48 protein-coding genes are annotated in these 53,536 nt (G+C 58.9%); 25 read left to right on the top strand and 23 right to left on the bottom strand.

The features are described 5' to 3' along the window. Positions 1-371: 371 nt before the first annotated feature. The 6 genes from FH08_RS0143780 to FH08_RS0143755 all read right to left on the bottom strand — a co-directional run bounded on the left by FH08_RS0143780 (position 372) and on the right by FH08_RS0143755 (position 6,889). Positions 372-1,781, bottom strand: coding sequence for an MFS transporter (locus FH08_RS0143780; RefSeq protein WP_031364429.1), 1,410 nt, complete (start codon positions 1,779-1,781; stop codon positions 372-374). 100 nt (positions 1,782-1,881) lie between these two features. Further along, on the bottom strand, positions 1,882-3,327 hold the full coding sequence (locus tag FH08_RS0143775; RefSeq protein WP_031364428.1) for an NAD-dependent succinate-semialdehyde dehydrogenase: 1,446 nt from the start codon (positions 3,325-3,327) through the stop codon (positions 1,882-1,884). Further along, positions 3,324-4,361 carry an aldo/keto reductase gene (locus tag FH08_RS0143770; RefSeq protein WP_031364427.1) on the bottom strand — a complete coding sequence of 346 codons (1,038 nt, stop codon included), beginning with the start codon at positions 4,359-4,361 and terminating at the stop codon, positions 3,324-3,326. Before FH08_RS0143770 ends, FH08_RS0143775 begins: the two co-directional genes overlap by 4 nt. A gap of 77 nt (positions 4,362-4,438) precedes the next feature. Further along, positions 4,439-4,978, bottom strand: coding sequence for a formaldehyde-activating enzyme (gene fae / locus FH08_RS0143765; RefSeq protein ID WP_031364426.1), 540 nt, complete (start codon positions 4,976-4,978; stop codon positions 4,439-4,441). 168 nt (positions 4,979-5,146) lie between these two features. Then, positions 5,147-5,437 carry a DUF1272 domain-containing protein gene (locus tag FH08_RS0143760; protein ID WP_031364425.1) on the bottom strand — a complete coding sequence of 97 codons (291 nt, stop codon included), beginning with the start codon at positions 5,435-5,437 and terminating at the stop codon, positions 5,147-5,149. A 66-nt stretch (positions 5,438-5,503) separates the two neighbouring features. Then, positions 5,504-6,889, bottom strand: a complete 1,386-nt coding sequence (locus tag FH08_RS0143755; protein WP_031364424.1) for a gluconate:H+ symporter — start codon at positions 6,887-6,889, stop codon at positions 5,504-5,506. A gap of 1,417 nt (positions 6,890-8,306) precedes the next feature. Between FH08_RS0143755 and parA the strand changes: the two genes are divergently transcribed. Together parA and FH08_RS0143740 are read left to right on the top strand one after the other, a co-directional pair. Then, positions 8,307-8,969, top strand: a complete 663-nt coding sequence (parA, locus tag FH08_RS0143745; protein WP_031364423.1) for a ParA family partition ATPase — start codon at positions 8,307-8,309, stop codon at positions 8,967-8,969. Between the two features lie 24 nt (positions 8,970-8,993). Next, positions 8,994-10,058 carry a ParB/RepB/Spo0J family partition protein gene (locus tag FH08_RS0143740; RefSeq protein WP_031364422.1) on the top strand — a complete coding sequence of 355 codons (1,065 nt, stop codon included), beginning with the start codon at positions 8,994-8,996 and terminating at the stop codon, positions 10,056-10,058. A 102-nt stretch (positions 10,059-10,160) separates the two neighbouring features. Here the strand turns inward: FH08_RS0143740 and FH08_RS0143735 are convergent, their stop codons facing one another. Then, positions 10,161-11,510, bottom strand: a complete 1,350-nt coding sequence (locus tag FH08_RS0143735) for a replication initiation protein (protein ID WP_031364421.1) — start codon at positions 11,508-11,510, stop codon at positions 10,161-10,163. Positions 11,511-13,259: 1,749 nt separating this feature from the next. Here FH08_RS0143735 and FH08_RS0143725 point away from each other — a divergent pair. Then, complete coding sequence (locus FH08_RS0143725; RefSeq protein ID WP_031364420.1) at positions 13,260-14,474, top strand: DNA-binding protein; 1,215 nt, start codon at positions 13,260-13,262, stop codon at positions 14,472-14,474. Between the two features lie 20 nt (positions 14,475-14,494). Here the strand turns inward: FH08_RS0143725 and FH08_RS0143720 are convergent, their stop codons facing one another. After that, positions 14,495-15,514 carry a tyrosine-type recombinase/integrase gene (locus tag FH08_RS0143720; RefSeq protein WP_031364419.1) on the bottom strand — a complete coding sequence of 340 codons (1,020 nt, stop codon included), beginning with the start codon at positions 15,512-15,514 and terminating at the stop codon, positions 14,495-14,497. A 436-nt stretch (positions 15,515-15,950) separates the two neighbouring features. Then, positions 15,951-16,310: a DUF2471 family protein gene (locus FH08_RS0143715; RefSeq protein WP_035568802.1), complete on the bottom strand. Its 360-nt coding sequence runs from the start codon at positions 16,308-16,310 to the stop codon at positions 15,951-15,953. Positions 16,311-16,570: 260 nt separating this feature from the next. On the opposite strand from FH08_RS0143715, the gene FH08_RS0143710 reads away from it, so the two are divergent. The 5 genes from FH08_RS0143710 (at position 16,571) to FH08_RS0143690 (ending at position 22,307) form a co-directional block, all read left to right on the top strand. Continuing rightward, on the top strand, positions 16,571-16,756 hold the full coding sequence (locus FH08_RS0143710; protein WP_031364417.1) for a CsbD family protein: 186 nt from the start codon (positions 16,571-16,573) through the stop codon (positions 16,754-16,756). 688 nt (positions 16,757-17,444) lie between these two features. After that, positions 17,445-17,966 carry a hypothetical protein gene (locus tag FH08_RS0143705; RefSeq protein ID WP_031364416.1) on the top strand — a complete coding sequence of 174 codons (522 nt, stop codon included), beginning with the start codon at positions 17,445-17,447 and terminating at the stop codon, positions 17,964-17,966. 836 nt (positions 17,967-18,802) lie between these two features. Continuing rightward, complete coding sequence (locus tag FH08_RS0143700) at positions 18,803-20,923, top strand: phosphocholine-specific phospholipase C (RefSeq protein ID WP_031364415.1); 2,121 nt, start codon at positions 18,803-18,805, stop codon at positions 20,921-20,923. Positions 20,924-21,195: 272 nt separating this feature from the next. Further along, positions 21,196-21,762 (top strand): helix-turn-helix domain-containing protein, encoded by a 567-nt coding sequence (locus FH08_RS0143695; protein ID WP_031364414.1) that lies wholly within the window; start codon positions 21,196-21,198, stop codon positions 21,760-21,762. Positions 21,763-21,767: 5 nt separating this feature from the next. Continuing rightward, positions 21,768-22,307, top strand: coding sequence for a GNAT family N-acetyltransferase (locus FH08_RS0143690; RefSeq protein WP_031364413.1), 540 nt, complete (start codon positions 21,768-21,770; stop codon positions 22,305-22,307). 51 nt (positions 22,308-22,358) lie between these two features. Here the strand turns inward: FH08_RS0143690 and FH08_RS0143685 are convergent, their stop codons facing one another. The 3 genes from FH08_RS0143685 to FH08_RS0143675 form a co-directional block, all read right to left on the bottom strand. Further along, on the bottom strand, positions 22,359-22,898 hold the full coding sequence (locus FH08_RS0143685; protein WP_031364412.1) for a DUF1003 domain-containing protein: 540 nt from the start codon (positions 22,896-22,898) through the stop codon (positions 22,359-22,361). 319 nt (positions 22,899-23,217) lie between these two features. Then, positions 23,218-23,928 (bottom strand): fumarylacetoacetate hydrolase family protein, encoded by a 711-nt coding sequence (locus FH08_RS0143680; protein ID WP_031364411.1) that lies wholly within the window; start codon positions 23,926-23,928, stop codon positions 23,218-23,220. Between the two features lie 157 nt (positions 23,929-24,085). Next, positions 24,086-25,003, bottom strand: a complete 918-nt coding sequence (locus tag FH08_RS0143675; RefSeq protein ID WP_152603068.1) for a helix-turn-helix transcriptional regulator — start codon at positions 25,001-25,003, stop codon at positions 24,086-24,088. A gap of 474 nt (positions 25,004-25,477) precedes the next feature. Here FH08_RS0143675 and serA point away from each other — a divergent pair, with 474 nt between their 5' ends. Both serA and FH08_RS0143665 read left to right on the top strand, forming a co-directional pair. Further along, positions 25,478-26,698 (top strand): phosphoglycerate dehydrogenase, encoded by a 1,221-nt coding sequence (serA, locus tag FH08_RS0143670; protein ID WP_051888983.1) that lies wholly within the window; start codon positions 25,478-25,480, stop codon positions 26,696-26,698. Positions 26,699-27,421: 723 nt separating this feature from the next. After that, a complete protein-coding gene (locus FH08_RS0143665) occupies positions 27,422-29,182 on the top strand; it encodes a winged helix-turn-helix domain-containing protein (protein ID WP_031364408.1) in 1,761 nt (586 codons plus the stop codon). A gap of 115 nt (positions 29,183-29,297) precedes the next feature. On the opposite strand, the gene FH08_RS0143660 is transcribed toward FH08_RS0143665, so the two are convergent. Further along, entirely contained in the window at positions 29,298-29,552 is a 255-nt protein-coding gene (locus FH08_RS0143660) for a hypothetical protein (protein ID WP_031364407.1), read from the bottom strand. A gap of 600 nt (positions 29,553-30,152) precedes the next feature. Here FH08_RS0143660 and FH08_RS0143650 point away from each other — a divergent pair. After that, entirely contained in the window at positions 30,153-30,665 is a 513-nt protein-coding gene (locus tag FH08_RS0143650; protein WP_031364405.1) for a hypothetical protein, read from the top strand. A gap of 22 nt (positions 30,666-30,687) precedes the next feature. Beyond that, positions 30,688-31,038, top strand: a complete 351-nt coding sequence (locus FH08_RS0143645; RefSeq protein ID WP_031364404.1) for a VOC family protein — start codon at positions 30,688-30,690, stop codon at positions 31,036-31,038. A gap of 50 nt (positions 31,039-31,088) precedes the next feature. On the opposite strand, the gene FH08_RS0143640 is transcribed toward FH08_RS0143645, so the two are convergent. Both FH08_RS0143640 and FH08_RS0143635 read right to left on the bottom strand, forming a co-directional pair. Further along, positions 31,089-31,424: a hypothetical protein gene (locus FH08_RS0143640; RefSeq protein WP_031364403.1), complete on the bottom strand. Its 336-nt coding sequence runs from the start codon at positions 31,422-31,424 to the stop codon at positions 31,089-31,091. A 142-nt stretch (positions 31,425-31,566) separates the two neighbouring features. After that, complete coding sequence (locus FH08_RS0143635) at positions 31,567-31,749, bottom strand: DUF1289 domain-containing protein (RefSeq protein WP_031364402.1); 183 nt, start codon at positions 31,747-31,749, stop codon at positions 31,567-31,569. 249 nt (positions 31,750-31,998) lie between these two features. On the opposite strand from FH08_RS0143635, the gene FH08_RS49860 reads away from it, so the two are divergent. Further along, the gene (locus FH08_RS49860; RefSeq protein WP_160172561.1) at positions 31,999-34,494 is read left to right on the top strand and encodes a PAS domain-containing protein; all 2,496 of its coding nucleotides are present in this window, start codon (positions 31,999-32,001) and stop codon (positions 34,492-34,494) included. A 315-nt stretch (positions 34,495-34,809) separates the two neighbouring features. Continuing rightward, complete coding sequence (locus FH08_RS0143625) at positions 34,810-36,828, top strand: AI-2E family transporter (RefSeq protein WP_051888981.1); 2,019 nt, start codon at positions 34,810-34,812, stop codon at positions 36,826-36,828. Positions 36,829-36,908: 80 nt separating this feature from the next. On the opposite strand, the gene FH08_RS0143620 is transcribed toward FH08_RS0143625, so the two are convergent. The 3 genes from FH08_RS0143620 to FH08_RS0143610 form a co-directional block, all read right to left on the bottom strand. Next, positions 36,909-37,142 (bottom strand): hypothetical protein, encoded by a 234-nt coding sequence (locus FH08_RS0143620; RefSeq protein WP_031364399.1) that lies wholly within the window; start codon positions 37,140-37,142, stop codon positions 36,909-36,911. Positions 37,143-37,218: 76 nt separating this feature from the next. Next, complete coding sequence (locus FH08_RS0143615) at positions 37,219-38,019, bottom strand: 3-hydroxybutyrate dehydrogenase (protein WP_031364398.1); 801 nt, start codon at positions 38,017-38,019, stop codon at positions 37,219-37,221. A gap of 130 nt (positions 38,020-38,149) precedes the next feature. Continuing rightward, positions 38,150-39,550: a GntP family permease gene (locus tag FH08_RS0143610; protein WP_031364397.1), complete on the bottom strand. Its 1,401-nt coding sequence runs from the start codon at positions 39,548-39,550 to the stop codon at positions 38,150-38,152. A gap of 288 nt (positions 39,551-39,838) precedes the next feature. On the opposite strand from FH08_RS0143610, the gene FH08_RS0143605 reads away from it, so the two are divergent. The 3 genes from FH08_RS0143605 to FH08_RS0143595 all read left to right on the top strand — a co-directional run bounded on the left by FH08_RS0143605 (position 39,839) and on the right by FH08_RS0143595 (position 41,938). Continuing rightward, positions 39,839-41,284 (top strand): sigma-54 interaction domain-containing protein, encoded by a 1,446-nt coding sequence (locus tag FH08_RS0143605; protein ID WP_031364396.1) that lies wholly within the window; start codon positions 39,839-39,841, stop codon positions 41,282-41,284. Positions 41,285-41,301: 17 nt separating this feature from the next. Next, complete coding sequence (locus FH08_RS0143600; protein ID WP_031364395.1) at positions 41,302-41,550, top strand: DUF2164 domain-containing protein; 249 nt, start codon at positions 41,302-41,304, stop codon at positions 41,548-41,550. A gap of 121 nt (positions 41,551-41,671) precedes the next feature. Then, positions 41,672-41,938, top strand: coding sequence for a hypothetical protein (locus tag FH08_RS0143595; RefSeq protein WP_419178056.1), 267 nt, complete (start codon positions 41,672-41,674; stop codon positions 41,936-41,938). Positions 41,939-41,965: 27 nt separating this feature from the next. Here FH08_RS0143595 and FH08_RS0143590 read toward each other — a convergent pair whose 3' ends face one another. Then, on the bottom strand, positions 41,966-42,883 hold the full coding sequence (locus tag FH08_RS0143590) for a helix-turn-helix transcriptional regulator (RefSeq protein WP_160172560.1): 918 nt from the start codon (positions 42,881-42,883) through the stop codon (positions 41,966-41,968). A gap of 433 nt (positions 42,884-43,316) precedes the next feature. On the opposite strand from FH08_RS0143590, the gene FH08_RS0143585 reads away from it, so the two are divergent. The 3 genes from FH08_RS0143585 (at position 43,317) to FH08_RS0143575 (ending at position 45,271) form a co-directional block, all read left to right on the top strand. Then, a complete protein-coding gene (locus tag FH08_RS0143585; RefSeq protein WP_031364392.1) occupies positions 43,317-43,535 on the top strand; it encodes a hypothetical protein in 219 nt (72 codons plus the stop codon). Between the two features lie 138 nt (positions 43,536-43,673). After that, positions 43,674-44,897: a serine hydrolase domain-containing protein gene (locus tag FH08_RS0143580; protein ID WP_031364391.1), complete on the top strand. Its 1,224-nt coding sequence runs from the start codon at positions 43,674-43,676 to the stop codon at positions 44,895-44,897. Between the two features lie 80 nt (positions 44,898-44,977). Then, positions 44,978-45,271: an H-NS family nucleoid-associated regulatory protein gene (locus FH08_RS0143575; RefSeq protein WP_031364390.1), complete on the top strand. Its 294-nt coding sequence runs from the start codon at positions 44,978-44,980 to the stop codon at positions 45,269-45,271. Between the two features lie 79 nt (positions 45,272-45,350). Here the strand turns inward: FH08_RS0143575 and FH08_RS0143570 are convergent, their stop codons facing one another. Next, on the bottom strand, positions 45,351-45,917 hold the full coding sequence (locus FH08_RS0143570) for a lipocalin family protein (protein WP_031364389.1): 567 nt from the start codon (positions 45,915-45,917) through the stop codon (positions 45,351-45,353). 583 nt (positions 45,918-46,500) lie between these two features. Here FH08_RS0143570 and FH08_RS49045 point away from each other — a divergent pair. The 4 genes from FH08_RS49045 (at position 46,501) to FH08_RS0143555 (ending at position 49,176) form a co-directional block, all read left to right on the top strand. Continuing rightward, the gene (locus FH08_RS49045; RefSeq protein ID WP_200878877.1) at positions 46,501-47,010 is read left to right on the top strand and encodes an AEC family transporter; all 510 of its coding nucleotides are present in this window, start codon (positions 46,501-46,503) and stop codon (positions 47,008-47,010) included. A gap of 43 nt (positions 47,011-47,053) precedes the next feature. Then, positions 47,054-47,239: a hypothetical protein gene (locus tag FH08_RS53115; protein WP_200878876.1), complete on the top strand. Its 186-nt coding sequence runs from the start codon at positions 47,054-47,056 to the stop codon at positions 47,237-47,239. Between the two features lie 273 nt (positions 47,240-47,512). Next, on the top strand, positions 47,513-47,845 hold the full coding sequence (locus FH08_RS0143560; protein ID WP_035568807.1) for a helix-turn-helix transcriptional regulator: 333 nt from the start codon (positions 47,513-47,515) through the stop codon (positions 47,843-47,845). Continuing rightward, positions 47,842-49,176: a type II toxin-antitoxin system HipA family toxin gene (locus FH08_RS0143555; RefSeq protein ID WP_035568795.1), complete on the top strand. Its 1,335-nt coding sequence runs from the start codon at positions 47,842-47,844 to the stop codon at positions 49,174-49,176. The genes FH08_RS0143560 and FH08_RS0143555 overlap by 4 nt, the downstream gene beginning before the upstream one ends. A gap of 105 nt (positions 49,177-49,281) precedes the next feature. Here the strand turns inward: FH08_RS0143555 and FH08_RS0143550 are convergent, their stop codons facing one another. Next, the gene (locus FH08_RS0143550; protein WP_063771275.1) at positions 49,282-49,569 is read right to left on the bottom strand and encodes a DUF4148 domain-containing protein; all 288 of its coding nucleotides are present in this window, start codon (positions 49,567-49,569) and stop codon (positions 49,282-49,284) included. Between the two features lie 822 nt (positions 49,570-50,391). Here FH08_RS0143550 and FH08_RS0143540 point away from each other — a divergent pair. Next, complete coding sequence (locus FH08_RS0143540; RefSeq protein WP_031364385.1) at positions 50,392-50,946, top strand: NADPH-dependent FMN reductase; 555 nt, start codon at positions 50,392-50,394, stop codon at positions 50,944-50,946. A 66-nt stretch (positions 50,947-51,012) separates the two neighbouring features. Here the strand turns inward: FH08_RS0143540 and FH08_RS0143535 are convergent, their stop codons facing one another. Both FH08_RS0143535 and FH08_RS0143530 read right to left on the bottom strand, forming a co-directional pair. Further along, positions 51,013-52,194, bottom strand: a complete 1,182-nt coding sequence (locus FH08_RS0143535) for a hypothetical protein (RefSeq protein WP_031364384.1) — start codon at positions 52,192-52,194, stop codon at positions 51,013-51,015. A 192-nt stretch (positions 52,195-52,386) separates the two neighbouring features. Further along, a partial coding sequence (locus FH08_RS0143530; protein WP_035568792.1) for an ATP-binding protein occupies positions 52,387-53,536 on the bottom strand: 1,150 nt, incomplete at its 5' end.

Raw genomic sequence — 53,536 nt, 5'->3', positions numbered from 1 at the left:
GTTTCCAATAGAGAAATGAATGAGGTTTTGTAGACACGTGCGGCGCTTAGGATTCCTATCCCAGTCGATGCCGACCGCGCAGTGCGAGTCACCTTTTTTTCATCGTCTGGATTCGTGTGAGAGGCGATGAACCGGTTCGTCTGCGAGTGAATGAATATTAAGACTGGGTGCCTCCGATGACTCTCGGAACGCTCTTAAAGAATTGAGACAAAACTAAGAATTCTTAATTGCGGAATGGTGCGGGAGCGCAGGTGAAGCGAGCGCGTTCATGAACGCCAAAAGGCGTCCGCGAGGACGCCTTTTGGCTTTTAGCCGGGTTTAGATAGGTGAGGGTTTTCGGGAGCAGTGGCTTCCGCGGGGTAGCGTAACGGTTATGAGGAACCGCTTGCGGCGCGCAAAGTGAGGTTACGCGTCTCGGGCGCCCATGCCATCGATACGATCATGCCAATCAGAAGCACAGCGGCCAGCACCATCATTGTGTAATGGAACCCGATCTCCGCGATGCCAACAGGCAAGAGGAACGTGCCAATCGCCGAACCGAGCCGACTGCATGCAATGGCTAGCCCGACACCCGACGCGCGCACTTCTGTCGGAAAGCATTCCGGAGGGAAGACACCAACGAGATTGCTGAATGCCGACATGGTCAACGTAAAGACCGCGAACGCAACAATCATGGCGAGCGTGGCGGACGATGGCAGCAAGCTCATGGTGACCAGCATTGCGCAGGTGACTGCGAACGATCCGATCAGGAAGTGTCGGCGCGGCAGCTTGATGGTCAGCCAAATTCCAAGCACAGCGCCAATCACCAGCACCGCATTCAGCAACAGATCTGCCCCGAAACCGTTGCTCAGGCCGATTACCTTCAGGATGCCCGGCAGGAAGGTGTAGATAGCGAAGTACGGAATTACCAGGCACACGAAGAACCCGCAGTTAAACAAAGTCCTCCGGATCAGGTCGGGTTGAAACAGACGTGCATAACCGTGTTTCGAGGTGACGCTCGCCATTGCATCTTCCACGTCAAGCGTTACGCCTGGCCCGAAATGCTTAAGCACGATGGCATTCGCCTCCTTGACGCGTCCCTTGCCAAGCAGCCAACGGGGCGATTCCGGCGTACCGATACGCAACACCAGCACAATAAGCGCTGGAAGACTCGCGGATGCGAGAAGCCAGCGCCACGCGTCGGCGCCGGCATCTCCGTACGACATGCCGAGCACGTTCGCCACGACGTAACCGATAGTCCACACCACGCTGAAAGAACCCAAAAGCGCGCCACGATGCTTTCGCGGTGAAAATTCGGCGAGGATGGCATGGCCGACTGTGAAGTCACCGCCCATACCGAAGCCAATCAATACCCGCAACGCGAACAACTCCATAGGTGACGTAGCGAAAAATTGCAGGAACGCCGCTATTGTGATGATGATGAAACTGCTGAGAAAGATGCTCTGGCGGCCCAGTCGATCCGACAGCCGGCCAAATACGAGGCTGCCGAGAAAAATCCCGATCAAGGCGGAACTGCCGATTGCCCCCATCCAGAATGAATCGAGTGGCATCTGCCGGTTCATCGATGCCAGCGCGTATCCCACCGTGCCGAGCGCATAACCCTCAGTGAAGTGCGCGCCAAATGTCAGGCCCGCAATTTTCATGTGAAACCGGTTTAACGGAATGTCGTCGAGTAAAACCGGCTTCGACGTCTGAGGTGCTGGCGCACGAACTGGCGTTGTGCCCGCATGAGGCGGCGGACTGATCGGGAATGCACTGCTTGACGTGTCCTGATGACTCACTGCGTCTCCTTACCTATATGTTCTTCAATTGCGTTGACGCTGGCTATGCGTGCACGGCAGAGCCGCTTGGCGCTAGCCAGCATCTTTCGGCGTTCAGTGGTCAATGCTCAATGCCCGTCAGGCCACTGATCATCATGTATTTCATTTCCATGTATTCATCGAGGCCATACTTCGATCCCTCGCGGCCAAGGCCTGATTGCTTGACCCCGCCAAAGGGCGCCACCTCCGTCGATATGATTCCTTCGTTGATACCCACCATACCTGTCTCGAGTGCGTCGGCTACCCGCCACGCGCGGCCCAGGTCACGCGTATAGAAATAGGCGGCTAGTCCGAACGGGGTGTCGTTGGCGAGCGTGATCGCTTCGGCCTCTGTTTCGAAGCGAAAACACGCAGCCACCGGTCCGAACGTTTCTTCCTGCGCGATCAACATGGTGCGGTTCGCATGAGCGAGCACCGTCGGTTCGTAGAACGTCCCGCCCAGCGGATGGGCACGCCCGCCGGTTAGAACGGTCGCTCCCTTGCTCAGTGCGTCCGCGACGTGATCGCCGACTTTCCTGAATGCGGCCTCGTTGATAAGCGGCCCCTGATCGACTTCCCGCTCGAGCGCATCCCCTACGCGAAGCTTGCGAACTGCCTCGGTCAAGCGTTGTGTGAATTCGGCATACACCCCCGCCTGCACGAAAAATCGATTCACGCATACGCAGGTCTGGCCGGTGTTGCGAAACTTCGATGCCATCGCGCCTTGCACCGCAGCGTCGAGATCAGCGTCGTCGAACACAATGAACGGTGCGTTCCCCCCAAGTTCCAGCGAGAGTTTCTTCAATGTGTCCGCGGATTGCGCGGCGAGCAGCTTGCCCACGCGCGTTGATCCGGTGAACGACAATTTGCGTACCACGGGTGATGCGGTCAACGTCGCGCCGATAGCAACAGCGTCTCCGGATACGACGTTGAACACGCCCGCCGGGATGCCGGCTTCCGCCGCGAGCACGGCGAGTGCCAGCGCGCTCAACGGCGTTTCCTCGGACGGCTTCAGCACCATCGTGCAACCGGCCGCCAACGCAGGGCCTGCTTTGCGCGTGATCATGGCAAGCGGGAAGTTCCAGGGCGTGATGGCCGCGACCACGCCGACCGGCTCGCGTGTCACGATGATCTTCGAACCGGGCTTCGAACTCGGAATCACATCTCCGTAGCTGCGTTTCGCTTCTTCGGCAAACCACTCGAGGAAACTTGCGGCATAGGCCACTTCGCCTTTTGCTTCCGCGAGAGGCTTGCCTTGCTCACGCGTCAGCAGTTCAGCGAGCGCGTCGCGGTGCTCGAGCATCAGTTCGCCCCAGCGGCGGACCCTCGCCCCGCGCTCTTTTGCAGTGAGCGAGCGCCAGACAGGAAACGCGATCTCCGCAGCGCGGATGGCTTGGTGCGTTTGCGTCGCACCGGCCTTCGCGACATCGGCGATCACGTCACCCGTAGCCGGATTACGGACGGCGTAAGTCTCGGCGCTTTTGTGCCAGGCGCCATCGATGTAATGCTCTTTGCGAAGCAGATTCATGCGGCGTCCTTCATTGGTTGAACAAAGTCGCCTTGTGGCGCGCGAGATTCGCGTGCGGTACGACGCCCGGACGTGTAGTCATTGATGACGTCGCACGGCGTGTAGTTACGGTCGAGTTCGTACAGTTCGTCCGCGTCCAGGCGCGTGCCGAGCGCACTGAGCGCGCTATCGAACTGGGCGGGCGAATCTGCACCCACCAGCATGCTGGCAACGCCATCGCGCTGGAGCACCCAGGCCTGCGCAATCTGCGCCGCGCTCACGCCACGCCGCGTCGCCACACGCGCCACCGATGCCGCGATCTCCCGCGACGCCGCGTCGCCATACATCTGCGCCGTGAAGAAGTCGGTCTGGTTACGCGTGGACGCCGGGTCGCACGTCAGGAGACCGCGCGCCAGCGGGCTAAAGACGGACACGCCCAGTCCCTGGTCGGCGCAATACGGCATCATTTCGCGTTCTTCCTCGCGGTAGGCGAGATTCAACTGCAATTGCATGTTGATAGGCTTGTGCCAGCCATGCCGCTCGCAGATCTGGACAATCTTCGCCAGTTGCCACGTGTACATGGTCGATACCCCGATATAACGCGCCTTGCCAGACCGGACGATGTCGTTCAGCGCCCCCATGGTTTCCTCCACGGACGTGGCGGTATCGAAGTAATGCAGCATGTAGATGTCGACATAGTCCATGCCCAGCCTGCGCAACGATGCGTCGATACCGTCAAGCACATGCTTGCGCGAATGACCGCCGGCGTTCTGATAAGCGCCCATGTCATAGCCGACCTTGGTCGTCACCACGATTTCCTCGCGCCGAGCAAGACGACCGAGAATGCGACCGACGACTTCTTCTCCGACGCCCGCCGAATAGAAATCCGCCAGGTCGATGAAGTTCACCCCTGCCTCCAGCGCGTGGCGGACGATGGGTTCACTCTTTTGTTCGTCAAAAATCCAGGGCTTCCATTGCGGGGTGCCCATATTCATGGTGCCGAGACACAGGCGCGATACTTTCAGGCCTGATTGGCCCAGACGGACGAATTCCATTCTTTGAGTCTCCATGATGCGCGGCGACGGTTGCCGGGCACGGCACCGGCGCGCTGATTTTTAGAGGGCTGCCTGCATTAAAGGGCTGACTGCGCAACGCTGGGTGTGTAGAAGGGATTCGATACTTCGCGCGCCGCGGCGAACACGTCTTCCTTTGACGGCAAGCCGATCATGGCTGCCTTGATGGCGTTTTTTGCCGCGCGGTAGTTGTTGCGAAACACGGCGTCGAGATCGTCTGCAGACGGGTTCACCCAGTTCGCCGTCACCACTACCCAATCGTTGTCCGCTTCGGGTGGCAACGTGCCGTCCTCGAGCGATTCGGCGACTGCCTTCGCTATTCCCGCCTGCGATGCGCCCCACGTTGCGTTGCCGTGGAATTCGCCGGCGATAGGCGCCTTGTTCACATAGAGCGTGAGCGGTTTGGTCGGCACGCCAGGTTGTGCAATGACGACAAACGGCGCGTGGCCGGCCGAAGGCGTAGCAAGTGCTGTGGCGAACGCCTGGCCCGCGGGGCCGTTGCGCGGGCCGACAAGCACGTTGATGTGAGCGAGATTGACGCCCGGACCTTCAAAGCCCTCGCCAATATTGAGGGTACGGCCGGTTTGGGGTGTTGGCATGCTGGCTTCCGTTCATGGAGTGGATCGATGAACAGATTGTGCGAGCGCGCGTCGATGAGGAGGAATCGACGATTCGTGCGGACGGGTATGAGCACCGCTCAGATCAGGGAATCCCCTGAGCCGGGGAGCAGGCCGTCGTTGGCCGACGGCCCTTAGGTCTACTAGCGTTTATCGCTCGGAAGGCGGAATCGCACTGTAGCGATCGAAAAATGCGCGATGCGCTTGCTCATTCACGCCGGCCGGATGCACGTCGGTTGAGGCCGGCCGGTGCTCGAGCATGGCTTTCGGTCGAATCGGGCGGAGCTGGAAGCCGCCACCGCAATTGGGGCACACGTTGCCGAGCCGCGACGACACGCAGTTTTCGCAGAACGTGCATTCGAAACTGCAGATCATCGCGTCGCGCGCGTTGGGCGGCAGCGCTTTGCCACAGCATTCACAAGAGGGGCGCAAGGCAAGCATGATCAATATCTCCTTTTCGCATTCTAGAATCGGAGCGCCCGCTAGCCTTGCCAATCTGCCCACGATTTACGTCAGCACGCCCCACATGACCAGCGTCAACGCGAGGCCGACTACCGAGACGATGGTTTGCAACACCGACCAGACGTAGACGGTCTGCTTCAACTGCAAGCCGAAGTACTCGCGGATCATCCAGAAGCCGGCGTCATTGACGTGGCAGAAAAACACCGAACCCGCGCCGATCGCCAGCGCCAGCAGCGAGTTGTGGGTCGCGCTCAACCCCGCCACGACCGGCGCGATGATCCCCGCGGTGGTCGTGGTCGCGACAGTCGCCGAGCCGGTCGCCTGCCGCAAGGCCACTGCGATCAGCCAGGCCAGCAGGATCAGCGGCATGTGCGAGCCGATGGCGATCTTGCCGATCGTCGTGCTGATGCCGGCGGCGACGAGCGTCTGCTTGAGACCGCCCCCCGCGCCGATGGTCAGCAGCAAAGCGCAGATCGGCGGCAGGCTTTTACGCAGAATGCCGCCCACCCGGTCACGTGGCATGCCGCGCGTCCAGCCAAGCACAACGATCGCGAAAAGAACGGTGAGTCCCAAGGCGATAAGTGGCTCACCGAGAAAATTGAGGGTATCGAAGAGAAGAGTTTCGGGCTGAATCGCCAGCTTCGCCACTGTTCGGCCAAGCATCAGGACAACGGGTAGAAGAATGGTCAGCAACGAGATGCCGAAGCTCGGCGCGTCGAGCGCGCCGTTTGCATCGACTTTCGATGAAAACAGCTTGCCCATCTCCTCCGGCTCCTCCACATGCATGCGGCGCGACAGCCACATGCCATAGACCGGCCCGGCAAGAATCACGGCAGGAATGGCGATGATGAAACCCAGCCCCATCGTGATCCCGAGGTCGGCGTGCAGCGCACTGACCGCGATCAGCGGACCCGGATGCGGCGGCAGCAGCGCGTGCAGCGTCGTCATGCCGGCGAGCGCGGGGATCGCGATACGCAGGATCGGCTGCTTCGAGCGGCGCGCCATCACAAAGATGATCGGCACCATCATGACAAGACCCACTTCAAAGAACAGCGGCAAGCCAATGATGATGGCCACCAGCGCCATCAGCCACGGCAACGTGCGCGGCGTGGAGTGATCGAGGATCGTTCCGACCAGCCGGTCCGCCGCGCCCGATTCCGCCATCAGCGCGCCGAGCATGGCCCCGAGCGCGATGATGATGCCGACATCCCCCAGGATTCCGCCCGCCCCTTTGCTGAACGCGCTCGCGACGGCTTCCAGCGGCAAGCTTGCCGTGAAACCCGCGACGAAAGTGCCGACGAGGATTGAGAGAAACGGCGCAAGTTTCAGCGCGCTGATGAGAACGATGATTGACGCCAGACCGAGCGCGCATGCGATGAGAAGACGCGTGTCGTGGGCGGACCACGCGGCGAGAGTCGATGTCAGATGCACTGAAATGCCCTTGGCTAAGTGGAGGGAGTGACTGGTTGGTCCGGTTGCCCGCGACGGCCGGTATTGGTAAGCAGCAGGCGCCGCACGGTCGCCGGATTTTACGAGCGAAGGCTTACAAAATACTTGGGGTGCTTTCAGACCGTAGGGGTTTGGAGGTAATTTTATGTGGTGAGGATGACGTTTGATTGGAGGTGTCGGATTGAGTGGAGGTAATCCTATTAGTCTCGCTGTTTATAGAGGATGCGCGGCGGATGCCGGGCAGACGCGAGTGCGCGCTTTTCGACTTCAGCACGTTGATTGGGTCGAGGGCTCACCTCGCGCCGTGTTCGATTCATTTCTGTGTTTCGCGTCTTGAAGTCTATGGTCGATTAAAAGCTTCATAGACACTCGCTTCCAAGGTTGAGGGGCGCCGCTAACCGAGCTGGCTGCCGCATATGACGTCTATTATGTCTAATAATTATAATTACTAAAATATGAATCTAAACGAGCGGTTGTGGTGCGCATTACGATCGCAGTGCCCTGCGCGGAGCGCTGCGCTTTCAACAAGCGGAAGCGCGCGACAATGAATTTCGATGTCATCGGGATGACGGTGAAGAACAAACGCCCGTAAATAGCGGTCGTGCCTTCCGATCATCCCGATATCTCGTCCCCAAACTGCGCAGCTAGAAGTACGCTCATCGGACGCCGCCTAGGCTGAATGATCGAGCGTTGTCTAATCTACGATGCGCGCACATTCGGTCCGTTGGACCAGCGGCCTCGAGAATCCCAGCTGAGAGACGGCGGACTTTATGCGCATAAAGCTCCGCCTCCGCGACGAGCTTCCTGAGTCGCATCCAGTTCGCAGTCGCTTTCTGCTAATCGAGGCACTCACTGCGACGGGGACGATCACGAACGAACGTCAGTTGCCACGCAGCAGGGTTGACCATCCGCCACATTGAACACGCCGTTCGCGGGCTCATTAATCGAGACCAATCGGCCTTCTGCAGCGAAGACATAAACCAAGCCCGCACCCTCGTTCAGCGCTCGAGCACGCCGGACCGCTGGCGAAATATCCAAAGAACGGACGAAGGGCCAGCAGCCGCAGCCGCAGCCGCAGCCGAGTTTTCCCGATTCAATCCGACTAGCGGAGAGCAGCGACCCGACTTGTTGCCGAATCGCGTTAATTCACTAGCACACAGACCAAGCATCAAAGCCAGACTGCGGAGCAAGAAACCTGCATCACGCCCTCAGCCCTCCGCACGATCCAGTAGATTTCTCCACGATAACGAGACAGGCGTGCAGCCAAGCAACCGCATGCACCAGACTTTATGCGCATAAACCCCACAGAAAATCGACCAAACGGCCAACTCGATGAGTTACTGCTAGAAAAATTGAGTTTTCAATGTAAAATTCGAAAAGCTAAATTTGGGAGCAAAACGTGGCAGCTGAAATCATTGCGATCACGCAGCAGAAGGGCGGAGTAGGGAAAAGCACGATAGCAATGCATCTAGGCGCGGCGTTTCACGAGAAAGGAAAGCGGGTGCTCGTCGTCGACGCGGACGGGCAAAATACCCTGGTCCATTGGGCTAGCGCTGCGTCCGACGAGGCCAGCGGCATCCCGTTCCCTATCGTGAACCTGTCCGAAGCAGGGGCCCAGATTCATCGAGAGATCAAGAAATTCGTCAACGACTACGACATCATCGTCGTCGATTGCCCGCCGTCAATTACGGAGAAGGTATCGGGCGTCGTTCTTCTCGCTGCGACGGTCGCCATTGTCCCGACATCGTCGTCACCCGCCGACTACTGGTCCAGCGTGGGTCTCGTCAAACTCATTCAGCAAGCGCAGGTCATGAATGAAGATCTGCGTGCAGTGTTTCTCCTCAACAAAACAGAGGAGAAACGCATGCTCACGCGCGAACTGAAGCGTGCGTTGGAAGAGTTGGGTTTCCCTTTGCTGAAAACACAGATTCCGACCCGCGAGTGCTACAAGCAAGCGATGGCGCTCGGCCAGACCGTACTTCAGATGAGCGACCGGGGCGCGCGACTGGCCGCGATTGAAATACGTGCGTGCGCAGACGAAGTTCTCGCCATGCTTCCCTGACTTTATGCGCATAAAGGATCCTGAATGAAACCTACCCAGTTCGCAAAAGGCTTTAAAGCCCGGCCGGATACGACCAGCAGCGAAAAGCGCACAGCCCTGGATCGCATCAACGCCATCGACGAAATCGTCAATCAAGAGGCAGGGAACGATAAGCAGGTCACTGGCCGCTCCAGCGCTTACTCTGAAGATCAGTTTCACGATGACCCAACGGCGCAGGAGTCGGAAAACTTCAAGGCGTGGCGCCGGAAAAACAGATACGTACACGGCCAGGTAGTTGAGTTGCCGCTAAAGGCCATCAAACCGAGCCCCTTCAATCCCAGGCATTTTTATCTGAAGGCGTCGATCGCAGAATTGGCCGTCAATCTGGCGAAGCAGGGCCAGCAGCAAGCGATTCACGTGATCCCCGATCACGAAAACGCGGGTACTTTCTTTGTTAGCGACGGCGGCCGGCGAGTAAGGGCGTTGAAGGAAGCCAACAAAGAAACCGTGAAGGCGATTGTCATCGACTTGCCTATTGGCATCGAAAGCTACAAGCTGGGTTATGACCTTAACGTCCAGCGGGACTCGCAAACCGTCTTCGATAATGCCATCGTCTGGAAGCGTTTCCTCGATGAAAAACACTTTCAGAGCCAGCGGGAACTCGCCGACCACCTGGGCCTCGACGAATCCACAATCGCGGTCGCTTTAGCTATCGCGAAGCTACCCGAGACCGTGATGCATGAAATGGTCGCCCGGCCGGATCGATTTGGTTCGAACATGGCTTACCAGGTCTCACGCTTTCATACGGCGCGCGGCGCGGACGCCACGCTGCGATTGATCAACAAGATTGCATCGGATGATCTGAGCACCCGGCAAGTGGCAGACATCGTCAAAGGTCGTGCGAGCGCACAAGAAACGCCGAAACCCGCAGGCCGTCAGCGCTATGCACAGCGGTTGGAGATCAAGCTGGACGGGCTTGCGGTGGGCGATCTCAAGACGTATGGAGACGACAGACTTGAATTGCGCTTACGTGGTTTATCGAAAGACAAACGCGATGAAATTCTGCAACAGATAGAGAAGATGCTGCAGGCTGAAACGGTAAAACGATGATGCAACCGAGCTAACGACACACGAGAAAACGAATAGAGGGACAAGGGAGACGCGCACAGGAGACACAAACGCGAACTCAGCAACCGTCCCTCTACGCGGTTCTTACGTGGTGCGGCTTTGATTCAACGTGAATGCCAGCAGGTCGCCGTCGGTCGGCTCGCCCCATGTCTTACGTGCAAGCCAGTCAAAAAACGAGGTTTCTCCCATTTTGGAATCGAGCCCCCGCTTGCGCCAATCGTCACGCATGTGGGTACCAAGCTCCGGCAACACATCTTCCTCAAAGGTTTGACGGGCCAGTTCCCGTTCAGACTCACCTTGTTCCTCGTATAACGAGCGCGCTTCCTTCCGGCGAAACACGGAATATTCGCTCAGCAAACGCGCCTTCAGGTCGTCCGCTGGCGCTCCGTTGGTTTTCGCTGGAGCCGCTACTGCCGGCAATGCTTCGACCTGGGGCGCATAACCCTTCTTCAACGCATCCTTGAAAAGCGCCGCCGCACTTCGGACCGGGGGCAGCGACGTGCTCCGCATTCTCTGCTCGGTCATTTGCAACGCCGAACGAATCCGGTTTTCCTCGCTGTCCGCGTAAAGCGTTTGCGCATCTTTCAGCGGAATCCCGATTTTCACCATGCGATCGACTAACGTACTGTCGAACACGTTCGGATGTTCGTCGAGTGCGAGCATGGGTTGCTTGCGCTCGGTCACGCGGAACTGAATTTCAGCAACCCGCCGGCCTTCCCGGTGCTCGATCAACTCGACAAAGATGTTGGTAACGGCATTGACTTCCGCTATTGCGGGCCGAAGATAGTCGCGCTTGAAATATTTGTACTCGCGCTTGGCTTCATCGCCCGCTTCGGTATCAGGCGTTCCTGAGAGAATCGGCCGCCACCATTCCCAAGTCTCGCGCATGGTGAGATGACTCGGATTCGTCAAATAGCGGACGCAGATTTCATACAGCGCGAGGCCAGCGCTGCTGCGGAGTTGACTTTGAAATTGCAAACTCAAGCGCGCGTATTGCACTGGATCGAGCAGCTTTTTCTTGATCTTCGGGGCAAAGGAAAACTCTACCCACACCCGGCGTGTGGCAGGGTCTTCGAGAATTTCGGCGTCGGCGATCAACGTCGATATGCCCCACTTGCGCCCAGGCTTCAGACTCGACGTGCCTGTGCTCCACTCAACCTGCACCGACACCATGCGGCGCAAATGCTCTTTCACCAAAGCGGTATCGTTGGAATCGAACGCCGCATTCGCGACAATGTCCGATAAAAGCGCGCGATAAGTGTCCCCGGATTCATCCGCCTGCTGAGCGACAGCCAGCAGCACGTTGAATAACTTGCGAGTCAAAAGCGTGATCTTGCCGCTTTTTGGCTGGATAGCGATAGCTTCGACGGCTTTTCGTAGCTCAGCCGAACTCGGACTCACTATATCGGTCTTCTTCGCGCGTTTGGTTGCCATGCTGGAGTCAGGAGATTTTGGGAAAGCATACTCATGACGGTGAAGCTCGTCTACAGGTGCGCACTCACCCTGTAGCGGTGAAGGAGATGTCACACGCAAAACTCACTGAGGTGCGCTCCTGAATACTCTCACCTTCACCGTCACGCCTCATCTCATTTATGCCCCGCGCCATGCGGGTAAACGGATTGGGCGCTTGCGGAATCAAATCAAACCACCTCAAACGTGGTCCCGTATCTTCTCACCTGAAATTTTTTTACGTGCACCTGTGGTTTTTACGAAATCTACCAGGGAAGGCAAAAACCCACGAAAGCGCCGAGAAATTGCTGGAATCGTCGAGTTTTCAAAGCTTTAACCCCCGATACACGCCGATTGCCGCGCAATTACTCCCGCAAAAGCTCACCTTTGACTCGCCGGAGAGCCCTATTCAGCCGCGTCGAGGACTCGAAACAGCCTTTCGGACCCCGGATACGAGGTCCCGCATAACCTCACCTTTGGACTTCTCCACGGTTCGCAGTATCGATACACGCTCCTCATCCGCCCCTGCAAACACTCACCTTTAGAGTCACAAACCGAAGATTTTCTAGAATTCAGCACCGAAGCAGCCCTTTCAGTACCCGAATTCAACCAAACTCAGTCCCGCAAAAGCTCACCTTTGCCTCTTTTTCAGGCTAGGAAGGTAGCATCAAACTGCAGACCATCACTCCCGAAAATACTCACCTTTGCGGCAATATGGGCTCAGCCAATCCATACGAAGTCTTTATAAATCATGTACTTAATGTGATATTGACCGGTCGGGTAACCGCCGAACCGGATTTTCGCGGCATAGATCGAGATCATGCGGTCCCGAAAAGCCTCACCTTTGAACAGAGCCAAAGCTGTCGGTGCGATCCTCGACGGACCACAATCGTCTCCCGAAAACCCTCACCTCTATCCTGGCTTCAGAGAAATACCCCTTAAAATCAGCAGGATTGTCGAAGTGGCCGGGTTCCAATACCGCAGCGAAGCTCTCCTGTATTCCCTCACCGTTGCGGTTTATACGTCCCGCAAACTGGGCCCTCCGAGCTGTCCACGCCCGCATAGTCTCACCCTGAAATCGGTTTGCCCCCTGCAAAGCCTCACCTATAGGTAATAATTACCTATTTTTCGTTGGAATTTTCTCATTTCCTTTATCCTGCAAACGCTCACTGCAGAGATTGGCATGTCGGAGTGCGCTATCCCCCTGCATATGGACGATAGCCGGGACGGCCCCTGTATTTCCTCACCTTCCCCAAACACCCGTCTCCCGAACTCGCTCACGCTTGCTCCCGTGACTCCTCACGCTAGTCCCCGAACCTATACACCGATGGCCCCCGTGTTGTCTCACCTTCTATCCCGCAGACCCTCACCGAGCTGCCCGGAAAGCCTTATCTGGTAAGGCTTTGTCGTGGCGTTAACGTCTTTAACTAGGTTTCAAAGGTGTTTACTTCTAATACTCTCAAGCAGCGGAGAGATCCAAGAAAGAGAACCGTGAAACAAAAACTCCGTGGAACATCTGCAGAAATGCTCACGTTGGAAAAAGATGCTAGTAATCAACGGCTTGACGGATTAACCTCGACATGTTTCACGGATGCCACTGCATTGACTGGGTGATATAGGCCATTTGGACAGAAAGAGTGTAGCGACAAGCACTCGCCGGTTCGTCCACCCTAAATATGTAGCGTTTGATACGTAAAGTATTATTATACGAACGAAATTGACTTGGAGCTTCGTATGAACGACGCAGAACGTCTTGCGCTGCGGGCTGAACTCGCGACGATGCGGACCAACGGTGCGCGCCGACAGGATCTGTCGCAGCACGCGTGCAAGCGGCTTTTCTTCGATTTTGGCATTCGCCCTTCAATGGCCACGGTCAGGGATCTCACGCAAACGGGAAGTGCAAGCGATATCCCTAAAGATATCGACACATTTTGGGCCCGGATCAGATCCGCGTCGCGCGTTCGTATCGACAGTGGAGCGATTCCGGAGGGACTGCAGGAGCGAGCCGGTGAATTGCTCGGGCAGCTTTTCCTTGAAGCGCAGGAATTTGCGATTCGATCGCTCGAAGACGAGCGCCACGCTGCAAAAGATGACGTCGATGCTGCGTTAAGCCGGCTTCGCGATGCAGAAGTACGCTATGCGACCGTCGACGAGGCGCTTCGCCGCAGCGAAGCACGCGCGGATTCCGCGTTAGCGCGCAATTCCGCACTGGAGATCGAATTAGGATCGCTGCGCGGACGCGAACTGGACGCGCAGAGCAGCTCGCAGGCATCGATTCAGCGGTTGGAGCGGGAACATGCCGCGCTGACTCAACGGCTCGAAACAGAGCAAACGGCTAACGCCGCGCTGCGCGATCGCGTAGATGTGTTGAATGGCGAACTACGACACAACACCGAGCATTACGCACAGCAGATCAAGGATGCAATCAGCGAGGCCGAACGACGCGTGAAGCCAATGCTCGTGGAACTTGATTCTTTGCGTGGCATGGCGGCAACCTACCAGGCTGGCGTGCGTCAGGCAAGCCAGAAGGAATTCGATTTTATTCAACAACTTAGCATCGCCAAGGCACGCACGGATCGGCTGGAACTGCGAATTCGCGAGCAATCGGACGAGATCGACGCACTGGCCTTTGAACGTGACGCGTTGCTCGGACAGAGCGGAATGAGCGAAGCCGTCGCGCGGCTAATCTGCACGATGGTCGAGGACGGACGGCTATCCGAGCAGGAAATGCAGACGTTGGGAACAGACATCGATGGTTTTGTCGCTGTGCCGGCCAGCTGTCCCACGTGCGTCACCGGCGAGCCTGAACTTGCGCAGCACGATGATGAGTTCGAGTTGTCCTGCCCCGATTGCGATCGGTCATCAGGGACTGCGTCTTCACGGCTGCTCGCCGTAGCCCGATTTCATTCCCCTGAGGTGGCTGACACGAGTGAACAGGCCGAGAGGTGAGACTTTTCGGGAGCCGAGCGCTATTCGAATCGGTGGCTTTCCTCGGCACCGCTTATTTGCGCCTCGGCCAGATCCCGCTCCCGTATTTCCTCACCTATCCAGTTTTGCCATGCTCGATGAAGCCGATGCGCCGAGATTTGTTGCTGGAAACCTAACCATTGCCCGACGCGTTCGGCCGCAGTGCCACTTTCAAACAAATCGGCGGCGAAGGTATTGCGCAAAGTTTGTGGACTGGCGCGTGCCGTTCGCGAACCGGCAATGCCGGCGGATTCGATCACGGCATCGATCGCGCGCAGCATGGTGGCCTTGTGCATTGGGCGCCCCGATGGCGCGGATGGGAACAGCAGGTTGCCGAGTAATCGCGCTGTTTTGCGCTCGCTGATCCAATGATCGAGCAACGCGATTGCGAAGGGTGCGAGCCGGGTTTCCCGATTCAATGCGGGGTTTGTAGCCTCGACAGCGAGCCACGGCTGATTCCACGAATAGTTACTAACGGTCAGCGCCGCTGCTTCACCCGTTTTCACCCCGCCGCCCAGGAATGCGCCGACTAGTGCACGATCGCGTCGCTCTCTCCAACGCTGCCCGGCCGGCAGATCGCCGATTGGAGAGAAAAGATAGCTGATCAAGGCCGCCCGTTCACCGTGGGCGAGAAATCCTGTTGGTTCGTTTTCGCGTGCATCTCGCCATGGAGCCTCGCCATCCTGGGCGATGAAACGAGCTGGGTTCGTCGATGCCATCTCGATCTCGCGCACATGGTCAAGCACCCGTTCGATAAGGCGCAGATAGCGAACGCGCTGTGGTTTTCGAATCTCTAATTGCGTGACGAACTGTTCGATCGCAAGTCGATCAACCGTTCGAAGATCGATTCGTTTAGAGGTCAGCCATTCCAGAAAGAGTCCCCATTGCGCTCGGTAGACGTCTGCGGACGACGCTTTGAACGCTTGATGCGCCATCCAGGAATCGAACGCGCTACGCGGATCGGCGTACCAATTGGCGCGCTCGTGATCGAAAATTTCGTGCGTTTTCGCGGGAGCGGTCATTGGCTGGATAATCCGTTAGTTGTAAAGCACGTGCACACAACAGGTTACGCGAAAGCTGACGGCGACGTCCGTTTCCACAGCTTTTTCGTGTATTTGAATAGCTCGATTATTGGAGGGCGTTGCAAGACATGTGATTTCAACGAGATTGTGAGGTTAGTTCTTATCCCAGTGCTGCCTAGAGCTGCCCGTAAGCTGAAAGCGACAGTGTCAGGCGCTCGTGGGTAAGGTCTTGGATGACGGCGTGTTGAACGGCGCCAGCAATGGGAGAAACGGCGTCGGGCGATTGCGGTCTGCCCAGCGCACGGCGGGCGATGCGACCCTAGCATGCTCGAGTCGGGCTACAAGCACGAATCGCGTTTGGAAGAGTAACGGCCGCCGGCTTCCCGGCGGCTACGGTCGAAAATGAGCGCAATTCGCACGATCGCGAGTTCAGATTTCAATGCGCCACGGGTACTGCCAGTTCAGGACGTCCAGCACGAGCTGCGCAATCGTAGGCATCGACGGCAAACACAAACACCGGCGGTAATGCATTCGACGCTCCGAAATCGACGAGATCATCGGTTTCAGGAAAGGCCATGTCGTCCGGGCGCTCAAACAATGCGCGGAGTGCTGACTCGTGTCGGCCTGCAAAACCGAGATCCGCGAGCGCTTCCGCCTCAATGGCGAGCAACAATCGCCAAGTCAAAGGCACACCTTGCACGATGTAGCGCGCGGCTATATCGCGCGTAATCCGCTCAAGGTCGCGCACTGTGCGTGCGAATTCGGGGCTATCCATACGATCTTCGTCGAAGTCCATTGTCTTCTCCTCCACTCATGCCATTGCGCCAAGATGTGTACTGTACAAACATACAGTACTTATCGCAATGTCCCTCTAGCGTCGCGCTGAGCGCTCGCCGCGTATGTGCGATTCCGCCTACGTGGGAATCAGACGTGTGCGGCTGTTCTGCGGCGTTCGAAATCGCCATCCTGATTACACGATCAGGGCGCTTTCCCTGACATGACGCCGCGAATCCCAGAAGACCGGGATTTCGCGCATCGATACGAAAGGAGATCAAGATGAACAAGGATCAGAAAGACGGTGTGGTAAATCAGGCCAAGGGCAAAGTCAACGAGGTGGTTGGCAAGGTAACCGGCGATAAGAGCCAGGAAGTAAAGGGCGATATGCAACAGGCAGCTGGTAAGGTGCAAAAAGGTGTCGGCGATGCGCGCGAAGATGTAAAGGACGCGCTCAAAAAACCTTGATCGATGACGCCGAGGCGCTGCGGTAGCGGTAGCTGACCACCCGCCGCTGCCACTCGCTGCACTAGCAATTGCCTTGCAAAGTGTTCGGCCGTTCCAAAGCGATTTGGAACGGCTTTTTACGTTTACTTCGACACGATAACCATTGCATGTGCCGGGACTGACCGGTTATCGACAAACGGGTTGCTGAATCCTTCATCGGCTTAAGGTTGCCCGGGCAGGTTTCGATGGCTTATCCACGTTCTTGTACCAATCGCGTTGGAATGCTGAATTTTCCGTGGTAGCGTTTCTAACCCCATTCGCCTACTTGCTCTCCCTCCTCGATGCGCAGCCGAAAAACTTTATGCGCATCAAGTTCCGGCCACCGATGGAAAGCTGCCGCGCCCAGCTCGGCGCGACGCGGATCGCTAAATGGAAACTACGCGCTTGCGTATCCCATCTGCCAACACTCCGCGAGCTATCTGGAGCAACGAATTACAAATCGCCAAACGAATACTGTCCAGCCACCAAGTATTCAAAAAGCCGGAAGACTTCGGCCAAATATCACATCCGCGCACAATTTTAATTCCTAACACTCGTTCCCCAATTTCACACAAATGCCCATGGCATTCATGTAAAGTTCCGCTCGAACTTTATATAAAAAGGCGTGGTCGGCGAGACCGCGACGGCAGAACGCACAGGTTTGAGCCGAATGAAAACGTCAGCAACTGTCTCAAAAAAAATCCGTGTTTCGCTAATGCTGGCGGCTTTGATGGCATTAGGTGCGATATCGAATGTCTCGGCGGCCGAGGTTTGCAGTGATGGCTTATGGGCGGACGCGATGATCGGTTCATATCACGTCCATCCCAAAAAACACTTTGATCAATTCAATCCAGGTATTGGCGTTGAATGCTGGATTGCGCCGCAATGGGCGCTGGCCGGCGGCTACTTCAGAAACTCGCTGACAGCGCCTTCGTTTTATGGCGGCGGCGTCTGGGCGCCGGAATTCGCACATTGGGGTTACATCCGGCTGGCCGCAATGGGCGGCTTGATATCGGGATACGACTATGGCAAATGGGGTTTCGGCCATGATCACAAAGTGGGCCCAGTCCTCGCGCCGCTCATCATGGCGGAGTACGGTCGTATTGGCGCAAACATCATCCTGATTCCGCCGATCCCGTCTAGCGACTTACCCTTCACGATAGGGTTTCAACTTCGAGTCAGATTCTGGTGACATCTCCCCTCGGGCGATGAGGCATTAGTCGTCCCTCACTGGAGATCGCACAGGAAGGCGAATCCCCGTAGACAAGATCGTGTGGTCGGGCTCGCGCGTTTCAAGTTCAGATGTTCCATGGACTCCTCTAATTTCGATCTGCCGACATTCACGTCTCGATTGCTCTCTTATATGGACTCCAGATTAAAAACTCCCACCGCAAAAGGCATCAACCTCCCTGGCGGATTGCGCTTCGAGCCGGCTCCCGTATCAGCTCACCCTGAGACCGAGAGTGTTTGGCATAGTGTCCAAAAACCGCTTGTGAGAAGTGCCGCTCTTGCAGCATGGACTGTCATCGGTGAGGCTTTTCGGGAGCTGGATCCGAACTCATAACCCTCAAGCGGCGTCGCCCCGAATCGAATCTGAATCGAGACATTCGCGCCTCGACCATCCTTATCTTCTCTTTTCAAGTCTTCCCACCGGCCTGTCACAAACGACCGGTATTCTCGGCGCCATCGTTTTGGTGCGTCGCTTTGAGCGGTATGCGCCGAGCGTATCCGTTCACTCCGATCCTTCCTGAGAAAGTCATGCAAACGTCGAAACTTCGACTCTGCGCGCTCATAGTCGCGTCGATACTTCCTGGACTATTGCTGTCCGCCTGCGGTAGTTCGGACTCACCGAATCAATCGGCATGCGGTGGCGCGTCGGTATCGGCCAAGATGAGCTGTCCCCCGCCCGCGACACCTGCTTCGTCATCCTGAACGTTTGAATGGAATCGACATAGTCCCCTGCAATCGGCTGCCGTACGCTTGACGGACGGCCAATCACTCCCCATAGAACACAAAAAAGGTAAGCGCATGGTCACGAAGAGCCGCCGCGATTTTCTTAAAATTTCCGCCAGCCTGGCCGGTGCCGGCGCTGCAGCGTCGCTCTTTCCGGACTCGATCCGCAAGGCGCTCGCGATCGAACCGAATTCCGTTACCGGCACGATCAACGATGTAGAGCATATCGTTGTGTTCATGCAGGAAAATCGCTCGTTCGATCACTACCTTGGGCATCTGAGCGGCGTGCGAGGGTATAACGACCGCTTCCCCGTGACGCTTCCAAATGGCTTGCCGGTATGGTTCCAGCCGCGTCAGGAGAATCAGGCCCAGACCATCGCCCCATTTCGTTACGACACGACCAACCCGGCCGTCAACGCGCAATGTATAGGCGGGCTGCCGCACACATGGGCGACCACGCATGGCGCGATCGACAACGGCCGTGCCGACAAATGGGCGGTGCAGAAGACCGACATGACGATGGGCTATCACGTGCGGGCGGACATTCCGTTTCACTACGCGCTCGCTGATGCATTTACCGTCTGCGATCATTACTTCTGCTCGATACCCGGCAACACGCATCCGAACCGGATGTACCTGATGACCGGGATGGTCGATCCGACCGGAGCAGGTGGCGGCCCGCTGCTCGACAACACTGACTATGTCGATAACCAGTTCGATGCGCTCAAGATGGCGCCGTTCAACTGGACGACCTATCCGGAGCGGCTGGAAGCGGCCGGCGTCTCATGGCAGATCTATCAGCAGGGAACGAGCTTCGATAACTACAACGGCAACTACGGCACCAACGTGCTGGCGAACTTTCAGAACTATGTGAACGCGCCGGCCGGTTCAGCGCTGAACACGAAAGCGATGACCGCGCGCACGCTCACGCAACTCAAGGCGGATGTGGTGGCTAACGCGTTGCCGCAGGTCTCCTGGCTGCTGCCGCCCGCCGCCTACTCCGAGCATCCGAAATTCACGCCGCTCTACGGCGCGGAATACATCTCTACGATCCTCGATGCCCTCACCGCGAACCCCGACGTGTGGAGCAAGACGGCGCTGTTCATCATGTATGACGAGAACGATGGTTTCTTCGATCACATGGTGCCGCCGCAAGCGCCTACGTTGCCGGGCTCGGGCTTGAGTACAGCGGACATTACGCTCGAACGCCATACCGTGGTGACTGCCGCGCAAGCCAGTACATACACCGCCGACAACCTGCCTTATGGTCTCGGACCTCGCGTGCCGATGACCGTTGTCTCACCGTGGAGCAAAGGTGGTTTTGTCTGCTCGCAGGTATTCGATCACACGTCGGTGCTGCAATTCATCGAAAAGCGTTTTGGGGTGATCGAAACGAACCTCACGCCGTGGCGTCGTGCCATATGCGGCGACTTGACCTCGGCGTTCGATTTCTCGAAGCCCGATGCCACTGTGCCAGCGCTGCCGAGCACGTCGGGATACATTGCTTCGGCCGATATGCAATGCGCGTTGCCGACCAACCAGACCGCGCCCGCTGCCACCGCCGCGCAGGTTATCGCGGCGCAGGAGCCGGGCACACGTCCCACGCGGCCGTTGCCCTATGAGCTGCATGTGAACGGCACGTTGCAAGTACAAAGCCAGACCTACACGCTGACCTTCGCGAATACCGGCACGGTGGGCGCGAATTTCTATGTGTACACCGCTGACCCAACGGCGATGCCCAAGCGTTATACCGTCGAAGCAGGCAAGCAGCTTTCCGATACTTGGGCCGCCGACAAGAACGGTCAATACTCGCTGAGCGTGTTTGGTCCGAACGGGTACTTCCGCCGCTTCACGGGCTCGGTTGCAGCCGACGCTGCCGTGCAACCCGAGACGGTGACGTGCTATGACGTGGCCAACGGCAACGTCTATCTGACACTCAGCAATCTGGGCTCCGCGCCGGTAGTCTTCACGGTCACCGATCTGGCCTACGGCCAGCCGCCGCGATCCATCACGGTGCCTGCGGTCAAAACCGCAGAGGACCATTGGGACCTGTCGTGCAACAGCAACTGGTACGACCTGCAGGTCACGATGCCGTCTAACCCGGCATTCCAGCGACGCCTGGCGGGGCACGTCGAAACCGGGCGGGTAGGAACGAGCGATCCTGCTGCTACGGCGCCGGTTACGAAAGCCGTCTGAGTCTGAAGAGCACCCACGGCAGAGCGCGCCGGCTTCGGCCGGCGCGCATTGAACTGATCACAGCAAGCATTTGCCAAATGAACCGCCGCGGCGAGCACGGTTTTTTCCGGGCGCGTGATTCACTTTAACCGACGCTTCCGTACTCACTGTACTCACTGACGGGCCGCGCTGGAAGACGAAGCTTGGTCCCAACTTCAAGCCCATCAACGCACTAATCCCCACGCTTTGAGCGCGTCTTGCGCACGACCCCATCGTCTACTATGATAGACGATATGACATTATCAATAGACGATACCGGACCTCGCATCGCCCGGCGTATTCGGCTTGAACGAAGTGCGCGCGGATGGTCATTAGCAGATCTGGCCGAATCCTCCGGGGTCGCCAAGGCGACGATCAGCAAGATTGAACGCGAGGAAATAAGCCCCACCGCGGTCACGCTGGTGCGACTGGCCGCGGCCTTCGACTTGACGCTCGCGGGCCTTTTGGTGAGGGCAGAAGGCAATGGAGACCGCTTGTCACGGGCAGTCGATCAGCCGCTCTGGCGCGATCCCAAGACAGGCTATCTCCGCAAGCAGGTATTCAACAATCCGGACCACCCGGTGGAGATCGTCCAGGTCGATCTGCCGACAGGACGACAGGTGGTGTTACCGCCGTCGTCGTATGCCCATATCCGTCAGGTTGTGTGGGTGTTAGTGGGCGATCTCGTGATCCTGGAAGGTGGCGAGCGATACGATCTGAGCGCGGGTGATTGCCTGGGGTTCGGTCCGCCTTCTGAGGTGACGCTGGCTAACGAAACCGCCTCGACCTGTACCTACCTCGTTGTTCTCGCCCGGACTTAGCCATCATGTCGAACATTGAAATCAGCGAACTGCGCGCTTCGTCGACGACGTGCGAAATGCTCAGCGGGCTCTTGATCGAGACGGTTGCGAATGGCGGTTCGGTCAGCTTCATGCATCCGCTGCAGCCTGAAGCGGCAGGAGCGTTCTGGTCCAATGCGCTGGCTGCCGCGACTCGCGGCGAACGAATGGTTATGGGTGCATGGGACGGTGAGAGACTGGTTGGAACTGTCACCCTTTTGCTTGACTGTCCGCCCAACCAGCCGCACCGGGCGGAAATCGCCAAACTGATGACCCGTCTTAGCCACCGCCGGCGAGGTGTGGCGGCGTCGCTTATGCAGACGGCGGAAAATCTGGCCGTGAAGCGCGGACGCACGCTGCTGGTCCTGGATACCGCGACCGACGGCGGAGCGTCGACGCTCTACGAGCGTCTCGGATTCACTCTTGCGGGTGAGATTCCGGACTATGCGTTTAAGCCACATGGAGGGCTGAGCGGGACCCGAATTTATTGGAAGCGAATTGGCGAGCACGTTCCGACCGAGGATTGATCAGTTCTTCGTGGCTTAACGGTCGACGAACCGGACCGCTGATTTCGACACTTACGGTTTCATGTTTGCCTGCTCGATCCGGTTATGTACTTCGCGCGTCAACGCCTCGATACGTTCGCTCATTTGCTTCGTGATCTCGGTCAATTTGGTATTTTGCTCGAGCAGGGCGACGAGCTGATCGGTCTGTCGAGCCGCTTGCAACTGGCGTTCCTCATTCGCTGAGGCGAGGTCTTCGCGATGCCGCGCATCGGCGTCGGCGTTGACCTTGTCGCGATCTGCTTGTCGCGTTTGCGCAAGCAGAATCAACGGCGCGGCGTAAGCGGCCTGGAGACTAAATGCAAGGTTTAGAAGAATGAAAGGATAAATGTCGAACTTTGTCAGGCCGGCGACGTTGATACCAATCCACACTGCAACAATAATCGTCTGCCCGACGAGGAAAGTCGGTGTTCCGAAGAAGCGTGCAAAACGCTCGGCTTTTAGCGCGAACCAGTCGTCACCGAATACTGACGAAAGGTGCACGTATGGCAGATGAAAACGCAAGTGATGATGTTTGTCCTTGTGCTGCTCGTCACGCGGAATGGGGCTGTTCATGGTGGGCTCTCTCGCTTGGCGATTAACGACAATGTGTCGATGTTATACACAGTCGGCGCAAGCGTTGCAGTCGTAAAAAAGACTTGCAGCCAGCGGGTCGCAGCCTTATCGACACTTAGGTGAGGTTATTCGGGAGCGTCGCGCATTGGGCGGATGAGGGCCGAGAAAGACGCGAAGACCGTTGCCATGAAGCGACGAAGCCAGCAAGCGTTAGTGCTGGCTTCGCGTCAGATGTGAGCGAAGAAAACCGTATGTTGATAAGTAGAGCGTACGGAAAGATTACTTTGGTCCACGCCTATGTCATCGAGTCAATGAAGTGCTAACTTACGGTCTTCGACACCTTGCGGATTTCAAAGTGGAAGTCGGCAATACCATCGACACCGCCAGCGACTTTATCGCCGGGCTTCAACGCCCCGACGCCCGCAGGCGTGCCGGTAAAAATCAGATCACCGGGCTTGATGACAACCGCTTGTGAAACCTGGCTGATGATGTCGGCAACCGGCCAGATCATATCGCCGAGATCGCCCGTTTGCCGTGTCTCGCCATTGACCGTCAGCCAAATGCGACCGCTGCCCGGATGACCGATTTCTGTCGCGGGCCGGATAGCTGTGACGGGCGCGGATTCGTCGAAGCCCTTAGCCCAGTCCCACGGCCGGCTCATCTTCTTCGCGACCGCTTGCAGGTCGCGCCGCGTGAGGTCCACGCCCACGCTGTAGCCGAATATGTACGACAACGCGTCCTTCGGCTCGATTTGTCGCCCCTCTTTTCCGATGGCAATCACCATTTCTATCTCGTGGTGCAGGTCCTCAGTAAGCATCGGGTACGCCAGTGTTCCCGTTGCGGGCACGACAGCGTCGGCAGGTTTCGTAAAGAAGAATGGCGGCTCGCGGTCGGGGTTAGCGCCCATCTCGCGCGCGTGATCGGCGTAATTGCGCCCTACGCAAAAGACGCGGCGCACCGCGAAAGAAGCGCTCGAGCCGGCGACGGGCACGGCGACAGTTTGAGGAGCGGGGAAGATGTATTCGGTCATATCGGCGAACTCGAAGGTAGAGGTTGTTTGGCGCGGACCACCGCGACACCCACAAACAATATGCTTCGGCCAACCTTCTGTGCAGGACAAATCCGCCCTACGTCCTGGATTAAATTGCTCTATTCAGGGCAGCAATAGCGAAACGCCGCGCAAGAGCCTATTGCTCGAATTGCGACACCCGGTATTGCGTCGGCGATGTCCCTACAGCCTGCCGAAAGCGTCGGGTGAAATAGGCCTCATCGCGAAAGCCGACCACGAACGCAATGTCTTTAACGCGGCGGGTATCGTCCGCAAGCAATGCTTTTGCGCGGCTGATTCTTTGATCCGTTACCCATTGCACGAACGTCCTGCCGGTTTCCTTTTTCATCAGGCGGGCTACATAACCGGGCGTCAACGCCGCTGCTTGTGCTGCGGACCCTAACGAAAGCGTATCGTCTTCCAGGTGCTCCAGAACGTGACGCATCACCTTGCTGAGGGAGTCGCGGCGGCTGACTGCGCGTTCGCTAAGCGCAGCCAGTTGCATAAGCGGGTCCGCATATCTTGCGCAAACGAGTCCGATCAATTGCAGGAGGTAACCGCGAAGCCGGCTGGCCGCACCAAAGCCGCGCGCACTGTCTATCTCCATCATGAGGCGAACGATGCGTTCTACTTCAACGAGGTCGGACTCTGTCAGCCTGAAATCGGTCTCGTCTTGAAAGCGAAAGGGCGCCAGCTCCGGAAACCGGATGATGGGAATACTGCCGAGGTCGATCCGGCCATCGACTGCATCGACATTCAGGTTAAGGAAATCCAGCGCAAAATTGATCACGATGAACCGCGAGTGTTCAGGGTGCGGAATCATGTGAACCCGGTGCGGCGCGATGAAGGCGACTGAACCTGTTGGGAACGCACGCGTTACGTCGCCGATCTGCTGCTTCGTGTCGCCACCCAGATTGATCTGGATCTGGAAGTAATCGTGCTTGTGCGGTTCCGTGATCGGCGAGCGCCGAGTCTCGTCGCGAATATAGAAGTCGAGGCGATCGCTGCGCTCGGGCATCGCATAGGTTCGGGACGACCGTTTGGCGAATGCGCTCATTGGCATGCACTCCTGTCCAGGTTCTGCGTAAAGGCTGACGCTCTCAATCGTTCATTGCCTGAGAGGCGAATGCCGCCGCTCATAAAGCGGTGCCACGAAGCAGCACAACTTACTCTTGTTCGCAATTCATGACTGAACGCCGCAATCGTGGGTAAGCAATACGCGTTGGCCTAAAGCGCACTGAGATCCGCGTCCAATACCAAAGCAACAAGCGTGAAGGATACCGCTTCGCCCGTCGACCTGCCTTTAGCGAACCCTTTAGCGACGTTTAGCCAGCAGATAACGTGATCGAAAGAATGTGTAAGCCCAAAGGCCCCATGGGCAGTAGGGTAGAAAATACGCATGCCCGGCAAGCGGTAACATCGTCTTGACGTTTGAAGCTTGGGCGTCGATTCGTCCGGCGTGAAACGAGCGCGACGAAATTGCGAATGTTACCCGGACACCACCTGCTGGGCGTATGAATGGCCCACGTCACTGACACATAAGCGTTCTATGACCTCTGTTCTTCTACTCGAAAATATCCACGACACCGCCGTCGCGCGTTTCAGCGAAGCGAAACTCGAGGTCGAGCGCCGCGCGGGCGCGCTCGCCGGCGCGGATTTAAAGACTGCACTCCAGGCACATAACCTCGTCGGCATTCGCTCGGCGACGCATCTCAAACGCGAAGAAATCGATGCCGCGCGCCATCTGCTCGCAATAGGCTGTTTCTGCATTGGAACGTCCCAGGTCGACCTGAACGCAGCTGCAAACGCGGGCATTCCTGTTTTCAACGCGCCATTTTCGAACACACGCTCGGTCGCTGAACTGGTGATCGCCGAAGCTATCCTGTTGCTGCGCCGCGTGCCCGAGAAGAGCGTGCTGGCGCATGCTGGAACGTGGGCCAAGGGCGCAAGCGGATCGTTCGAGACGCGCGGCAAGACCATTGCAATAGTAGGGTATGGCAACATCGGCTCGCAGGTCGGCGTGCTGGCCGAAGCCATGGGTATGCGCGTGGTGTATTACGACGTGCAGGCGCGGCTCTCGCTGGGTTCCGCCCGTGCGGCGCAATCGCTCGCCGACGCGGTCGCTCATGCCGACGTGGTGACGCTGCACGTGCCCGCCACGGCCCAGACGAACCGCATGATTGACGCTGCAACGCTGGCGTGTTTTAAAGCCGGTGCGATCCTGATCAATGCATCGCGCGGTTCGGTGGTCGATATCGATGCCCTCGCGCAAGCGCTGCAAGCGAAGCGGCTGGGTGGCGCTGCCATCGACGTATTCCCGGAGGAGCCCAAGACCAATGCAGATATCTTCAAGAGCGTGCTTCAGCATTTGCCCAACGTGATCCTGACACCCCATGTGGGCGGCAGCACGGAGGAAGCGCAGGAGAACATCGGGACCGAAGTCGCGACGAAACTCATTTCGTTTTTAACGACCGGCGACACAGTGGGATCGGTCAATTTTCCGCATGTCAATCCGGGACCGCTGGACGCGCCCGCGCGTCTACTCAACGTCCACGGCAATGCGCCTGGTGCGCTTGCGACGCTTAACACGCGGCTTGCCGGGGAGGGCGCCAACATCGTCGCTCAGCACCTGCAGACGCAGGGCGAAACCGGCTACGTAGTGACGGACCTGGATAGGACACCATCCAGCGAATTGATACAGGCCCTGGGCCGCGAACCTGGGTTCATTCGAACGCGCCTGCTGGTTAAATAATCCGGCGTCGCGCACGGGGGCCGGCGTTCTGCAGGACAGTCAACGCCGGTCCCCGTCCAGTGCAACAGCAAGGCCTAGGTCAGCCGCGTGAAAGTGGGTGACTGCGCTTCTCGTGCGGATAAGCGTCGGGGTGCTTAGCTTATTGCGCGGGGCTTGCATGGCACGACAAGGCCTCGGATCAGATTTTCCGCATCACGCCTACTAGTGCCAAGTACATCAGCGCGCTAACTCAATCTCTCATCAAAAAGCGAAAGCCGGCACACGTGGCTCGCAGTAGCATTGCCTGGCAATCAGCCACACGCGGGGGTATCGGTTCCACATTCCTCCCTGCATATTTCACTCCATGCACCAACGCCGGGCTTCGGCCAATATTCTCAAAATAATGGCGGATATGACCTGCGGTCGCGTTCTAGGATAGTAGAGCGTTAGCGCTTTCACGCAGAAAATGACGTGATGCATTCTGGTCCCTGCGCGGCTATGCGTGCCCGATGTTTCAAGGAGGGCTATGCTCGACGATTCGCTTCCGATCTGAAACGAGTTGATGGCTGCGCCGCCAGCGCTGGATGATCCTGCTCGTCAGCCTGCCTGGTCATTTGTGCTGGCGAGTATCGTCGTGGTGCCATGCGACGCTCGCATTCGTGATGTTTGTCGATGTGAAACATGCAAGCAGAGGCGGTGGCGCTTGATAGAGCACATATAAAAATCGATCTCGCTGGAGGGCACATGAATACGCACGCAGCCATCAGGATCGGGGACGTCGAGCTAGATGTAGAGCGCTACGAATTGCGCCGTGCAGGGCAGCGCATCCGACTGGAGCGCTTGCCCATGGAACTCCTGATTTTCATGGCATCGCGCGGGGGCGAACTCGTGACGCGCGCTGACATTGTCAGGCTGCTGTGGAGCGGCAGCGCGTTCCGGGACACGGACAACAGCATTAACACGGCGATCCGGAAAATCCGCATTGCGCTTGGCGAGAATCCCGACGATCCGCAGTATCTGCTTACTATCAAGGGCAAGGGTTATCGTCTGGACGGCGTGCGGATGTCGCCGGCACAACCGGAAGTCACCGCACCTGCCGCCGTTCGCGTGTTGGTGCTGCCCTTTGAAAACAAGAGCGGTGACCCGACCCAGGATGGCTTCTGCGACGCGCTCGCCGACGAGACTTCCGCAAATATCGGCATGCTGCATGCCGAGCAGATCTACCTCATTGCCAGGACAACCGCCGCAAGTTACCGGCGATCCAACAAGAGCATTGCGCAGATGGCGCACGAACTGGCGCTCGACTATGTGCTGGAAGGCTCGCTCACGCGGGAGGGCGGACGCGTCCGCGTTTTGGCGCAATTGATTCGCTGCACCGATCAGTCGCAGGTCTGGGGCCGCGCTTATGAACCGGCTACCAGCGGCTCGCTGGATATGCAGAAGGAAGTCGGGACCGCGCTGGCGCGGGACGTGTTGCCGACGCTCGCGGAGCAGCAGCGGGGCATGCTGGCAAGACGTCTGCCCGTCGATCCGGCGGCGCACGATGCATACCTGCACGGAAGATATTACTGGCTGCGCCGAGTTCATTTCCACCCGGGGTTCGCCGCGCATCATGGGCTGAGCGGCGAGGACTTTACGCGCGCGCTCGGCTACTTCGAGACCGCGATCGAGCGTGATCCGACCTACGCGCTCGGTTATGTCGGCGTGTCGAATATCTATGGATCGACCGTGACGCATGGCCTGTTTGCGCCGTCGCAAGGCTATCCGAAAGCCCGGGAAGCCGCGCTTCGCGCATTGGAACTGGACCCGGATCTGCCGGAAGCTCATCACGCACTGGCTGGCGTGCATTATTTCTATGACTGGGACTGGCGCAAGGCCGAGGCGGAATTTCTCGAAGCGCTGCGCCTGAATCCCAACCTCGCCGAAACCAGCCGCCTCTACGCGCGATTGTTGATGGCGCTCGGACGGGAGACGGAAGGTCGCGCGCAGTTCGAGCGGGCAGAGCGACTCGACCCGCTTACGTTCGACGGCTCACGAATATTCGGCCTGGTGTTATCAGGCCGGTACGAGGAGGTCACCCGGGAGTTCCTGACCGAGGGGCATGGCAACCGGTCGCCGTTGATCTATCAGGTGCTGTCGATCGCGTTCGAAGCGCAGGGCGCGTACAAGGAAGCGGTGGAAGCGACCGTCGATGCGTTGACGCGTTGCAACGACTTCGCCCGGGCCGAGGTGATCCGGACCGTATGGGAAGCGGGCGGCTACGACGCGGTTCTGCAGTGGTACTTGGAGGACTTGCTGGCGAGGCGGCAATCGGGCTATACGTCGCCGCTGCTGTTTGCGGAAATCTACGCCCGGCTGGGCAAGCAGGACGAGATGTTTCATTGGCTCGACGTTGCGCTGGCCGAACGATCGTCCCGGTTGAGCGAGCTGCGCACGAACACCTGGTTCGATCGCTATCGGTCGACAGGGCGATTTCACAACCTGGAAAAGAGGATCGGCGCTTGATGGATGGCGTTGCGTGGATGAGTCACAGATACCCGGCGCGCCGCGCGCCTTTGTCCGGACTCCGCGTGCGGGCTGCCCCCATCACGCGGAATACCAATACCCAATCATGCCGGGGTCACTGCCCGTGATAGAGCTCCTGCAACCGGCTTTGTTCTCCGGACCGCTCTGAATGAACGAGGTCCTGGTAGACCTGTTGCCGCGTCAAGCTCATAGGCGCGCCTGCATCGCTTCTGGATATATCTGTTACGCCTCCAACGTCCTGCGCGGGCTGTGCGGTCATGGTCGCGGTGGTTGCAGGCTGATCTTGCGCCCATGCCTGTCCAACGAGGAGGGCGGCCGCGCACGCCGCAACGATTCTAAGTGTCTTCATGTTGATTTCTCCCAAAAGCCGAGGTCGGACCGGTCAGCAAACTACTGGCCGAAAAAGGCGATGCCGGGCGGTTCATCGCTTGGGCGCTGAACAGTCCGGAAACGCGTGTGGTCATGTTGCGACGCCGCGTTAAGGAACTCCATGGACGCAAGCTGAAGAAATCGTTAACACGCGTCATGTATCGGCACAATGTGACTGGAATTGAAAGCGATGTAAAAGAGTTAGGGTCGCTAACGATCGCACGTCTGCCGGACGGCCAGGACCTGGCACGATTCCGTCAAGGATGGCTTTACACCGGCCAATGCATCAAGAGATGGAGCAATTGCCGCGGACGTTTCGAAAAATGAAATCGGCGACCCGGCAAACGGTTCGGCATGCTCTCACCAATAACTGTCAGAGGGCTTACACGTTGCAAGCCTGCCAACGATGGGCGTTGCAGTCCTCGATGCGTTGACGCAATCGCAGGCTGCGTAGCTCTGCATTAAAGAGCGCGGCCCGATGGGCTGATCCGATCGGTTATATTCGACGCCTAAGGCAGGCTTCGCCAAGCCCTAAGGTAACCTCAGGACAGCCGCTCATGAACCGCGTGAGTACAAGAAAATGCGATCGCTTATTCAACTCTTCGCCTGGTGTTCGCTGGTATCGATAGTGAGCCAGCCGGCGCTTGCCGACGACCTGCGCAGTAACCGCGGAAACGATCCGTTTTTCCAGATTTCCAAAGCTATCCCTGAGTGCCCCATTCCTTTGGGCCCGTTGGAGACGGAACAGGAATGGGTGAACGAAGCACATTACCGGATCGAGCGTGGTAATAGCTGCTGGGTGGAGGGGCGGTGCCGTTTATCCAATGCGTATCGTTACGATGCCGAGATAGCGGAAGCGGTTCAACGTCGGCTCAGCACGATCAATATCGCCACGCATTGGCGCGAACAATCATCGTTATGGCTGATGTTGCAGCGCAGGTTTATCTACGTGCAAGGCTGTGTATCGCCCGATTTCGATAAAAGTAAATTCCTCTCCGAGCTGGCGAAAACGGCAGATGTCGACAAGGTCATCGACAACATGACCACCGATCCCGCAGCGATGCCCTTACCGTATCCATCGAAGGCGCCGTAAGCTCGAAAGCCAGGAGATGAAGATGAAGGTCAAGCGAATAGTCGCCAACATAGGCACGCAAGATGTTGCCCACGCCCGGCTGTTCTATCAGGACGTACTGGGTCTGGACCTGCTGATGGATCAGGGCTGGATCCAGACCTTCGGTTCGGAGACGACCATGAGCGTCCAGGTCAGCGTGGCTTCGGAGGGCGGGTCCGGCACGCCGGTGCCGGACCTGTCGATCGAAGTGGACGACGTGGACGCTGCCTTCCATCGCATGAAAGATGCGGGTTTCCCGATTGAATACGGACCCGTCAATGAACCTTGGGGCGTAAGACGTTTCTACGTCCGCGATCCGTTCGGCAAACTCATCAATGTTCTTGCACATACATGAGCTGGCAGCCCGAGCGAAGGAACGCGGCCTGCAACATCGAACCGTAATACCTAGTACCCCTGCGGCACATTGGACTTGTTGCCTGCCAGCGGTGAGCCATAACCACCGCTTTGCGTGTTGTTGGGCAAGCCGTTGATCAACTGCGCACGCGGATCGGTCGGATTCAGGTTCATCTCGCCCGCTTGCTGGTTGCCGTGGGTCGGATATTCGCTGCCTAGCGGCGCATTCGGCATCAACTTCGTGCTGTTAGCCGGTGCGCGCATGTCGTCGTTGGGGCTCAAACCCATGCTCGTGGTTTGCGCATAGACCGCTTGATTAGCAAACGACGTAACGAGCACGGCTGCGGATATCGATAAAACGCGTTTCGACTTAACGATGATGGTCATGACTGAACTCCCAAAGTGAGGTGGGTTTTTCGTGTCCTTGCCGTCTTATCGCGTCACTCGAGCAACGTCACTCAAGCACGCGTTTTTGTAGTGTCAAAAGCCTGGCGAGCAATCGCGATTGCATCGGCATGCACGCGTCGCGTCATTTGTTCGCCTTCTTAAGCTTAGCCGCACGTTTGGGCCGATCGTCGATAATTTTTGTCCGGGTTTTGTTCTTCAGCTTCTTCCATTGTTTGCATTCGTCCTTGGTTCGCAAGCAACCAGTGCAAAGCCCGGTTGTGCCATCGAATTTGCAGATGTTGATACAGGGCGATTCCACGGCCATTACAAATCCATTGCGCGTAGGCTTTATTTCGACCCTTCAAATCTCGCACGATGCATGCCCGTAGACCTAAAACATAATCTGGATGGGGACAATAGGCGCGCCACGTGCTGTGCATAAAAGTGCAACCGTGGACGCGCGACACCGGGTGCTAGTATCTGCAACATTCATCTGCAACATTCATTTGGAACATTTCGCTCGTCGCACTGTGCCCGACATACCGGCTGTTGCTTGACTACCATGCAGAAACCCGTGTTGTTTTCCACCCTAAGCCAGCTCGAATTCGAGCGTGCCGTGCTCGGACGCGTCGTTGCAGGCATGCCGCTGCGCGAGGTGCTGGAGCACGTGGTTCATCGAGTGGAAAACCGCTCCGAGCAGCCGCTGCGTGCCTCCGTGCTGCTTGTTGATGCCACCGGGAAGCGCCTGATTCACGGCGCCGCGCCGAGTTTGCCTGATGATTACAACCGCATTGTGGACGGCCTCGAATTCGGGCCGCTCATGGGATCGTGCGGGGCGGCGGCGTTCCGCGGCGAGCCGGTGATTGTGGAAGATATCCAGACGGACCCGATTTGGGCCGCGTTCCGCGATATTGCCCGGCAGTACGACCTGCGCTCCTGCTGGTCCATGCCTATCCAGGCGGCCGACGGCCGTCTGCTCGGCACCTTCGCCAACTATTACTCGGTACCGAGAACGCCGTCGCGCGAGGAACTGGACGACATCGCGCAAGTGGCGAGCATCGCGGCGCTGGCCATCGAGCGCCATGCGAGCGACCGGGCATTGCGCGAAAGCGAGGAGCGTCTGCGCATCGCGCAGCAGGCGGGCGGAATTGGCACCTTCGAGATATTTCCGCATAACGGGCGCCTGGCCGTGTCAGAGGAATTGTGCTGGCAATGGGGTTTGACGCCGCGTCATGAATACCATCTCGACGACCTGCTGGAACTCGTTCATCCCGACGACCGCGACCGCGTGCGCGCCGGCCATCTCGACATGCCGGCCGGTGCGCTCGATTACCTGGAGTACCGCATCCGCCGCCCGGACAACGGCGAGGAGCGCTGGATGGCGCGCCGTGGCGAAGCGATCGAAGGCAGTGGGGGCGGCTTGCGTTATCTCGGCGTGACGTACGACATCACCGGGCATAAGCGCTTTGAAGAACGCCTGCGTGTCAGCGAGTCGCAATTGCGGCGCCTGAACAATTCGCTGGCGGCTGATGTCGATGCCCGCACTCGCGAGCGCAACAGCATCTGGCGCAATTCGCGCGACCTGTTCATCGTCGCGAGCAGCGCGGGCGTGTTGCGCGCCGTCAATCCGGCCTGGACCGACGTTCTCGGCTTCCGCGAGGACGAGCTGATCGGCAAGTCGTTCGCGGAGATCGTTCATCCCGACGACGTGGAAGCCACCGAAGCGGCGCTGCTGTCGGCGGCCCGGTCGGGGCTGGTGCGCTTCGAGAATCGCAACCGTCACAAGGACGGCTCGTATCGATGGGTGTCGTGGGTCGCCGCGCCGGAAGGCGACACGCTTTACGGCAACGGCCGCGACGTCACCAGCGAAAAGGAAACTCAGCGAGCGCTTCAACTCACCGAAGAAGCGCTGCGCCAGGCGCAGAAAATGGAGGCGCTCGGGCAACTGACGGGCGGGATTGCGCACGATTTCAACAATCTCCTGCAAGGCATCACCGGGCCGCTCGAACTGATCCGCCGATACACCCAGCTCGGCCGCACAAACGACATCGACCGGTTCATTTCGATGGCCACCGGTGCGGCTAACCGGGCGGCCTCGCTCACGCACCGGTTGCTGGCGTTTTCGCGGCGTCAGCCGCTCGACCCGAAGCCGGTGAACGCGGACGAGCTATTGCATTCCATCGATGATCTGCTCAAGCGCACGATGGGCGAAGCGATCGAGACGCGCGTGGTGCGCAACCCGCACCTTTGGCTCACGCGCTGCGACGCGAACCAGCTTGAAAACGCGCTGCTGAATTTCGCGATCAACGCGCGCGACGCCATGCCGGAAGGTGGCCGCCTGACGCTTGAAACCGGCAACGTGGAACTCGGCCACGACTTTGCCGCGCGCCATCCCGATGTGGCACCGGGGTCTTACGTGGTGGTGTCGGTGTCGGATACGGGCGCGGGCATGCCCGCCGACGTCAAGGCGCGCGCCTTCGACCCGTTCTACACGACCAAGCCGCTGGGTCAGGGTACGGGGCTGGGTTTATCGATGGCTTATGGGTTTGCGAAGCAGTCGGGCGGGATCGCGACTATCGAGAGCGCGCCCCACGCCGGCACGACGATCCGGCTGTATTTGCCGCGTTTTTCAGGCGATCCGGGCACGCAGGAAATCGCGGGCGAACTCAACGACGCGCATCGTGCAGCCGGGCGGCACGCGATCCTGGTGGTGGAAGACGACGCGTCCGTGCGTGAACTCGTGTGCGAGATCCTGCGCGATCTGGATTACCAGGTGCTTGAAGCTTTCGATGGCCCGTCGGGATTGACCATCCTTAATTCGCATGCGCGTATCGACTTGCTAGTGACCGACGTCGGGCTTCCCGGGCTGAACGGCCGGCAACTGGCGGACGCCGCGCGGGCGACGCGGCCGACGTTGAGGGTGCTTTTTATGACGGGTTATGCTGAAGCCGCGACCCGCGCGAATGGTTTCCTCGATACCGGTATGGAAATGATTACCAAGCCGTTTACGCTGGAATCCATGGCGAGCAGGATTCGCAGGATGGTCACGCTGGGCGTAACGGACGACTAGCCGTCAAGAGCGGGGAAGAGCGATGAAAGAGCGGTCAGCGGATCGCCCGCGCTCCCGTCAATACTCACCTTTGCGCTCCCGTATTGACTCACCTTTTGGCGCAAATGGCATGTCGCTTGCTCAAGATATGTCGACGTTCCTTCGACACCCGGGCCGCCGGACACCGGCTCGTGGTACTCCAGAATCGGAAAACGTGCGCCCGCACCGCAATCCTGCCCGGACTAGCGAGTGCGCTGCTGCCTTTGGTCCCACGCTGTCCTGTATGTCCTTACACGCCGCTTAATACCGTCATCAACGAAGAATGAGAACGATGTCATGAATCCAGATCCCGTGCCCCGTCGGCCGTCAACCACGGTTTTGCCGCCCGAAGGACCGGGTTTGCGGGCGCTGACATCGTTAATTACCGGTGTGGTCGTGATTTGCGTGTTGTATTTCGGCCGCGCGGTGCTGATTCCGATCATCCTCGCCGTGTTGTTGAGCTTCCTGGTCGCGCCGTTCGTGGACTTGTTGCGGCGGCTGAAGTTCGGGCAGGTGCCGTCGGTGATCGTGGCGGTGCTGGTCGCGTTGTCGGTGCTGACCGCGGTTGGCGCGCTGATCGGCGCCCAAGTGGCGCAACTCGCCGGTGACTTGCCGCAGTATCAGGTCGCGGTGGAACGCAAGATCGACGCCGTGCAGCAAAAAACCATCGGCCGGGCCGATGCGTTTCTGGGGCAAGCGGCGACAGCGCTCAAGCGCCTGTCGCCGAGTCGCCAGGATGAGATTCGCAAGAACGAAGAGAACCCCGCGGCCTCGCCTATCGATGCCCCCATGCCGGTTGAAGTGCACGAACCGGCGCCGTCGCCCGTGGAGCTGGCGCAGCGGTTTTTATCGCCGGTGATCAGCCCGCTGGAAACCACCGGCATTGTGCTTGTAGTCGCCATCTTCATCCTGCTGCAGCGGGAAGACCTGCGCGACCGGCTGATCCGGCTGTTTGGCTCGCGCGACCTGCACCGCGCGACTACCGCCATGGACGAGGCCGCCCGCCGGTTGTCCCGCTATTTCCTCGCGCAGCTTGGCATCAACATGGGCGTGGGCATCGTCATATCGATTGGGTTGGCGATCATCGGCGTACCCGGCGCGTTGCTGTTCGGCGTGCTCACCGGCTTGCTGCGCTTCGTGCCGTACGTGGGCACCTGGCTCGCGGCGTTGCTGGCCGTGGTGTTCGCGGCGGCCGTCGGACCCGGCTGGTCGATGATGATCTGGGCCATCGTCCTGTTCGGCGTGACCGACGTGGTCGCGGGGCAGGTGGTCGAACCGCTGTTGTATGGACACAGCACGGGCCTTTCGCCGTTCGCGGTGATTGTTGCGGCGATTTTCTGGAGCTGGATCTGGGGACCGATCGGGCTGGTTTTATCGACGCCGCTGACCTTGTGCCTGGTAATTCTCGGGCGGCATGTCGAACGGCTGGAATTCCTCGACGTACTGTTCGGCGACCGTCCAGCGCTGACGCCGGCGGAGAATTTCTATCAGCGGCTGCTCGCCAACGATCCCGATGAAGCGCTCGTGCAGGCCGAGTCGCTGCTCAAGGAGCGTTCGCTTAGCGCGTATTACGACGAAGTGGCGCTTGAGGGGTTGCGGATTGCGCACAACGACGTGTTGCGCGGGGTCGTGACCTCGGACCAGTTGAGACGCATCAACGAATCGGCGATGGACATTGTCGAAGGGCTCGAGGAAGTAGAGGACGTGGTGATGGCGGTCAGGCAGGAAGAGGACCCGCCGGCCAGTCTCGAGATGTCCGATCGTGAAGCCGGCATCGTGCACGAAGCGCCGCCGTCTCACTTCGACGCCGCCCGCGAAGGCCATACGGCGTCTGTGCTGTGCATCGCCGGGCGTGGTGTGCTTGATGACCTGGGGGCGGCTATCGCGGTGCAATTGTTCCGCAAGCATGGCCTCGGCGCGGATCTGGCGCCCTATGAGCGCTTTTCGCGCACGCGCTTCGACGAGGTCGACTTGACGGGGGTGTCGCTGATCTGCGTGATTTCGTTCGATGCCGCCGAATCGCCGCCGTATTTGCGCAATTTGCTGCGGCGTCTGCATCAGCGAACGGCCACAGCTGACCTGATCGTAGGATTGGTGCTGCCGAACAGTACGCTGGAAGGCGAGGAGGTGATTCGCAAGACCTCGGCGGCTACGTCGTTCAAGGAACTGGTTGAAGCATGTGTGGCGGCGGCACGGCGGCAGTCCACCGACGGTATCTCGTGGGAGGGGCTGAATCCGCCGGACGCGGTTGTTTCGGGTGAGACTGAGGGCGCCAAGGGGAAGGCGCCCGTGGTGCCGGTGTTGCGGGGGGCTTGAGAGTTTCGCTCGCGCCGTGGGTGGCGGCCACCGGCCGGTTACCCTTGGCGCGAACGAATCAAACCCTGCATCAAACCGTTTTAGCGGTTGCCGTCGAACAGGTCGTTCAACATGGTGTCGAACGCGGCTTGCGCTTCCTCCAGCTCCTGGAGCGCGGCGTCGAAAGTCTGCAATGCCATCTGCGACGGCCTGCCATCACCTTCCGGCGGAAAGTGGCCCTGCAACGCCGTGAACGCGGTCTGTACCTGCCGCGTGGCATTGACTATGCGCTCCATCGCCCGCGCTTCTTCTGTTCGATTGTGTTCGGCCGTCATCGGAGTCTCCGTTCTACGAACCCCGATAGTACCAACGGTTGCCACGTCAGGCACGCGCTCTCGCGCATCGTAAGCTTCACTGCGACGTCCACCCGCCATCGATCTGAAGCGCAGCACCGCGCATTTCATCGGCGCCTTCCGAGCACAGGAACACGGCCAGCTTGCCGATCTGTTCCGGCGTCACGAATTGCTCCGACGGCTGTTTCTCTCCCAGCAACTTCGAGCGCGCGGCGTCCGGAGAAATGCTGTCGCGTGTCGCAATATCGTCGATCTGCTTTTGCACCAACGGCGTCAGCACGAATCCCGGGCAGATTGCGTTGACCGTCACGCCCGTGCGCGCGTTTTCGAGTGCAGCCACTTTCGTCAGGCCGACAATGCCATGCTTGGCCGCCACGTAAGCCGATTTTCCCACCGAGCCCACCAGCCCATGCGCGGAAGCCACGTTGATCACGCGGCCCCAGCCGCTGTCGCGCATCTTCGGCAACGCCACGCGCATGGTATGAAACGCCGAGCTCAGGTTGATGGCGATAATCGCGTCCCACTTGTCGACGGGGAAGGTATCGATCGTCGCAACGTGCTGGATGCCGGCGTTGTTCACGAGCACATCGACGGTGCCGAATTGCTCGGTGGCGAAAGCGAACATGGCTTCAATCTCAGCGGACTTCGACATATCCGCGCCGTGATGCACGGCCTTCACGCCATGCTGTTCGATCTGCGCGATGGCGCCCTGGATGACAGCAGCGTCGCCGAAGCCGTTCAACACGAGATTCGCGCCGGCTTGCGCCAGGGCGGTAGCGATTCCAAGTCCGATGCCGCTCGTCGATCCGGTGACGAGCGCGGTTTTGCCGGCGAGCGGTGCTGCTGCGGATGAGGTCATGAGAGGAAGTCCTGTGGGAGAGCAATGGGGAGGCGGCAGCGGCCAAGTTTGCCAGATGCGGATGAGCGATGCTGGTTTGCATCGGCGGGAATCAACGTGCGCCGCCGATGCAAAGGCAAAATCAAAAGCCTTAAACCAGCCCGGTCGTGTAATACACCGCGATCACAAAGAACACGGCCAGCGTCTTGATGATCGTCACGGCGAAGATGTCCCGATACGACTCGCGGTGCGTCAACCCGGTCACGGCCAGCAACGTGATCACCGCGCCGTTATGCGGCAGCGTGTCCATGCCGCCACTGGCCATTGCGACCACGCGATGCAGCACTTCCAGCGGAATGTGCGCCGCCTGCGCGCCTTTGATGAACGTATCCGACATGGCCGCCAGCGCGATGCTCATGCCGCCCGACGCCGAGCCCGTGATGCCTGCCAGCGAACTCACTGAAACAGCCGCGTTCACGAGCGGATTCGGGATGCTCTTGAGCGCATCGCTGACCACGATAAACCCCGGCAACGCCGCGATCACGCCGCCAAACCCGTACTCGGACGCGGTGTTCAGCGAGGCGAGCAACGCCCCGCCAACCGCCGCTTTCGTTCCTACCGCAAATCGTTCGCGCACGCGTCCGAATGCCGTCAATACAACCAGCAGGATGCCGAGCAGCAGCGCACCCTCCACGGCCCAGATCGCGACAACCGATTTGATCGCTGTGACCACCGGCGCGTGAACGCCCGGCAACACGTTAGGGGCCACCGAATAGCTGTCGCCGTACCAGACCGGGATCAGCTTGGTCAGCGCGAAGTTCGCAACGCCCACCAGAATCAGCGGTGCAACCGCGAGCAACGGATTCGGCAAATGCGTGCTTTCCACGCGCTCCGGTTCGTTCACGAGCGACGTGCCGTAGCCTTCACCAGTCGCCATGACTGAACGGCGGCGCCACTCCAGGAAACTCAACCCGACCACGACGATAAACAGCGAACCAATCGTGCCAAGCCACGGCGCGGCCCAACCGGTGGTCTTGAAGAAGGTGGTGGGGATAATGTTCTGAATCTGCGGCGTACCCGGCAGCGAATCCATGGTGAAGGAGAACGCACCAAGCGCGATGGCGCCGGGCATCAGCCGCTTCGGGATATTGCTTTGCCGATACATTTCGGCCGCGAACGGATAGACCGCGAATACGACCACGAACAGCGACACGCCGCCATAGGTGAGCAACGCGCACACCGCGACAATCACCGCATTGACGCGCGTCTTGCCGATATATCGAATGGCGGCGGCCACGATTGATTCGGAGAATCCCGACAACTCCACCACTTTGCCGAATACGGCGCCGAGCAGGAACACGGGGAAGTAGAGCTTCACGAAGCCGACCATCTTTTCCATGAAGATGCCGGAGAACACCGGCGCGACGGCGGCGGGTTCGGTGAGCAGGACGGCGGCGAGCGCGGCGAGCGGCGCCACCAGGATCACGCTGTATCCGCGATACGCGGCGAGCATGAGGAACGCCAGGGCGCCGAGGACGATGATGAACGACATTAAGTCTCCGTTAGTTGTTGTGTGCCCGGGCGCAGTAGCAATAGCCGTCCGGAAATGGGTGCGCCCTCTATGCAGCATTCATGCCAAAGACCACGAAGCGTTGCCCAGCAAGGAGGTGCGGCTCCAGTGAGCCCCGAGCGCGTGGAATAATGTCTACCAATCGAGACAACGCCGTGTCGCCAGATTCACCCGAACGGCCGGTCACACAATGTTTCACAGCATTGTTGCCGTGTTTCCACGTTTCGAGATATTCTGTCTCGATATCGAGAAAACTTCACGAGACACCGGATGCATAACGACTGGACGCACGTCCCCGTCGATTACAGCGACGTTTTGCGTCGCGCGATGGATTCGCTTTTCAAGACCTTCGAGAATTTCAGCGAAGGCACATTTATCGTAGACAAAGAATCGCGGGTCGTCTGGATCAATAAACGCTACGCGGCGCGCTTCGGGTTTTCCGACCCGCAAGAGGCGATTGGCCGCGATTGCGAATCGGTGATTCCGAACAGCCTGATGCGCGAAGTCGTGACAACGGGCAAGCCGATCCTGCTAGATCTGCTGGAAACGGATCGCGAGCCGCTGGTCGTTACGCGCCTGCCGCTGAAGGACGATTTCGGCCAGACGGTCGGGGCCATTGGTTTCGCGCTCTTCGATGAAATGAAAGCGCTCACGCCGCTCTTTTCGCACTACTCGCGCGTGCAGCAGGAACTGATCGCGACACGGCAATCGCTCGCGCAGGCACGGCGCGCGAAGTACACGTTTGCGAGTTTCGTGGGGACGAGCGCCGCGAGCCTCGATGTCAAACGCCAGGCGCGCCGCGCCGCGCAGGTCGATTCGCCCGTGCTCCTGTCCGGCGAAACGGGTACGGGCAAGGAGCTGCTGGCGCACGCGATTCACGGCGCATCCACGCGCGCCGCGCGGCCGCTCGTGAGCGTGAACGTCGCGGCGATTCCGGACACCTTGCTGGAAGTGGAGTTTTTCGGTGCGGCGGCGGGCGCGTACACGGGCGCGGATCGCAAAGGCCGTGTAGGCAAGTTCGAACTGGCCGATGGCGGCACGCTCTTCCTCGATGAAATCGGCGATATGCCGCTCGTGCTGCAGGGCAAGTTGCTGCGCGTGTTGCAAGAGAAGGAGTTCGAGCCGCTGGGATCGAACCGGATCGTGCGCACCGATGTCCGGATCATCGCGGCGACATCGGCGGATTTGCCGGCGCTGGTCGCCAGCGGCCGGTTTCGCGCGGACTTGTTTTATCGGCTGAACGTGTTGTCCATTCACGCGCCGCCGTTGCGCGAGCGGGCGGGGGATATTGAAGCGCTGGTGTACGCCATGCTCGAGGAGCTTTCCGCCGATGCCCGCCCGCGTCACGCCGGCCAGTTCGTGCTTCATGACGACGCGTTGCGCCTGCTCTGCGGGTATTCGTGGCCGGGCAACGTGCGCGAGTTACGCAACGTGCTGGAGCGCGCGGTGATGTTGTCGGACAGTGAGCATATTGATGCCCGTGCGCTCGGCGCCTTCAGGGGTGCAGCGAGCGCGGGGGCATCGCCGGAACCCGCGGGCGCAGCGGAGCAAACCGATACGACGTCCTACACCGAAGCCATGGCGGGTTTCGAAAAGCGTTTCCTCTCAGAGGCCCTGCGCGCAAGCGGCGGCCGCGTGGCAGAGGCGGCGCAGCGGATTGGCATTGGCCGGGCGACGATGTACAAGAAGATCGTCGCACTGGGCATAGACGTTTGAACCATGAGCAAACAAACATGAGCAAAGACACGAACAAGACGGTGTTGTCCCGCGAGCTCGAGGCGCTTGCCATCGACCAGTTGCAGCGCCTGGCGCAAGAGCGCTTCGACACCCGGCTTGGGCAGTTCGAGGCGAAGGAATGGCTTGACGAGTTATCGAAGCTCATCGGCGCGCATTTCTACAACCAGGCGCTCGCCGATGTAAAAGCGAAGATCGACGCCCGCGTCGAGATGATCGACAGCGACATCTGGGGGCTTCAAAAGTAGCGCGAACGCACCAAAGAAGGTCCTGCTCTAGCGCACGATCCGTACGGCCAGGGAGGCAAGCCGAAAGCTCCGCATGGCATACTTGTGGGATCAATAAAAACAGCGTTAAAAGGGGTTCCGGATGAAGATTTCCAGCGTACGAGCATCGCGTTTTCTGGCGCTGTTGCCGCCTGCGGCTGCGGCGTTGATGTTGTCCGCGTGCAGTAGCGCGCCGCCGCTCTTTTCATCCGATGGCCGTCCGACCAGCATGATCCAGTGCCCGGCCAACGGCGGCTGGAGTAACTGCCAGGAAAATGCCCGTGCGTTGTGCGCAGGCAGTTACGACGTCCTCGATCAAAGCAGCGACAACGGCCAGAACAGCCTGTTGATCGCGTGTAAGGCGAAGTAACGCCAGGCCTTCGCGCAAACCAACGCTCTAATTCAGCGCCGGGTGCGCGGGCAGGTTGAGCAGCAGGCGAATCAGGTCGACCTGGCGATTCGTTGCCGTCTTTTGATAGATCGCCTGCAACTGTTTGCGCACCGTGTCGTGCTGCACGCCGGTCTGGCTGGCTATTTCCTTGGGCGTGCGCCCTTCCGCTATATGACAGGCCACGCGGCATTCCGCCGGCGTCAGGTCGAACGCGCTCGCGAGCAGATCCGGATCCACAATAGGCGGTGAATCCGGGTGATAAAACGTGAGCAGCGCTGCGTGCCCGCGGCTCACTGCGACCGGGTGATAAAACACGTATAGCGCGCCTTGAACCGCGGGCTCACCATGGTGCTCTTCCGTCAACCGAAGCATTCGATAAGCCGGCGTCACGTCTGCCGCCGCGAGACATTCGTCCAGAATCCGGCGCTGCACCGCGCCTTGCAATTCAAGCTTGCCGTCGATGACCTGAACCAACCTGGTTCGTCCCAGCATCTGCCTGGTTGCGTCGTTAAGGCGGAGCACCGCCCCATTCAGCGCGACGAGCATGGCCGGCTGGCGCCATTCGTTTAGAAATGGAACACGGGCGAAAAGCTCGGGCGTCGCGAAATAACGCACGTCCTGAAGTTGTGCAGCGCGTGAAAGATGCGGCATCAGGCGATCAAGCCAGCACGGCTCCGACGGAATAAGAGGCCCGCTTTCCGATACAAACTCGCAGGCCAGCGTGATCAGCAATTCGCGGGTATCGAGAATATGCCGGCTTGAAACATGTGCCGATGCCTTTATGTTCGCGGAATCAGCACCTTTCTGATCCGATTCGAAGCGCGCAAACGATTCAATTGGATTTTTAGGCGTTTCCGCAGCCTGATTACCCGGAGTCTTGTAATAATTTGTATTTTCTCGATTTCCGAAACTTTCGGAATTCATATTAGCAAGCTGCTTATTGCTGACGGTTATCCAGACTGCGCGGGCGCCAATCAAGCCCGCGATCGCAGCGCATACGGCATGCCACGCGCGAGGGTGCGTAAGCGTTTCATATATAACGTTCACAGCCTGATCGTATGGGTCGCTTTCAAGAAGCATCCATTTTCTCCTGTTATGCGGATAATTTGCCGATCCCGAACGCCGGCTTATTGCATTTTTACTGTTCCGCATTTGCGGAATATACAACACCCCGCACACTCCGATATTCTATAGGAATCCCTTCCAGAGCTTGTGCTGCCTTCTTCCGGCGGCGCGGGCCGCGCATTGTGCTAACTCAGAGCATCTAGTTTGTGACACCGGAAACGGTTATCTGTTCCGTGTGTTGCCTTACATTCGTTTCATAAAAGTAAAAATAACATCTACCTTGGAGTAGTGAATGAATCATCGGCAAATCGAAACGGATATTCTCCATCTGGAGCGGGTAATCGGAAGAATTTCCGCCGATGACCGTATCCCCTTGTCTTACTGGCGTAAAAGGATTGATTTGGTCGCATTGAATGCGCTTGTACCCGCGCAGCGATCGCGCATGCTGCGAATCAAAGACCGGCTCGAACAACTTGAGGCCAGCATCGGATTGAATTACTCGCTGGTTTAAAGAATGTGTAAGGATTTACTGGTTTAATTTCCCGTTTTTGTGTCACCGAGTTACAACCCGAGGTAAATCTTCCCTTGGAGTCCAATTGCTGGCGTGCTTAAATGATGTGCTGAGAATATGCGTATATAGAGGGATTGAATGTCCGACGCAGGATTCAGCACCACGCGCCTCCAGCGCACGCGTACCGCGATGCAGCAGTTCGTCGAGACCGGCGACGTTGCCGGTTGCGTCACCCTGGTCTGGCGGAACGGCGAAATAGCCCGAGTCGATACGCTGGGTCACAGCGACAGCGACGCCCTCACGCCCATGACGAGTGACACGCTGTTTCGCATTGCTTCCATGACGAAACCTGTGACCAGCGTCGCTGCGTTGATGCTGGTGGAAGAAGGCCGCATTGCGCTCGATCATCCGATTACGCGCTGGTTGCCCGAGCTGGCCAATCCCAAAGTGCTCACCGACCCCACCGCGCCGCTCGACAGTACGGAACCCGCTCGCGCACCCATCACCTTGCTCGATCTGCTGACGCATCGTGGCGGATTTGCGTATAACTTCACCGCGTTCGGCGCGCTAGCCGACGCCTACGGCAGCGTTTTCAACGGCGTCGAGGCATCGGTTGATCCAGGGGCATGGCTGAACCGCGTGGCCGAACTACCCCTGATGTTCCAGCCCGGCACGCGCTGGCACTACGGCATCTCCACCGATGTCCTCGGCGCGCTGATCCAGCGCATCAGCGGCATGTCGCTTGATGCGTTCTTCCGTACGCGTATCTTCGAGCCACTCGCAATGGCTGACACAAGCTTCGTGGTGCCCCCGGAAAAACTCGGACGCTTGTCGGTGGCTTATGCCATTGATCCTGCCACGCGACAACGCGTGGTGGAAGATCATCCGGTATCGAGCCGCTTTGCCAACCCGGCGCGTTTTCAAAATGGTGGAGGCGGCCTTGTTTCCACTGCCGACGACTATCTGCGTTTCGCGCGCCTGCTGCTCGGCCGCGGCCGTCTGCAAGGTGACGCCGATGAACGCGCGCGCGGTCCGCGTCTGCTGTCGCATCAGTCGGTCGATCTCATGCGCACGAATTTCCTGTCGCGTGATCAGCGCCGCATTCCCGCGTTCGGTCAGATTCTGTGGGCGGGCCAAGGGTTTGGATTGGGCTTGGCCATCGTGGACGATCCAGCGCAACAACGCACGCTCGGTTATCGTTCTGCCGGTTCGTTCGGCTGGCCCGGTGCGTACGGCACGAGCTGGTTCGCCGATCCGGTTGAAAACATGATCGGCATCATGCTGATCCAGCGACGCAGCATGGAACCCTTCCCGATGGCAGCCGTGTTCGAGCGCCATCTGTATGACGCCATCGACGACTAAGCAGTGACGAGTAAGAACCGATGACTGGCGTTATCACGCCATGTCCAATTCGGGCGCATGCCGAACCCAGAGAAAAGCTTATGGCCACCTACAAGCAACTGACCGCACAACTCGAAAAACTGCATAAGGAAGTTGCGATTGCACAGCAGAACGAAATCGCGGTTGTGATCGAGGATATCAAGCAAAAGATTGTCGATTACGACCTGACTGCCGAAGAGCTGGGCTTTTCTGCGAGGCGCGGCAGGCCGGCCACGAAGGCGCCGCTGCCGCCGAAGTACCGCAATCCAAAGACCGGCGAAACATGGAGCGGACGTGGACGTCCTCCAGCGTGGCTGGCTGGGCGCAACAAGGAACGTTTCCTGATTGGCGCTTGATTGGGGACTTGATTGGGACTTGAGCATCTCGCGCATGAGCTTGCAGCATGAGCTTCCCAAAGGTCCACGCGCGATGCCTTCAATGCAGTGTCTCCCGCAGCAATGTCACGTCGTAGCCGAGCGCGCGTGCGCGATTGACCAACGCCGTGCGTTGCTCCGCCGATGGTTTCGCTTCACGCGTCAGGATCCACAGGTACTTGCCGCTCGGTTCGCCGACGATGGACCATGTGTAGTCATCGGCGTGATCGAGTATCCAGTAATCGCCCACGTAGAACGGTCCGAAGAACGATACCTTGAGCTTGGCGTTGTTCGAATCCGGCACGATCTTCGCCTTTCCTCCGGCCGACCTGGATGCTCCGTTCACTCCACCGTTCCGGCTTGAATTGATGATCGATACAAGCCCGTCATCGCGCTTCGCATAGTTCGCCGTGACTGCTTCGCAGCCGCGTTCGAAGCGGTTTTCATAGCGCGCAAATTCGTACCAATGCCCCAGGTAACGATCGAGATCGACCGGCTTCGCAGGCTCGGGCACATGCGCGTTACCGCTCTTGTTGCTGCCGGCCATTGTGCATGCAGCCAGCAGGCCCAGTCCGCCGATCACCAGCAAAGCCGTCGTGCCGATGGTGACGGAACGTTTGAATTTCATGATGGTCCTCGTTGTGTTTAAGCGGTACGCGTCGCTTGTATGAGCAAGCTTCGTTCCGTTGCATCGAGTCCCGCATAGCCTCACCTATAGCGTGATCAAGTCATCGGAAAGCCCGGGCAGCAGGGACTTAAAGCTCACCTTCACCCGTATCAACTGTTTTAACAACAGGCCGCAACTCGTTGATAGAGAACGCTTTAACCTGACGCACGCAGCACGCCGCGAGACTTGTTCAACGCTCTTCATGTGCTTTCTCAACATCGCAGGATCACCCTCCCGGATAACCTCACCTATAGCGTCGCTCACCCGTCTCTCACTTCACGCTCACGCGAGCGGAGCATCGAGTTTGTGTCGCGTATCACCCGTAAGATCTCAATGACGATCTCAAAGCGATGAAGAACGAAAGTCGTGAAAGCCTTATAGATAAAGGCTCACAGCCGTATACCTCAAGCACTTGCTGAGGCCTGGTTACCTTTTCGATCTAGTTAGCGATACTTGCAAATTGCCTCAAGCGTGAGTTTTTGAGAGGTCATGCAACTCACCTCGCGCAGCTCCCGAAATCGCTCACCTTTATGAAGTTCACTCTGTGGCAAGCGGATTCGGCCGCTATGCTCTTGGCTCTTCTTTGCTGACGGTGCTGATTCGATTGAAGCAGTCGCGTGATCTCGCCGATGCCAGCCTCGACGGTCTCAACGCCGCGTATCCAAATGCGGGTTTTATCGGCTTGCCGTTATGCATGCTTGCGTTCGGTCATGCGAGTCTCGCGCCCGCGGTGATTGCAACGATCATGACGGTGTGCGTGCTGTTCGCCGTGGCGATTGTGTTGGTCGAACTGGGTCTGCAGAGGGAGAAGAAGCGGGTCGCCACGATGGGCAAAGTGGTCAGGTCGCTGGTCACCAATCCGTTGTTGTTTGCTCCGTTCGCGGGCTGGTTATGCAGCGGCACGGGACTCACACTCTCGGGCAGTGCTGACACGTTTCTCAAGTTGCGGGGCGCAGCGGCAAGTCCGTGCGCACTCGTTGCGCTCGGGCTGTTTCCTTGGCGAGAAGTCGGAAGGCGGCGCGGTGAAAACCACCACGATGCTGGTCTTGGCTAAGCTCGTTGCGTAACCGTTGCTCACGTGGTGGCTGGCGTTTCACGTGTTCGCGCTGCCGGCGTTGTGGGCGAAGACTGCCGTCATACTCAGCGCGTTACCCACGGGGACGGGGCCGTTCATGCTGGCGGAATTTTATAAGCGGGAAGCGGCGGTGACGTCCAGCACCATTCTGTTTTCCACGGTCATCTCGCTTGTCACGGTTACGGCGTGCCTTGCCGCGTTGAGGTGATTGACGTGATTGCGCGTATCGAAAGATCCGGCTCTGTTGCGATGGGAAGCATATGGGCATTCCATCGGCGGGAAATGCTGTTGCAACGGTCTTCGATCAGCCCGAAGAGGCTATCCGAGTGCCCCGGGTTGCGCCATTATGTTCAATATAAAGAACACAAACTACCAATCTGCACTTTACGTTTTTTATATTGAACATTAACCTGCATGGCGATAATATTTCGTATAGAATACATTAAGACGGAAATTGTGGTTAATGTAAGGTATATTGAACGTGAACCTTGCCGAGTTGGGCGAAGCCTTTAAACGGGCCAGAATCGAGGCGAATTTGACTCAGGAGGACGTCGCGCAGCGCAGCGGCGTTCAGCGTGCACGCATCAGCCTTTTTGAGACGGGTGCGTTGGCCGAGTTGGGCGCAGTCAAGATGCTGAGCCTGTTCAATGCGGTTGGACTTGAGACATTCGTGCGGCCGGCTGGGCATCGGCGGACGCTTGATGACGTACTGAACGAGCCGGACGAAGATCGTGCCTCCATCTCGAGGAAGCGGGTCCGGCTCGGCGCGAGCCAGCGCCTCATAAAAACCGGTACCGGCAAGGCTTCCAAATGAACGGCCCCGTCCTTGACGTCTACGTTGATTCGAAGCTCGTTGGCACCCTGACGGAAGAGGCGGGCAGTGGCGTGTTCACCTACCTGCCTGACGTCTCCGCGGAGAGCCTCGTTTCGCTGCTGATGCCGGTTCGCGCCGAGTCCTATGTCTGGAAAAAAGGACTTCACCCGTTTTTTCAGATGAACCTGCCTGAGGGCTACAAGAAAGACCGCATCCGCGAAACGCTGGGTCCCCATGCGGATGTGACCGATATGGGTCTGCTTGCACTGACGGGGGCAAACAGTATTGGGCGGGTTCAGGTCGTGCCGCGCGGCACCTTGCCCGGAGCGGCCGGAGGCAATGTGAAGATGTCGGATCTGCTCGCATCCACTGACTCGCGCGAGAACCTCCTGCAGCTTATGGATGAGGGAGTCGCGCAGGGCATCTCGGGAGTCATGCCGAAGGCGCTGTCCAAGCCCGGCGAGAAGGCAACCGTCTGGACGGAAGAATTCATCCTGAAGACGGGTTTCGACGATATTCCTTGGCTATCCGTCAACGAATACCTTTGCCTTGAGGTCGCGCGCCAAGCTGGACTGGAGGTTCCGGAAACGAGGCTCTCGGATGACGGTCAGGTCCTCGCTATCGGCCGATTCGACCGCACGAAAGACGGGAAGTGGCTGGCTGTCGAAGACTATTGCGCGTTGAAGGGGTTGGATCCTCTCGAGAAGTATCGCAAGGGGACCCTCGAAGACCTGGCTAAACTGACACAGGAATTCAGCCCTGGCGACAACGTCAAGGACAGCGCCCGCAAGCTCTTTACGCTGCACCTCTTGAACATTGCGCTGAGAAATGCGGACGCACACCTGAAGAATTTCGCTGTGACGTACACGAGCGCAAAGGACGTTCGCCTGGCACCCGTCTATGACATCGTCACGGTAACGGTCTATCCGCGCTACAGGACGAATTTGCCGGCGCTGCCTCTGTACGGCAAGCGCGTATGGGCGTCGGGTAAAGCGCTTGTACGGTACGGCGGCGCGTGGCTGGGCCTGACTACGGCCGACATGACGGATAGCGTGGAGCGCGTTACTGCGGCAGTGCAGGGTGTCCTGCCCCTTGTACGAGAGTGTGCTGATCGTTTCCCGGGCTTTCAGGATGTGGCCAAACGAATGCTCGACGAGTGGGCGCAAGGTCTTGACGACATCAGGCCTGATGCCAAACCCGGCAAAAGTTCACCTTCGCCTACGCCCTTGCGCGACCAGGCGGGATTCTCAGACTCGAACGGGCCGGAACGCCGGAAGGAAACTAATCCCTATGCGAGCCCCGATGGGCCTTTCTCACACAAGACACGTTAGACGCGTACACCTTTCCGCCCGCGGTCGACCGCCTGCACTCTGAGCCAGTTTCCACAGATAACGCCGCATCAGCAATGCAATCCGCCGCGTTGCTCCATCCCGCGCTTATTGCGTGTTCACGCCCGTGCCGTTCGCTTGCGTCACGGTCGTATCCGTACCCGATGTGACACGTTCAAAGCGCGCGGTTTGATACGGCAACAACTGGGGATAACTTTCCGTGTGGATCGCGTCGAGTTCACCGCTCTTTTGCGCGGCGATCAGTTCGGCCTTCACCTCGGCCCGCGTTCTCGGCGCGTAAGCGCTTTGCTGAACGGCGTCAGTGGATTGTGCAAAGACGGGTGCCGATGAGACCAGCACGGCGACGAACAAACTTCCGATAAGCGCGCGTTTCATGATGAACCCTTGACTGTTTGGAGACGGCGCGTCCTACGCCATCGATGTGAAGCAGTCTATTCACGTCGCTATCGGAGACCAATGTCGATTGAGAAAACATATTGTTGTGGATCGTGCATGAATGTGACGTTTCTTTCAGCCGCACGAAAGTGAATGTTCCCCTTGGCCGTCCGCTCAGCACCGCCATCATTACGTTTCCGGTAAGGATCAATTCCTTACACCGGTATTTTCCTGTGTTTGCTTCATCGATATTCTCGGTTCACCGATCCGGTCCGATCGTTGCCAACTCACCGAGGTGTCTCATGAAACGCATGCTTTCCCTCTTCGCCGCTGTTGCTTTGTTCGCTGCGGCAGGCGCCGCCAACGCTGCTGCCGCCAACGCCAATTCACAGTCATCGACGTGCCAAGGCCCGCCGTCTCAATGCAACGTGTTTTTCGGTCAATAACTTCTGACCCGCCGCTGGCGATAACCGCGCTCTTGCCGCTCTTCGCCACACACCTAGGCCTATTCCGCCAAGCTTAGGGCGGTTTAGTGCTAATTATTAAACATCCACAAAGTTGTCCACAGTTTCTGTGGACAACTTTGTGGAAATCATCTCGAAAATGGCTTGCAGCGGGCCTGTCGCCCGGTATTCATCGAAACGCTCATCTCGAAGCAGGAAGCGACCAGAAACGTGCACCGCCAGATGCCGGTCAGCGCGTCAATCCACCCCATTTCGGATAGCTTTCATCCCGGTCGAGCGCCTATGATGCGTCGGCTGCTACACGGCATATTTCGCGGTGCAGTTCATTGCTCCGCTTCATTCGTCACCGGGACAAGCCATGACCTACAAGATTGCGGTTGTTGTCGGCAGCATTCGCCGAGAGTCGTTCAACAAGCAGCTTGCGCATGCGGTTGTGTCGCTTGCGCCGCCGGATTTTTCATTCGAGTTCCTGGATATCGCCGGCTTGCCGCTTTATAGCCAGGATTACGACGGCGACTTTCCCGAAGTTGCGCGAACCTTCAAGCAAAAGATAGAGGCGGCGAATGGCTTGCTATTCGTGACGCCGGAATACAACCGCTCGATTCCCGGCGTACTGAAGAATGCGCTGGACTGGGGGTCGCGGCCGTGGGGTCACAGCGTGTGGGGCAACAAGCCGGGCGCGGTGCTGGGCACGTCGCCGGGCGCGACCGGCACGGCGCTCGCGCAGGCGCATCTGCGAAATGTGCTCGCTTATCTCGATGTGCCGCTCATGGGTCAGCCGGAGAGGTTCGTCAAGCACGATATAAACCGCATTGATGCCAGCGGCACGATCGTGAGCGAAGATACGCGCAAGTTCCTGCAAAATTTCGTCGATAAATACGTCGCGTGGGTTCAGCGCCTTGCGACGGTTTAGGCTGCAAAACGCCAACGGCCCGCTAAAGCGGGCCGTTGGCGTTTCAACAACGAGAACTAAGAAGGGCTACAGGTGATGTTGATGCCCCGTCACACGCTCCCAGCCATGCCGCACCGCGAGCTTGAAGCGCTCCCACGTGTCATGGCCGCCAGAACTGCGGCCTTCCCAGTCGTGGCGTAATTCGGTTTCCATGGTGTCGTCCCAGTTGCGGCGGTGATAACGCTCGTCGCCGGCGGCTGAGGCGCCGTATCGATACGCTTCCTCATACTCTTCGTAACTCGTGCCCGACGCCGCGTACTTCGACTCGTAGTCCGTGCGGAACTCGTCTTCGTACTCCATATATTCGTCCGGCATCGTGCTTCGCGTGCCTGCATGTGTGCCTAGCGCCGAATCGCTGGTTTGGCTCAACGTACCGGGAACCGGTGCGCCCATGGAACCGGCAGCACCCACACGAGCCGACGTTTCGGTTTCATCGAGCGGATCGACAGCGCGCCAACCCTGCGCGGGAGTGGTTCCGGTCAATGGATCTTCCGCGCCCGCTGCACGCAGTGCTGTTGCTTGCGCGTTCCGCCAGACCGCGTCGCTGGTCGTCGGATCGCTGCTGCCGGCAGATACATCGCGGCCGACCGGACTGATCGGGTCGAGCGGCAGCACAGCCGGATCGTCTCGGTCCGCATGCGGATAAGCGCGCGCCCGGATGGCATCGGCGCGAACGGGGTCAAGCGGATCTGCCGGCGGATTGACCGGCGCACGTCCCGGCACGGCGCTGCCCGAGCCAAGACCGAGTTCGTCAAGCAGCGAGTGATCGCGTTGGTCAGCATCGGCCGCTACCGGGTTTGCCGAGCGTGAGTGATTCAGCGTGCCCCAGCTGGCCGCGCGTTCGTCTATATCGATTGCACCCTGTTCAGCGAGTGTCTGGCGCGCGGTGTCGGCGCGTGCTTCGGTGGCTGTATCGACGGCCACCAGCACCGCCCCGCGCCGCACCGCTTCGGAGTAATGCGCCACTTCGGGCGGTTGATCGCGGCCACCGAACAGCATCGAAAAGAAGCGTTCGATATTCGCGAGCACGCCGCCGGTTTCGGGCGGCTGGCTGGCGCCGGGCGCAAGCGCCGGGTCACCGGGCGAGGAAGGTTCGGGCGCGGCCTGGAGTTCGATGTCGGAACGAGCAAAACCCGACGCAACAAGTGCGCTACGCGCCACTTCGGCTTGGTCGTAGGTATCGAAGATACCAATAACTGTGTGACGCATGGCTGCCTCCTGGGTGGCCTGGATTGTTGCGACGCGTCAGACGGATTCGCCGCATTCCCACTTCAAGCTCGCAACTCGCGTGCCGGGTCGCACGCGTACGCGCGGCGACGCCGTCCACGGCCCAAGGCGATCCCGCCCGATGCCCATCGGCGAGCGGATATTTTTACAAACCATGTGGAAAAGGCGCCCGGTTCAATGCGGCGCTTCGCCGTGTTCGCGATTGACGGCGTGCGCGTTCAGGTTTTCGCGAATGGCTTGCAGAAGCGAATCGAGCAGGGCGATATCAAACGGTTTGGACAATACGCGCGCATCGACTTGACGCGCCCGGTCCAATTCTTCCGCATAACCCGTCACCAGGATCACCGGCATACGCGGCGTCCAGCTTTGCAGGATCTCGGCCAGGTCGATGCCGTTCAATTTGCCCGGCATGTGGATATCGGAGAGCACGACGTCGAATGGCAACGCACCGCCATTGGCGATGTCGCGACGGGCCGCCTCCAGCGCGGCGATCGCGCCGTCCGCGTTGAAGATATGCGTGACGTGGTGATTCATCATCGACAACAACGCTTCGGTGCCTGCCGCAACTTCTTCGTTATCTTCCACCAGCAGCACGCGCAGCCCGTGCGATTCGCCGGCCGCGGCTGTGTCGTGATTTGCGGCAGGGGATTCCGCCACGACAGCGCTCGCGCGCGGCAGATAGAGCCTGACCGATGTGCCTGCGCCGAGCGCGCTGTCGATGGTCGCCACGCCGCCCGCGCGCTCGCAGAACGCGAACACTTGCGGCAGGCCCAGCCCGGTGCCCATGCCTTTGGACTTGGTGGTGAACAGCGGTTCGAACGCGCGGCCGAGGACCTCCGGACCCATGCCCGCGCCCGTGTCCTCCAGTGTCAATTGCACGAATTCGCCGATGATCGGAAAACCGTCCTCGTGCCGAAAGCGCACGTTGTCGGCGCGTACCGAGAACGTGCCGCCGCTCGGCATGGCGTCACGCGCGTTCACGGCCACGTTGATCAGCGCAAGCTCGAGTTCGGCTGCATCGACGCGAACCGGCCACACGTCGTTACTCGTTTCCAGATTCAGCGCCAGCTTTGCGCCCAGCGACGCCTTCAGCAGTTCGCGGCAGGCCGGCAGCCACTTGCCGATCGCGATGGTCTCATTGCGCAACGGCTGCTTGCGGGCGACGCCCAGCAACTGGCGCGTCAGCGACTGGCCGCTTTTTAGCGCACGTTCCATGGCCGACAACTCGCGATCCAGCCCGGTCGCGCCGCGTCGCCGGGCAATCTGGACGTTGGTTGAGAGGATCATCAGCAGGTTGTTGAAATCATGTGCGACGCTGCCGACC

This window comes from Caballeronia sordidicola (assembly GCF_000729995.1).
Lineage (GTDB): Bacteria > Pseudomonadota > Gammaproteobacteria > Burkholderiales > Burkholderiaceae > Caballeronia > Caballeronia sordidicola_A.
Note: the sequence above shows the minus strand (reverse complement) of the source record. Positions and strands in the feature narration are given on the sequence as shown.

Excerpts from the sequence above, each read along its gene's own strand:
- FH08_RS0143760 (WP_031364425.1), bottom strand. The coding sequence starts at position 5,437 with ATGCTTGCCTTGCGCCCCTCTTGTGAATGCTGTGGCAAAGCGCTGCCG.
- FH08_RS0143575 (WP_031364390.1), top strand. The coding sequence starts at position 44,978 with ATGGCCACCTACAAGCAACTGACCGCACAACTCGAAAAACTGCATAAG.
- FH08_RS0143570 (WP_031364389.1), bottom strand. The coding sequence starts at position 45,917 with ATGAAATTCAAACGTTCCGTCACCATCGGCACGACGGCTTTGCTGGTG.
- FH08_RS0143680 (WP_031364411.1), bottom strand. The coding sequence starts at position 23,928 with ATGACCGAATACATCTTCCCCGCTCCTCAAACTGTCGCCGTGCCCGTC.
- FH08_RS0143690 (WP_031364413.1), top strand. The coding sequence starts at position 21,768 with ATGTCGAACATTGAAATCAGCGAACTGCGCGCTTCGTCGACGACGTGC.
- FH08_RS0143660 (WP_031364407.1), bottom strand. The coding sequence starts at position 29,552 with ATGAAGACACTTAGAATCGTTGCGGCGTGCGCGGCCGCCCTCCTCGTT.
- FH08_RS0143665 (WP_031364408.1), top strand. The coding sequence starts at position 27,422 with ATGAATACGCACGCAGCCATCAGGATCGGGGACGTCGAGCTAGATGTA.
- FH08_RS0143620 (WP_031364399.1), bottom strand. The coding sequence starts at position 37,142 with ATGACGGCCGAACACAATCGAACAGAAGAAGCGCGGGCGATGGAGCGC.
- FH08_RS0143705 (WP_031364416.1), top strand. The coding sequence starts at position 17,445 with ATGAAAACGTCAGCAACTGTCTCAAAAAAAATCCGTGTTTCGCTAATG.
- FH08_RS0143650 (WP_031364405.1), top strand. The coding sequence starts at position 30,153 with ATGCGATCGCTTATTCAACTCTTCGCCTGGTGTTCGCTGGTATCGATA.
- FH08_RS0143585 (WP_031364392.1), top strand. The coding sequence starts at position 43,317 with ATGAATCATCGGCAAATCGAAACGGATATTCTCCATCTGGAGCGGGTA.
- FH08_RS0143605 (WP_031364396.1), top strand. The coding sequence starts at position 39,839 with ATGCATAACGACTGGACGCACGTCCCCGTCGATTACAGCGACGTTTTG.
- FH08_RS0143610 (WP_031364397.1), bottom strand. The coding sequence starts at position 39,550 with ATGTCGTTCATCATCGTCCTCGGCGCCCTGGCGTTCCTCATGCTCGCC.
- FH08_RS0143775 (WP_031364428.1), bottom strand. The coding sequence starts at position 3,327 with ATGAATCTGCTTCGCAAAGAGCATTACATCGATGGCGCCTGGCACAAA.
- FH08_RS0143770 (WP_031364427.1), bottom strand. The coding sequence starts at position 4,361 with ATGGAATTCGTCCGTCTGGGCCAATCAGGCCTGAAAGTATCGCGCCTG.
- FH08_RS0143535 (WP_031364384.1), bottom strand. The coding sequence starts at position 52,194 with ATGCGTCACACAGTTATTGGTATCTTCGATACCTACGACCAAGCCGAA.
- FH08_RS0143640 (WP_031364403.1), bottom strand. The coding sequence starts at position 31,424 with ATGACCATCATCGTTAAGTCGAAACGCGTTTTATCGATATCCGCAGCC.
- FH08_RS0143625 (WP_051888981.1), top strand. The coding sequence starts at position 34,810 with ATGAATCCAGATCCCGTGCCCCGTCGGCCGTCAACCACGGTTTTGCCG.
- FH08_RS0143695 (WP_031364414.1), top strand. The coding sequence starts at position 21,196 with ATGACATTATCAATAGACGATACCGGACCTCGCATCGCCCGGCGTATT.
- FH08_RS0143615 (WP_031364398.1), bottom strand. The coding sequence starts at position 38,019 with ATGACCTCATCCGCAGCAGCACCGCTCGCCGGCAAAACCGCGCTCGTC.
- FH08_RS0143645 (WP_031364404.1), top strand. The coding sequence starts at position 30,688 with ATGAAGGTCAAGCGAATAGTCGCCAACATAGGCACGCAAGATGTTGCC.
- FH08_RS0143700 (WP_031364415.1), top strand. The coding sequence starts at position 18,803 with ATGGTCACGAAGAGCCGCCGCGATTTTCTTAAAATTTCCGCCAGCCTG.
- FH08_RS0143740 (WP_031364422.1), top strand. The coding sequence starts at position 8,994 with ATGAAACCTACCCAGTTCGCAAAAGGCTTTAAAGCCCGGCCGGATACG.
- FH08_RS0143715 (WP_035568802.1), bottom strand. The coding sequence starts at position 16,310 with ATGGACTTCGACGAAGATCGTATGGATAGCCCCGAATTCGCACGCACA.
- FH08_RS0143685 (WP_031364412.1), bottom strand. The coding sequence starts at position 22,898 with ATGAACAGCCCCATTCCGCGTGACGAGCAGCACAAGGACAAACATCAT.
- FH08_RS0143540 (WP_031364385.1), top strand. The coding sequence starts at position 50,392 with ATGACCTACAAGATTGCGGTTGTTGTCGGCAGCATTCGCCGAGAGTCG.
- FH08_RS0143595 (WP_419178056.1), top strand. The coding sequence starts at position 41,672 with ATGAAGATTTCCAGCGTACGAGCATCGCGTTTTCTGGCGCTGTTGCCG.
- FH08_RS0143580 (WP_031364391.1), top strand. The coding sequence starts at position 43,674 with ATGTCCGACGCAGGATTCAGCACCACGCGCCTCCAGCGCACGCGTACC.
- FH08_RS0143555 (WP_035568795.1), top strand. The coding sequence starts at position 47,842 with ATGAACGGCCCCGTCCTTGACGTCTACGTTGATTCGAAGCTCGTTGGC.
- FH08_RS0143590 (WP_160172560.1), bottom strand. The coding sequence starts at position 42,883 with ATGAATTCCGAAAGTTTCGGAAATCGAGAAAATACAAATTATTACAAG.
- FH08_RS0143720 (WP_031364419.1), bottom strand. The coding sequence starts at position 15,514 with ATGACCGCTCCCGCGAAAACGCACGAAATTTTCGATCACGAGCGCGCC.
- FH08_RS0143635 (WP_031364402.1), bottom strand. The coding sequence starts at position 31,749 with ATGGCCGTGGAATCGCCCTGTATCAACATCTGCAAATTCGATGGCACA.
- FH08_RS0143710 (WP_031364417.1), top strand. The coding sequence starts at position 16,571 with ATGAACAAGGATCAGAAAGACGGTGTGGTAAATCAGGCCAAGGGCAAA.
- FH08_RS0143735 (WP_031364421.1), bottom strand. The coding sequence starts at position 11,510 with ATGGCAACCAAACGCGCGAAGAAGACCGATATAGTGAGTCCGAGTTCG.
- FH08_RS0143550 (WP_063771275.1), bottom strand. The coding sequence starts at position 49,569 with ATGAAACGCGCGCTTATCGGAAGTTTGTTCGTCGCCGTGCTGGTCTCA.
- FH08_RS0143725 (WP_031364420.1), top strand. The coding sequence starts at position 13,260 with ATGAACGACGCAGAACGTCTTGCGCTGCGGGCTGAACTCGCGACGATG.
- fae (WP_031364426.1), bottom strand. The coding sequence starts at position 4,978 with ATGCCAACACCCCAAACCGGCCGTACCCTCAATATTGGCGAGGGCTTT.
- FH08_RS0143600 (WP_031364395.1), top strand. The coding sequence starts at position 41,302 with ATGAGCAAAGACACGAACAAGACGGTGTTGTCCCGCGAGCTCGAGGCG.
- FH08_RS0143675 (WP_152603068.1), bottom strand. The coding sequence starts at position 25,003 with ATGAGCGCATTCGCCAAACGGTCGTCCCGAACCTATGCGATGCCCGAG.